This is a genomic window from Actinocrinis puniceicyclus (genome assembly GCF_018283645.1).
GTDB classification, from domain to species: Bacteria; Actinomycetota; Actinomycetes; order Streptomycetales; family Catenulisporaceae; genus Actinocrinis; species Actinocrinis puniceicyclus.
Map to the genome: position 1 here is coordinate 1 of NZ_JAGSXH010000052.1, position 40,462 is coordinate 40,462.

The following is a 40,462-nucleotide window of genomic DNA, read 5'->3' on the forward strand; positions in this document are numbered from 1 at the left end:
GTCCGGTCGTCATCATCTCCGGTTCGCCCGTCACGGGCAGCGGGACCGTCAAGAACCCGGGTGGTTCCGCAGGCGCAGGCTCGGGGTCCGGGGCGCCCGGAAACGCGGGGGGCGCCGGCTGGACCGTCCAGCTGGTGAACTGACATGGGGCGTTCATTCAGCGCTTTCACCACGGCCGGTTACACGCAGCCGGGTGCCGGGCCGACACAGTACGGCAACCTCAGCGTAGGCGTCTCGCTGGGAAGCGCGTACCAGTGGTACTTCTCGAGCCTCGGCGCGTCGCAGCAGAGCACAGAGATCGCCAGGATGCGGGCCGCGGGCATCACCTCGGTGCGCATGGACGTCTCGTGGGACGCGGTGGAACACACGCAGGGTTCATACAACTGGAGCTACCCGGCGCTGACCGCCGCGCCCATGCTGGACGCCGGCATGAACGTCCTGATGATCTTGTTGTGGTCGCCGTCGTGGGCGCTGGCCGTCGGTAACAACCCGGCGGTGTCCGGCGATCCGTTCCCGACGATCGCGCCGACCGATTTCGCGGCGTTCTGCGGGGCTGCGGCCGCGCACTTCGGGCCGCTGGGCGTGTCGGCGTTCGAGATCTGGAACGAGCCGAATCTGGACAAGGGAGTCTCCGGCCCGCTCGGCCTCGGGTACTGTTCCCCGATCGGCTACGCGGGCCTCGCTACTGCCGCTTACAGCGCGATACACGCCGACTACGTCGCCAAGCCCGGCGGCGCGCCCACCCCGACGGTGGTGGGCGGCGCGCTGGCCGGCTGGCCCCGGCTCGACTGGTCCACGTCGCCGCGAACCGCCTCCTGGTCCGCTGTCGCAGCCGGTGCCAAGAGTGCGACCGTCACCTGCTCCAGCCCGAGCTCCACGGACCGCTATAAGCTGGTGACCGGCACTTCGGTCTCCGTCTCGCCATCCGGCACGGCCGGGCAGTGGCCGGCCGGAACCTATGTCAGTGACGTCACGTCCAGCGGCTATGTCGTCAGCCCGCCGCCCTGGATGGCCGCGTTCCCCGCGGTCGACGACTCCGGCGCATTCTCCACCACCACGGAGAACGGCGTCTTCGGACTCGGATTCGGGTATCCGCCCGACGTCTTCCTCACCCAGGCTTACGCCGCCGCGGCGGGCCGGCCGATGTTCGACGCGCTCTCCATCCATCCTTACGCGTGGTCGCTGAACTCGTTCCGCAAGCTCGACGCGGGCGCCTGGGGCATGGTGCCCGAGTTGCGTCAGATCATGATCGCGCATGGCGACGGCGCAAAACCCGTCTGGTTCACGGAACTCGGGGCGCCGACCGGACAAACGGCCGCTTCCTGGTCGGCGGCCGCGGCGAGCGCGAACCACGTGGTGTTGTACGGCGGCGCCTCGGCCGAGGACGCCGGTTGCCTCGTGGGGAACCAGGCATTTCCGCTGCACAGCTACGTCGCCTCGGTCACACCCGGCGCATCGTGGACGGTGGTCCCGCCGACGGGCCTCGCGCTGGACTACGACGGGCTGACCCAGGAAACGACCCTGGTACCAGGCACGACGATCAGCGTGCTCAGGGTCAAAGCCGCATCGGCCAACGCGAGTTCGATCACCGTGCCGGGAAACACCGCCCTCAAGGTCTGGTTCGGTGACGGCAACGGCTACAGCGGCGGCGACGGCGACGGCGACAACGGTTACGCGCTGCCGTCCATCACGATGGTCACCACGACCGATTCGTCCTCCATCGCGCCGGGCGCCGGCGCGACGCTGAACATCGAGTCGGTGACTCTGCCCACCGTGCTCAACGGCGTCATCCTCAAGTTCCCTGACAGCGGGATCGTCCAGTGCGCGACCAACCCCGTCCAGACCTGGGGCACGGCGATCCCCGCCGCCGCCGACGCGCTGCTCAACATCCTGCCGCCGGGCGTGCTCGCGACCTGGCCGCGCGGCTCGGCGGCGCCGAATGCCACAGTGGTCTCGTCGGAGGAACAGCAGGCGCTGATCGTGCCCTATTCCTACGAGTTCGTGGTCTCGGAACCGTGGCCGTTCGTGGGGCCGATGTTCGTGTACTGCTGGAGCGATACCAGTCTCGGCGGCAGCGCCGGGCCGTTCGGGCTGACCAGAGTCGACGGCACCGCCAAGCCCGCGCTCGCGGCCCTGACCGCCATCGCGCAGACCGGAGGTGCCTCGCCGGGCCTCGGCCTGCCCGGGTACACGTAAGAGGGCTTATGTCCCGCGCCGTGAAGCGCACTGATTCGTCCGGTACGGCGGGCGGCGGCGTACGCTGCCGTCTGCCACCGGGCGCGAACGAAGTCGCGAGACCGCTTGCCTCAGTAACGAAACCGTCTCGGATTGTTGAAATCAACACCGGCCCGCAGGTAAGGGGTTCGGCCCGCGCCGCGGGTGTGCGACGATGAATGCCCGCCTCGGGGGTTTCGGGAGAGTGAGCCTCCCGACGTGATCCCCCGGCCCGGACAGCGGTCGACGCGGCCCGCATCCGTTCAGCACATGAAGGCGTGCCCTGATACTGGCGGACGGTCCTCGCCGGGCGGCGGCCCGGAAGGTGAAGCAGGGGGAGAAGCGCAGCGCATGCGAATACGCGAGAGCGTCGCGGTTGCGGACGACCGGGGGTTCGACCAGCCCATCGACCCGTGGTGGCCGGACCCGGAGACCGACGACGCCGACGAGATCGATGACGCGGAAGGCGGCGCCGAGGACGCCGATCCCCGTCCCCGGACCCGGCTCAGTGTCCGGATGGCCGCGCTGCTGCCGGTGCTCCCCGTGCTCGCCGCGCAGGCGTACCTCGCATGGAAGCTGCTGTGGATCGACAACGCGTTCCTCGACGAGGCGACCTACCTCTACGCCGGCCACCAGGAGGTCGGCCATCTCGCGCACGGCACGCCGATCGCGACGTACCAGACCTTCTTCTCCGGGGCGCCGGTGCTCTACCCGGTGCTCGCCGCGCTGGTCGACGCCACGGGCGGCCTGACCGGCGCTCGGGTGCTCAGCATGATCCTGATGCTGTTGGCGACGCTCGCCGTTTATCTCACCGGCCGGCGAATGTACGGCACGCTCGCCGGCTTCTTCGCCGCGGCGCTGTTCGCCGCGCTCGGCCCCACCCTGCACCTGAGCGCGTTCGCCACCTTCGACGCGCTCGCGCTGTGCCTGCTGGCCTGGTCGACCTACTGCGTCGTGCTGTTCGCGCACGGTGACCGCCGCGACGTGCTGGTCTACGGCGCGGCCCTGATGATCCTGGCCGACTGCGTCAAGTACGCCTCGCTGCTGTGGAATCCGTTCATCATTCTGCTCGGCGGCCTGTCCGGACCCGGCTTCGCGGCGTGGAAGTGCTCCAGGTCCTGGAACCTGCAGCGGCTGGGCATGGTCACCGGGACGCTGCTGCTGCTGGCGATCATCATCGGGCGCCAGCCGTACTTCGACGGCTTCCTGTCGACCACACTCACCCGCAGTCCGAGCACGACCCCGGCCGGCGCGATCGGGACCGGCGTCGCGCACTGGATCGGCGCGCTGCTCGCCCTGGCCACCCTGGGCCTGCTGCTGATCGGGTTCCAGGCCTACCGGCACAGACTCTCGTGGGCCGAGGCGGGCACCGCGGCGGTGCTCCTGGCGGCCGGAACGGCCGCGCCGCTGAACCAGCTGCGAATACACACGCTGACCTCGCTGAACAAGCACGTCGACTTCGGTGCGCTGTTCGCGGCGGTGCTCGCCGGGGCCTTCCTCGCCCGGGTGATCGGCGCCATGCGGCTGCCCCGAACCCTACGGGCTCTCGCCGCCGCCGCCGCGCTGGCCGCCACGGTCGGGCCGATCGGCTGGTTCGGCGTCGCGCAGGCGAAGACGATGCAGGACGAGTGGCCGAACTCGACCGCGATGATCGCGGCGCTCGAACCGCTGGTGCACAAGGGCCCGGACCGCTACCTGGTCGAGGATCCCTACGTCGCGGCCTACTACATCGGCAGCCGGGTGGGCTGGAGCCAGTGGGCCGACACGTGGTCGACCGCGTTCACCGACCAGGCCACGGGCCGGCGCCTGACCGGCGTGCCCGCGTTCGAGGCGGCCATCGAGGCGCATCACTACGCGGTCATCGTGCTCAGCTTCACCGACACCGCGACCACGGACGAACAACTCGCCCCGCTGATCGGCCGGTCCGGATACAAGCTCGTGGCCAAGATCCCGCACAAGGACGCGCTCGGCAGCGGCCACTACTTCATCTGGACGTACACGGCGACCCCGTGATCCCGCGGCCCACGGCAGCGCACCCGGGGCACACGCCAGGCGCCGCCAGGCAGCGCACGAGGCTATTGGCCGACGGCGACCAGGCTCAGCTTCTTGATCCCGTCGCGGAACGCCGTCTGCGTCGCCGGGTCCGCGTCGAAGCGCCAGTCGGCCGTCGAACCGCCGCGCCCGACCTGGTACTCCGACCAGACGAAGCCGATCACGTCGGTGCGCTGCTGGACCCAGTCGAGCAGGTCCGCCGTCCAGCCGGGCTTCTGCGCGCCGGACTGGGAGCCGGTCTCGGCCAGCAGCAGCGGCTTGTTCGTGAAGGCCCTGATCTTCGCCATGGTCGGCCCGAGCAGCTGCATCGCGGTGGTCTCGTGGTCGTCGTACGCGGAAAGGCCGATCCAGTCGACGTACGCGTCACCGGGATACAGCTCGTCGAGGCTGAGCCGCGACTGGGCCCCGCGCAGGATGTTCGGCGCCCAGATCCAGATGACGTTGTTCGCCCCCGCGCGGGTGAAGATGTCGTGCACGTGCTTCCACGCGGCCACGTACGATCCGGGGGCGTTTCCGTTGACCTTCTCGCACCACGGGTACCAGTCGCCGTTCATCTCGTGTGCGAACCGGATCGCCACCGGCCACTGCTGCGCCGCCGCGGCCTGCGCGAACCTCGTGATGTAGGCGTCGTACCTGCCGCCGGTGATCTGGCTGAGCGCGTACGCGGGCTGCTTCGCCTGCGCCTTCGTGGTGCCGCCCTGCGCCCACGGCTCCCAGGTGATGACCGGCAGTTCGTCGTGCGCGTAGGAATCGGCCACGGTGGCGGCCGGGAAGTCCTGTACCCAGGTGGTGAAGGTCTCCGACATGTTCGGCGCCACGCCTCCCGCGGCCTGGGCCAGTTTGCCCACCGCCGTGCCGTTCCACGGCACGTCCGCGGCCATCACCCCGAAGTAGTTGGCCGTCGCGGCGACGAACTGCTGTTTGGTCGGCACGGTCTTGGTGGCCAGCGCCCTGGCCACCTTCGGGTCGACCTTGGTCAGGCCGCCGGTCTGCGCGGACGCGGTCGACTGCGCCTGCTGGGCGATCGCCGCCTCGTGGTACACGCCGAAGACCACCGCGCTGAGCATCGCGGTGTTCACGACCATCCATATTCGCAGGCGTGGCTTCCGGTTGGCGCGCCCGGCCTGTGCCCCGGCCGCGCCCGCGTGCACTGCCTTACGCACTGATCAACACCGAAATCGTGAGCATGATCCCTCCGAGTAGATAGGGAACGACGGCCAGCGGGTTGAAGCCGCGTTCCCCGGAGAACCCCGCCGACCGGGTGCCCCAGCCGGCATTGTGCGCGCAGCGGAAGAAGCCGAGCAGCCGTACCGGCAGCAGGATCAGTGTATTGATCATCATGAACACCGGCAGGTAGAGCAGGTCGACCGGCCGGTAGGCGAAGTGCCGGCCGAAGCGCACGGTGATCGAGACCAGGGTCAGGAACCCGGCCAGCACCATCACCAGTGGGATCGAGCGGGCAGCGTCGTCCGGCAGCGGCAGCTGGCCGTAGATCGCCGGGCGGTCCCGGTGCAGCACGAACGCCGAGATCCACGAGGTGAAGGTGCCCAGCAGCACGAACGGCACCAGGATGTCCACCGCGTAGAACAGTGCCAGGAACCGGGCCTCGCGGATCATCCACGGCATCATCCGCAGGGTGTTGTACTGCGAGCCGCGAGCCCACCGGTACTGCTGCTTGACCAGCTTCCAGACCTTCGTCGGCGCGTCGGTGTACACCAGCGAGGTCGCCTGGTACACGGTCTGATACCCGGCCATCAGCGTGTAGTTCGTCAGCGTCCGGTCGTCGCTGACCTCGAGGAAGGTACCCAGGAACTTCTCGGTGAGGAACCGCTCCATGCAGTCCACCAGGATCTGCCTGCGGAAGGCAATGGTGCGCCCGGGCAGGCAGCCGACGGTGCCGACCACGCTCATCGCGGGCATCGAGTACTCGCAGCGCACGCTTTCCAGCCAGTCCGCCCAGCGGGTGAGCACCGAGCGGGCCGGATCGAGGATCCGCTGGCGGGTGGTCACGCCTCCGATCCGGGGGTTGCGGAAGGGCTTGACCAACTCGGCCAGCGTCCGCTCGGTCCACATCGTGTCCGAGTCGACCAGCACGGCGATCTCGCCGCGGGACCGTTCGATCGCGATCCGCAGGGCGTTGCGCTTGCCGGGGACGGCGGTCCACACCCAGGTGACCCCGGCCTTCTCGCAGATCTCCTCGAGCACCTCGTTGCGCGGGCCGTTGATGACCACGATCACCTCGGTCGGCTGCTGCTCGGTGATCCGGTCCAGCACCTCGCGGAACAGGTCCTCCGGCTCGTCGACCACCGGGATGATCACCGAGGTGGTGCCGGTCCAGGCGCGCCGCCAGGGACGATAGCGGCGCAGCAGGGCGACGCGCACGATCCACAGCAGCCACACCAGGAGCATGAAGGCGGCGAACGGATAGAAGGCTCCGTCGAACCAGTAGTTGCGCAACTCCAGGAGAAATGCGAGCACTGCGAGTCCGTCCGTGTGTCCCTGCCCCGCAAGCCGCCGTCGACCCCGGCGGCATGGACCGGGCTCCCCATCGCGGCTCGTCGGTGCGCCGCCGCGCAATAGCTAATGAGTGGATGCACCCGGCGTCATCGTCGGTGGCGCACCGCATACTACTCAATGGCGCATTGCATACTACTAATGCGCCTGCGCCCGCGTGAACCCCTGGATCATGTCAGTGGGCTTGTGATGGAATCGATACCTGCTGGGGGCTTGGCGCCGGCTCGCCTTGTGTGCTGCGGTGATTCGTGTCCTGCGTTGACGGGGTGGCGGTGGCGCCCGGCCCGGGTTCGGTACGCTCCAGCAGCGTCGGCGTATGCGCAGTGCCCACCGGGGCGAATGCTTGCGAGCACAGTGGAGGGGATCGGGATGGCGGCCTGGGCACGGGGGAGGCGGAATCGGGCTTGCGCGTTGACGGCCGCCGCGATCGCACTGGCGGCGGTGGCCATCGGCGGACAAGCCGCCGCCGCGACGAGGTCGAGCGGTCCGCCGTGGTACTTCAGCGCCTTCGACATGAACGACGTGTGGAAGATCACATCCGGCGGGCAGGTCGTGGTCGCGGTGGTGTCCGGCGGCGTCGGATCGCCGGCCGGGATGCTGCAGGACGCCCTGATACCCGGCAGTGACGTGTCCTCGGACGGCGGTGCAGGCGGAACCGCCGACGTGCTGTCGGCCTACGACGGGACGCAGGTCGCCGCGCTCATCGCGGCCAAGGCGGCCTCGCCGGTGCAGGGCATGGCGCCCGGCGCGTCGATCCTTCCGGTGCGGGACATCGCCAAGGGAGAACAGTCCTCTGATGCCGCGGAGACGTCGCGGGGCATCCGCTATGCCGCAGACCACGGCGCGGCCGTCATCGTCGTCGTCGACACGGCCCCGCGGATGGACGGGTCCGTGGCCGCGGCGGTGGCCCACGCGGAGAGCAAGAACGCGATCGTCATCGCCCCCTCCGGCAACACCGGGCAGTCCGGGAACGTCGTCAACGCCGTGTGCTCGTTCGACGGCGTGCTGTGCGTCGGCGCGACCTCGCCGGACGGCAAGCGCTGGCCGAACTCGGCGTCCGGGCCGAAGATCGACCTGGCCGCGCCCGGCGTGCAGGTGACCGTGCCCACCGCCTCGGGCGGGACCAGGCTCGGCTCGAGCACCCACTACAGCGCCGCGCTGGTCGCCGCGGAGGCCGCGCTGATCCGCTCCGCGCACCCGACCTGGAGCGCCGGGCAGGTCGTGCGCGTGATGCTGCAGAACACCGACGGCGGCAGGGCCGACCACACCCGCGCCGGCGACGCGATCGGCTACGGCATCATCAAACCGTTGGCGGCGGTCAAGGCCGCTCAGCCTTCGAATACGGCGAACCCGCTCTCCACGGCCAGCGCGCGTGCGTCGAGCCCGGCCCCCGCGCCGAGCCACGCCGGCCGCACCGCGGCCGCATCCGGCTCGTCGCGCGGCTCGGGCTCCGGGAACACCCTGCTGATCGTCGGCGCGGCCCTGGGCGGCCTCGTGGTCATCGGGCTCGTGGCGTGGATCCTGCTGCGCAGTCGCAGCCGCAGACGCAACTACCTGACCGATCCGGCCTACGGCGCGGGGTACTTCGGGCAGGACCCCGGTCCGACCTCCCAGATCGGGGGATACCAGGGCTGGAACTCGCCGCCGCAGGTGCCGCCGTACCCGCCGGCCCCGGCTGCGCCGCCGCCGTTCCAGCCCGGACAGGACCCGCAGTCGTACTGGGGGTCACAACAGGCGCAGCAGGGCCAGCCGCCCCAGCCGCCGCCGGAGATGTCAGAGGCCGAAATCGGCCGTGGCTACACCCAGCCGTTCGCCGGCGAGCCGCTCGCATCGCAGCCGTGGCCGCCGGCCGGCCCGTGGGACGCGCACGGCGAACCCGGTCAGGAGCAGTTCCCGGCCCAGGATCCCGCGTCCGGGCCGGCCGCTGCGCAAGGGCCGCAGCCGGAGCACACCGGATCCGCCGTACCCGGACAGCCATCGGATCCGCAGCAGCAGCAGCAGCAGTCGCAGCAGCAGTCGCAGCAGCAGCCGCGCCAGACCCCGGGCGACTCGTCGTGACCGAGTTCGCCGTGGCGGATGAGTCGCCCTCGGATCGGAGAGTTGCGCGGCGGTCCGCCGACGAGCGAGCGCAGCCGCTGACCGGTCGGCTCCGGCGGTTCTGGCGAGCGGCCTGGCCGTCACTGCTCTACCTGATCCCCGCGGTCGCGGTGATGAACCACCTGCTGTTCCATCCGCTCTCCCAGCACAGCAGCGTGGACGGCGCCGACGAGTACCTGTTCGAGTGGGTCTACACCAGCGTCGCGCAGAATCTGGCCCATCTGCACAGTCCGATGTTCGCCACCAGCATCGACGCCACCGCCGGCGTCAATCTGATGGCGAACACCGGCATGCTGCTCGTCGCGGCCCCCTTCACGCCGATCACCCTGCTGTGGGGCGCGCCGGTGTCGATCGCGCTCGTGCTGACCCTCAACCTCGCCGCGTCGGCGGCCGCATGGCGCTGGTTCTTCAACCGCCACCTGCTCGCCGCGCAGGGCGATGGCCGGGCGGCCTCGCCGCGCACGAGGGCCGCGCTGTGCTGGATCGGCGCACTGGTGTGCGGGTTCGGCCCCGGCATGATCGCGCATACCAACGGGCACCCGAACCTGACCGCCCTGTGGCTCGTCCCGCTGCTGATCGACCGCGCGCTGCGGCTGGCCAAGCCGGTCACGCCGGTGCGCGACGGCGTCCTGCTCGGAGTGCTGGCCGCCGGGCAGATCCTGCTGACCGAGGAGATCCTGTTCCTGCTCGGGCTTGGGCTGGCCGTCTTCGTGGTGCTCTACTGCGCGCAGCGGCCGCGCGTCTTCGCGCAGGTCTGGCGCGGCGCCGCCACCGGACTGGCCGCCGCCCTGTCGACGGCCGCGGTGCTGGCCGGCTATCCGCTGTGGTTTCAGTTCAACGGCCCGCAGTCGTACGGCGCGATTCCGGACTCTCCGACGCTCTACTCGGTCAACGCCAAGACCTACCTGCTCTTCCCGGCGCATTCGATCGCCGGCGACACCGCCGCGATCAAGGCCGTGCTCAAGAGCAACACCGAGCAGGCCGCGCTCATCGGCTGGCCGCTGCTGATCCTGGTGCTGGCGGCGGCCGTCCTGCTCGCCCGGGAACTGGTGGCCCGCACCGTCGCGGCCACGCTGCTGGTCCTCGCCGTGCTCTCCTGGGGGCCGAATCCCAGGTTCGGCAGCCTGGCGCTGCCGTTCCACGGGCCCTGGTACTGGGTGCAGTCGCTGCCGCTTTTCCAGGACGCGCTGCCGATCCGGCTCAGCCTGCTGATGTTTCCGGCCGCGGTGTTCCTGTTGGCGGCGGCCGCGCTGCGGATCGTCGCGAGCGGATCGGTGCTCGTGCGCGCGGGAGCCGGCGCCGTCGCCGCCGCGGCGCTCGTCCCGTTGGTCCCGCTGCCCTTCCCGGTCAGTCCGAGAGCGCCGCTGCCCGCCTTCATCACGGCCGGGGCGTGGAGTCAGTGCCTCGCGCCCGGGCAGACCCTGGCGACCGTGCCGTTCACGGACAAGGCGCGCTGGGAACCGGTGCGCTGGGTGACCGCCGCCAACGCGGGGTTCGCCATCCCGATGGGTTCGGTATGGGTACCGGGCAAGAACGGCGACGCGCAGATGGGCCCGCAGCAGCCGGCTACCGCCACCCTGCTCGACAAGGTCGACACGACCGGCCGGATCCCGAAGATCACGGCGAAGATGCGTGCCGCGGCCCGCGCCGACCTCGCCTCGTGGCGGACGCGCTGCCTCGCCGTGCTGCCCTCGGCCGCGCACGCGCAGGCGGATGCCCGAGCCGTCACCGCGCTGCTCGGCCCGGGTCGGCTGATCGGCGGCGCCTGGACCTGGAAGATCGAGCCCTGATCCCTAAGTCGCGAGCCCTGGGCCCTGGGCCGAGATCGACCTCCTGGCTCGGGACGCTAGCCGTTCGTCCCGCCTGCCGCACGCGCGGCGCCGACCGTGTAAAGCAGTCGGCCGCCGTGTTGCTTGACCAGGCTGCGCAGCGCGCTCGCCCCGACCGGGAAGTCGACCAGCAGATGGTCGCGGCCCTGCGTCGGGTAGTTGAAGTAGACCAGGGCTTTGACGGTGGCCGGGTGCTGGTCCGCCCAGGAGAACACGAGGTCGAACACGCCACGGCGGTCGGGCTGCGGCGCGGTCGGCGCCCATTCGGCGAGCATCACCGGCTTGTCGTGCTGCTGGCTGAACGCCGCGAGCACGTCGAGCCCGTCCGCCCCGGCCAGTACCGTCGCCTCGTTGTCGGCGCTCGGATAGGTGTCGATGCCGACCCAGTCCACGTACCGGTCGCCCGGGTACCAGGCGGAAGCGGCGAGTGAGCTGAACCTGCCGGTGTTCGGCGACCACACGAAGGCCGCGTTCCCGGCGCCGGCGTCCTGGAAGACCTCCCAGACGTGTTGCCACGCCGCGACGTAGTCCGCCGGCGAGACGTAGCCGTCGCCCCACAGCCCGTACCAGGTCGCGTTCATCTCCCAGTCCAGCCGGAGGAACACCGGCCTGCCGAACGCGGCGACGGCCCGCGCCTGCCGGTACAGGTACGAGTCCCAGGCGCCCGAGACGACCTTGCCGCCGGTGAAGTCCACGCCCCACGAGACCATCGGCGCCGTGGAGGGCAGGTCGTCCACGTCGTCGAGCACCGTACTCACATCGTCGGTGCCGCCGATGTATCCGCCGAGGATCGCGGGGCGCTCGATCCCGGCCGCGGACTCGAACGCCGGAAGCGTCGCAACGCTCGACGACACGCCGAAGTAGAGTCGCCCGTTCGCGGGGATCGCCGGCCGCCCCGAGGCGCCGCCCGGGCCCGTGGAGCCGGGCGCCGGGACGTGCCCGGCGGGGCTGCTCGTGGCGGTCCGGACGGCCGTTTGCGCGGCCGAGCTGCGGCTGCCTCCCGCGATCGCCACGCAGCCGAGGCTGATCGCGACGACCAGGAAGGCGCTGAGCAGGGCCGCGAGGCGGAACCGGCGTCTGATCATGGTGGCGGTCTCGTGGAACTCTCGTGACGTCTTGAGCGGCTTCGTCGGCAGGTTCTGTCAGGAAGTCGATGTCTTACTCAAAGCCAGCCTATCGTCGCAGTATGACGCAAGGCGTGCTGGTCGGCGGCTGCGCGGTCAGCTGAGCCGCCGGGCCAACGTCAGGGTCCGAATCCCCTTGCGGAACGCGGAGAGGGTGGCCGGATCGGCGTCGAAACCCCAGTCGGTGCCGGCTCCCTGCGTGTAGGTGTACTCGAACCATACGAAGCCGAGCACGTTCGGCTGCCTCGCCAGCCAGCCGAGGAAGTCGGCGGTCCAGGCCGCCTTGTTCGAACCCGGCTGACCGCCCAGCTCGGTGAGCAGCAGCGGCTTGGCGGTGAACGCGCGCAACTGCTTCAGCGTCGGGTCGAGCAGCTGAGCCGTCGTCCGCTCGGAGACCTCGTACGCGCTCAGGCCGATCCAGTCAACGTATCGGTCTCCCGGATAAAGCCGCTTCATCGGCGTGGTCGCGCTGCGTACGATGTTCGGCGACCAGACCCAGATCACGTTGAGCGCGCCCGCCTTCTGGAACAGGTCGTGGACGTGCCGCCACGCCTCGGCGTACTGCCCGGCCGTGTTGCCGTTGACCCCCTCGGACCACGGATACCAGTCGCCGTTCATCTCGTGCGCGAAGCGGATCGCCACCGGCCACTTGACGCCCTTGACCGAGGCGGCGAACCGGGTGATGTAGGCGTCGTGGGCGCCGTCGATGATGCTCTTGAGCGTGTAAGCGGGGGCGTGGGCCGAGGTGTGACGCGCAGTGCCGCCGGCGAACGGCTGCCAGCTGAGCACCGGCAGCATGCCCTGCGCATAGGCGTTCACGATCGGCTGCGGATCGAAGTCCTTGGTCCAGTTGACGAAGTACTCCGCCATGTTCGGGGAGACCCCCGCGCTCGTCGCGATCTTCGCGCGGGCCGCGGCTTGCCACGGCACGTTGGCCGCGGCGACGCCGAAGTACTTGCCCGAGCCCGCCATGATCTGTGCTTTCGTGGGGATCACGACGCTCGCGGCGGTGGCCTTCGGCGACGCGGAACCGTTCGCCGACGTGGCGGGACGCGCCGACGGGCGCGTCCCGAAGGCGCCGAGGCCGTAGGCGAGTGCGGAGCCGACGGCAAGGCACGCGGCGAGCAGAATCACGGCCAACCGCATCCGTATGTGGATGCCCGTGTGGATGCCCGGCGTCTTCCGTTCCCGCTGCGCCACTGCGGCCCCCCCTAGCCTCTGGACTTGAGCTTGGACAGTCCGTGCAGACTAGTCGAACTCGACTACGTGTTCGTACTACAGACGTCTTCTTGACGGACATGTTGTAAGTGCGGCGAGGGCCTCGGGGGCCGGTGTGCGGCGGGACCGCGAGCCCGTCACAGCGGCGCTGTATTCGAACATCGACCTCGATGCGCCGCCGATGCGCCCCCGTGGACGTGCACGTGTGACAGGAGCCGGCCGGGCGCTGGTCGTGCGGCGACCGGTCCCGGACCGGCCCGATTTGGCCCAGGGCGTGCGGCTCCGGCATACTGTTTCAGTTGCTCGGCGAGGGATGTTTCCTTCGTCGGGCGCCCGGAGTGAAGTACCAGCCACTCGCGAAGTCTCGCCAGAAGGCGTGCCAGCTGCGCGGTGGACCTCCAGGGCCCGCGCTCATCAGCAATGGTGGCCGGCAGGGTTGTGCCCTGCTGCCGCGCACTCGTGTGCGGCAGCAGCGCGACACGCCCGACCGCGTGGGTCGGAGAAAACCGGACAGACGGCTCCGAACAGAGGCAAACCCGCACCGCGGGGGCGCCGCAGCGGTTTTACGAGTAGAAGGAATTCGAGCAGCCATGGCGGGACAGAAGATCCGCATCAGGCTCAAGGCCTACGACCACGAGGTCATCGACTCCTCGGCGCGCAAGATCGTCGAGACGGTGAGCCGCACTGGTGCGCAGGTCGCGGGCCCGGTGCCGCTGCCGACCGAGAAGAACGTGTACTGCGTCATCCGGTCGCCGCACAAGTACAAGGACTCGCGCGAGCACTTCGAGATGCGCACCCACAAGCGGCTCATCGACATCCTCGACCCGACCCCGAAGACCGTCGACTCGCTGATGCGGCTCGACCTGCCGGCCGGCGTCGACATCGAGATCAAGCTCTAAGGAACCTGCCGATCATGAGTAAGCAGATCAAGGGCCTCCTGGGCGAGAAGCTCGGCATGACGCAGGTCTGGGACGCGGACAACCGGGTCGTCCCGGTGACCGTCGTCAAGGCCGGTCCGTGCGTCGTGACCCAGGTGCGCAACACCGAGAACGACGGATACAGCGCGGTGCAGATCGCCTTCGGCGAGATCGACCCGCGCAAGGTCAACAAGCCGCGCAAGGGCCACTTCGACAAGGCCGGCGTGACCCCGCGCCGCCACCTGGTCGAGATGCGCACCGACGACGCCGCCGAGTACTCCCTCGGGCAGGAGCTCACCACCGAGGTTTTCACGGTCGGTCAGCGCATCGACGTCGTGGGCACCTCCAAGGGCAAGGGCACCGCCGGTGTCATGAAGCGGCACAACTTCCGCGGTCTGGGCGCCGCCCACGGCACCCAGCGCAAGCACCGCTCGCCGGGTTCGATCGGCGCCTGTGCCACCCCGGGACGCGTGTTCAAGGGCGTGCGCATGGCCGGCCGCATGGGCAACGCGCGGGTGACCGTGCAGAACCTGACCGTGCACGCCATCGACGCCGAGAAGGGCCTGCTGCTGATCAAGGGCGCCATTCCGGGCCCCACCGGCGGCGTCGTGCTCGTGAAGACGGCTGCTAAGGGCTGATGAGAGATGACCACTACTCTGACTGTCGATCTCCCGGCGGAGATCTTCGACGTACCGGCGAACGTGCCGCTGATCCACCAGGTCGTGGTGGCGCAGCTGGCCGCCGCGCGCCAGGGCACGCACAAGGTCAAGAACCGCGGCGAGGTCTCCGGCGGCGGTAGGAAGCCGTACCGGCAGAAGGGCACCGGCCGGGCCCGCCAGGGCTCCACCCGCGCACCGCAGTTCACCGGCGGTGGCGTGGTGCACGGCCCGGTGCCGCGCGACTACTCGCAGCGCACCCCGAAGAAGATGAAGGCGGCCGCGCTGCGCGGGGCCCTTTCCGACCGGGCGCGCCACGGCCGCGTACACGTCATCGACGCCTTCGACGTGGCCGAGAAGCCGCACACCAAGACCGCGCTGGCCGCCATCAAGGAACTGACCGACCGTAGGCACGTGCTGGTGGTGCTCGGCCGCGAGGAGAAGAACGCCTGGCTGTCCCTGCGCAACCTGCCCGAAGTGCACCTGCTGCGCGCCGACCAGCTCAACACGTACGACGTGATGGTCAGTGACGACGTGGTGTTCACCAAGGCCGGCTACGACGCGTTCGTGAACGGCCCGAAGAAGGCCGACACCGCGGCCGTCGACACCGACACGGCCGACGCCGCGGAAGGAGACGAGGCCTGATGCCCGAGTTCGACCGCTACAACGCCGCACGTGACCTGCTGGTCCGGCCGGTGGTCTCGGAGAAGAGCTACGCGCTGCTCGACGAGAACAAGTACACGTTCATCGTGCACAAGGACGCCAACAAGACGCAGATCCGCCAAGCGGTCGAGCTGCTCTTCGACGTCGAGGTCACGGGCGTGAACACGATCAACCGCAAGGGCAAGCGCAAGCGCACCCGCGCCGGCTTCGGCAAGCGCCCCGACACCCGTCGCGCCATCGTCTCGGTCGATCCGAATCCGAGGGACGCGAGCAAGAAGAGCCGGATCGACATCTTCGGGGGCCCGGTCTCCTAAGGGGATCGGACACCGAGGACACGCAGAGGAATCTGAGAAGCCATGGGCATCCGCAAGTACAAGCCGACGACCCCGGGTCGCCGCGGCGCCAGCGTTGCCGACTTCGCCGAGATCACCCGGGACTTCCCCGAGAAGTCCCTGGTGCGCCCGCTGCACTCGAAGGGCGGACGTAACGCGCAGGGTCGCGTCACGGTCCGTCACCAGGGTGGCGGCCACAAGCGCGCTTACCGTGTCATCGACTTCCGTCGGGACGACAAGGACGGCGTGCCGGCGAAGGTCGCGCACATCGAGTACGACCCCAACCGCACCGCGCGTATCGCGCTGCTGCACTACGCCGACGGCACCAAGCGCTACATCATCGCCCCGGCGCGGCTCAAGCAGGGCGACCGGGTAGAGGCCGGCCCCGACGCCGACATCAAGCCGGGCAACAACCTGCCGCTGCGCAACATCCCGACCGGTACGGTCATCCACGCCATCGAGCTGCGGCCCGGCGGCGGCGCGAAGATCGCCCGCTCGGCCGGAGCCAGCGTGCAGCTGGTCGCCAAGGACGGTCCCTACGCGCAGCTGCGCATGCCGTCCGGCGAGATCCGCAACGTCGACGCGCGCTGCCGCGCCACCGTCGGCGAGGTCGGCAACGCCGAACAGAGCAACATCAACTGGGGCAAGGCCGGCCGCATGCGGTGGAAGGGCAAGCGCCCGACCGTCCGCGGTGTCGCGATGAACCCGATCGACCACCCGCACGGCGGTGGCGAGGGCAAGACCTCCGGTGGTCGCCACCCGGTCTCGCCCTGGGGCAAGCAGGAGGGCCGCACCCGCATTCCGGGCAAGGCCAGTGACAAACTCATCGTCCGTCGTCGCAAGACGAACAAGAAGCGCTAGGAGGAGGTCGAGATGCCGCGCAGTCTGAAGAAGGGCCCCTTCGTGGACGACCATCTGCAGAAGAAGGTGGACGCCCAGAACGAGAAGGGCTCGAAGAACGTCATCAAGACGTGGTCCCGGCGCTCCATGATCGTCCCGGACATGCTGGGCCACACGATCGCGGTGCACGACGGCCGCAAGCACGTCCCGGTGTTCGTCACCGAGTCGATGGTCGGTCACAAGCTGGGCGAGTTCGCCCCGACCCGCACGTTCAAGGGTCATGTGAAGGAAGACCGGAGGTCCCGCCGTGGCTGAGAACAAGGCCAAGGACCTGCCCGAGAACCAGGCACTGGCCCAGGCCCGGCACGTGCCGATGACCCCGATGAAGGTGCGCCGGGTCGTCAACGAGGTGCGCGGGCTGCCGGTGGACCGGGCGCTGGACTACCTGAAGTTCGCGCCGTGGGCCGCCGCCGAGCCGGTGTACAAGTGCGTCGCGTCGGCCGCTGCCAACGCGCGTCACAACAAGAGCCTGTTCGGCGACCTGTACATCGCCGCGGCTTACGTGGACGAGGGCCCGACGCTCAAGCGCTTCCAGCCGCGCGCCCAGGGCCGGGCCTTCCGCATCCGCAAGCGCAGCAGCCACATCACTGTCGTGGTCGAGGAGTTCGTCCCGGCGAACGTCGGCGGCAAGAAGGGCAGGACCCGGTAATGGGCCAGAAAGTCAACCCGCACGGGTTCCGCCTCGGAATCACCACGGACTTCAAGTCGCGGTGGTACGCCGACAAGCTGTACAAGGCGTACGTCAAGGAAGACGTCGCGATCCGCAAGCTGATGACCACCGGCATGGAGCGCGCCGGGATCTCGAAGGTGGAGATCGAGCGCACCCGTGACCGCGTGCGCGTCGACATCCACACCGCCCGGCCGGGCATCGTCATCGGCCGCCGCGGCGCGGAGGCCGAGCGGATCCGCGGCGAGCTGGAGAAGCTGACCGGCAAGCAGGTGCAGCTGAACATCCTTGAGGTCAAGAACCCCGAGGTCGACGCGCAACTGGTCGCCCAGGGCGTCGCCGAGCAGCTCTCCAGCCGGGTGGCGTTCCGCCGCGCGATGCGCAAGGCGATCCAGTCGACCATGAAGGCCGGCGCCAAGGGCATCAAGGTGCAGGTCTCCGGCCGTCTCGGCGGCGCCGAGATGAGCCGGTCCGAGCAGTACCGCGAGGGCCGGGTCCCGCTGCACACACTGCGCGCGAACATCGACTACGGCTTCTACGAGGCCCGCACCACCTTCGGCCGCATCGGTGTGAAGGTGTGGATCTACAAGGGCGATGTCGCCAACCTGCGCGCGGCGCGCGAGGCCGAGGCCGCGGCGCAGCGCCAGGGCCGTCCGGCCGGCGGCCGCGACGAGCGGCGCGGCGGGGACCGTCCGCGCGGCGGGCGTCCCGGCGGCCGCGGCGAGCGTCCGGCCCGCGGCGGCGAGCGCCGTCCCGCCGAGGCCCCTGTCACCGCGGCGAGCGAGGCTCCGGCCGAGGCGCCCGCGGCAACCCACGCGGCTGAGCCGCAGGGTGTGGCACAGTCACCGAAGGAGGGCTGACCCATGCTGATCCCGCGCAGGGTCAAGCACCGCAAGCAGCACCACCCGTCCCGCTCGGGCGCGTCCAAGGGCGGCAACGAGCTGGCGTTCGGCGAGTACGGCATCCAGGCTCTGACGCCGGCGTACGTGACGAACCGCCAGATCGAGTCCGCGCGTATCGCGATCAACCGGCACATCCGCCGCGGTGGCAAGGTCTGGATCAACATCTACCCGGACCGTCCGCTGACCAAGAAGCCCGCCGAGACCCGGATGGGTTCGGGCAAGGGTTCCCCCGAATGGTGGGTGGCCAACGTGAAGCCGGGCCGCGTGCTGTTCGAGCTGTCCTTCCCGAACGAGAAGGTCGCTCGTGAGGCGCTGCTTCGCGCAACGCACAAGCTGCCGCTCAAGTGCCGCATCATCAAGCGCGAGGCAGGCGAGGTCTGATGGCGATCGGGACGAAGACGCACGAGCTGCGTGAGCTGACCGACGAGGCGCTCGCCGGCAAGCTGCGTGAGGCCAAGGAGGAGCTGTTCAACCTCCGCTTCCAGCAGGCCACCGGCCAGCTGGAGAACCACGGTCGGATGAAGGCCGTCAAGTCCGACATCGCGCGGATCTACACGATCCAGCGCGAGCGGGAGCTCGGTATCACGGACGGTGCCGAATGAGCGATGAGGTAACCAACGTGGAGAGCGCCGACGAGCGCAACCGCCGCAAGGTCCGCGAGGGCCTGGTGGTGAGCGACAAGATGGACAAGACCGTCGTCGTGGCGGTCGAGGACCGCGTCAAGCACGCGCTGTACGGCAAGGTCATGCGCCGTACCAGCAAGCTGAAGGCGCACGACGAGCAGAACGCCTGCGGTATCGGCGACCGGGTCCTGCTGATGGAGACCCGGCCGATGTCCGCGACCAAGCGCTGGCGCGTGGTCGAGATCCTCGAGAAGGCGAAGTAGTACAACCCGCACGCTCTTAACCGAGCACAGCCTCTGCGAAGAGGATGGACCGCCACCCCGCGCCGGGCGACCGGCCGGGGAGGCAGATCTCATTCAGGAGTAGAACGTGATTCAGCAGGAATCGCGGCTGCGGGTCGCCGACAACACCGGTGCTAAGGAAATCCTCTGCATTCGGGTTCTCGGTGGATCCAGCCGCCGCTATGCCGGGATCGGCGACGTCATCGTCGCCACGGTCAAGGACGCGCTGCCCGGCGCCGGCGTGAAGAAGGGCGACGTCGTCAAGGCGGTCGTCGTGCGCACCGTCAAGGAGCGCCGCCGGCCGGACGGCTCGTACATCCGTTTCGACGAGAACGCGGCCGTCCTGATCAAGGACGGCGGCGACCCGCGCGGCACCCGCATCTTCGGCCCGGTGGGCCGCGAGCTGCGTGACAAGCGGTACATGCGCATCATCTCGTTGGCCCCGGAGGTGCTGTAGCCATGGCGCACAAGATGAACATCCACAAGGGCGACCTGGTCCAGGTCATCACCGGCAAGGACAAGGGTCTTCAGGGCAAGGTCGTGCAGGCCTTCCCGGAGACCCAGAAGGTCATCGTCGAGGGTGTCAACCGGGTCAAGAAGCACGAGAAGGTCGGCCAGACCGCCCGCGGCGCCAAGACCGGCGGCATCGTGACCGTCGAGGCGCCGATCCACGTCAGCAACGTGATGCTGGTCGTGGAGCACGAGGGCAAGAAGGTCGTCACCCGGGTCGGCTACCGGCGCACGCAGCAGGAGCGCCGCCTGCCCGACGGCACCACGAAGACGGTCACGCGGTCCGTTCGGTACTCGAAGAAGACCGGTGAGGACATCTGATGACCGCTGTCGACGAGACGTCTGCCAAGGTCGCGCCCCGGCTCAAGGAGCGCTACCGCGCCGAGATCATCGGCGAGCTGCGCAAGCAGTTCGGCTACGCGAACATCATGCAGGTGCCCGGCGTCACCAAGGTGGTCGTGAACATGGGCGTCGGCGACGCCGCCCGCGACTCCAAGCTGATCGAGGGCGCGGTGCGCGACCTGACCGCGATCACCGGTCAGAAGCCGGCGATCACCAAGGCCCGCAAGTCCATCGCGCAGTTCAAGCTGCGCGAGGGCCAGCCGATCGGCACGCACGTGACCCTGCGCGGCGACCGGATGTGGGAGTTCCTGGACCGGCTGGTGTCCATCGCGCTGCCCCGTATCCGCGACTTCCGCGGCCTGTCGCCGAAGCAGTTCGACGGGAACGGGAACTACACGTTCGGCCTGAACGAGCAGTCGATGTTCCACGAGATCGACCAGGACCGCATCGACCGGGTCCGCGGCATGGACATCACCGTGGTCACCACAGCCAAGACCGACGACGAGGGCCGCGCGCTGCTCAAGCTGCTCGGCTTCCCCTTCAAGGAGGCGTGATCATGGCGAAGACCGCTCTGATCAACAAGGCCAACCGCAAGCCGAAGTTCAAGGTGCGCGGCTACACCCGGTGCCAGAAGTGCGGCCGCCCGCACTCGGTCTACCGCAAGTTCGGGCTCTGCCGCATCTGCCTGCGGACCATGGCGCACGCCGGCGAACTGCCCGGCGTGACCAAGTCCAGCTGGTAGAGCGGCGAGTCAACCCGCGAAGACGAGCCTGGTGACTGGTCGGGACCATCCGTCCCGACCGGTTACCATGGAACGAAAGACGTGGGCGCGGCGCCGGCCGTAAGTGTGTCAGTCACACCGGTCGGCGCCTCGCCACGATGGGCGCTCTAGCGAAAGCGAGTCCGTCGGTACTCCCCCCGCCCTGACCGGCGCCGGGGAAAGGCCGACTGCTGGTTACCCCAACCAGGCGCCTTGCACTGTCACTACGACGCCGTAGGTCCCCTCGGCGAATCCAAGGCACCTGGTCGCTGTGTTTTCAGCGCCGCGTGCCCGGCGACGCGCCTGAGGCGGAAACCGCGGTGGGAAGGCCGAAGGCCCACCTATGACCATGACCGACCCGATCGCAGACATGCTCACCCGTCTGCGCAACGGCAACGCGGCGTACCACGACACGGTCTCCATGCCGTACTCCAAGCTCAAGGCCCGGATCGCCGAGATCCTCCAGCAGGAGGGCTACATCGCCTCCTACAAGGCCGAGGAGCTGCAGGTCGGCAAGAACCTGATCATCACGCTGAAGTACGGCCCGAACCGCGAGCGGTCGATCGCCGGCATCAAGCGCATTTCCAAGCCTGGTCTGCGTGTCTACGCGAAGTCCACCGGCCTGCCGAGGGTGCTCGGCGGCCTGGGTATCGCCATCATCTCCTCGTCCTCCGGTCTGCTCACGGACCGTCAGGCCGCCAAGAAGGGCGTGGGCGGGGAAGTCCTCGCCTACGTCTGGTAATCCGGAAGGGAGGCAACAGCCATGTCACGTATCGGACGGCTGCCCATCCCGGTTCCGGCCGGCGTTGAGGTCAGCATCAGCGGGCGCGAGATCACGGTGAAGGGCCCCAAGGGCACCCTGAGCCACACCATCGTCGCCCCGATCGAGGTCGAGAAGGCACAGGACGGCACCCTGCAGGTGACCCGTCCCAACGACGAGCGCGCAGCCAAGGAGCGGCACGGCCTGACCCGTACGCTCGTCAACAACATGATCGTCGGAGTGACCGCGGGATACTCCAAGACCCTGGAGATCTCCGGAGTCGGCTACCGCGTGCAGGCCAAGGGCTCGGACCTGGAGTTCGCGCTCGGCTACTCGCACCCGATCACGATCACCGCCCCGGAGGGCATCAGCTTCCGGGTGGAGGCCCCGACCCGCTTCGTGGTCTCGGGCATCGACAAGCAGAAGGTCGGCGAAGTCGCGGCGAACATTCGCAAGCTGCGCAAGCCGGATCCGTACAAGGCCAAGGGCGTGCGGTACCAGGGCGAGGTCATCCGCCGCAAGGTCGGAAAGGCCGGTAAGTAGCCATGCCGTACAGCGTGAAGATCGCCAAGGGCGACGCGAAGAAGGCCGTGGCGCGCAAGCGCCGCCACCTGCGCGTGCGCAAGCGGGTCAACGGCACCGCGGAGCGTCCGCGTCTGGTCGTGACCCGGTCCAACCGGCACATCGTGGCGCAGGTCGTCAACGACAAGCTCGGCCACACGCTCGCGTCCGCCTCCACCCTGGAGAGCTCGCTGCGCACCGCCGACGGCACCAAGTCGGACCTGTCCCGTGAGGTCGGCAAGCTGGTGGGGGAGCGGGCCAAGGCGGCCGGCGTCTCCACGGTCGTCTTCGACCGGGCCGGCTACAAGTACCACGGGCGGATCGCCGCGGTCGCCGACGGCGCCCGCGAGGCGGGGCTGGAGTTCTGATGTACCACACCCAGAGCAGTGAATCGACACAGTGCAGTGAAATGAGGGATTCCTGATGCCTCCCCAGCAGCGTCGCGGAGGCGGCGCCGGTGGCGGCCGCGGTGGCGAGGGTGGCGAGCGTCGGGAACGCCGCGACCGTCGCAACCAGGATGCCGCGCCCGCAGCCGAGAAGACCGCGTACGTCGAGCGGGTCGTGACCATCAACCGGGTCGCCAAGGTCGTCAAGGGCGGCCGGCGGTTCAGCTTCACCGCCCTGGTCGTCGTCGGAGACGGCGACGGCACGGTCGGTGTGGGCTACGGCAAGGCCAAGGAGGTGCCCGCGGCGATCGCCAAGGGCGTCGAGGAGGCCAAGAAGCACTTCTTCAAGGTGCCGCGGATCCAGGGCACCGTTCCGCACCCGATCATCGGCGAGGACGCGGCCGGCGTGGTGCTGCTCAAGCCCGCATCGGCCGGTACCGGCGTCATCGCCGGCGGCCCGGTTCGCGCGGTGCTCGAATGCGCCGGCGTGCACGACGTGCTGTCCAAGTCGCTCGGCTCGGACAACCCGATCAACATCGTGCACGCCACGGTGGCCGCGCTCAAGGGCCTGGTGCGGCCCGAGGAGATCGCCGCCCGCCGGGGCCTGCCGCTGGAGGACGTGGCTCCGGCCGCGCTGCTGCGCGCCCGCGCGGGAGTGGGGTCGTGACATGGCGAAGCTGAAGGTCACGCAGGTCCGCTCGAAGATCGGCACGAAGCAGAACCACCGCGAGACGCTGCGGTCGCTCGGCCTCAAGCGGATCAACCACTCGGTGATCAAGGAGGACCGCCCGGAGATCCGCGGCATGGTCCACACCGTCCGCCACCTCGTCGTGGTTGAGGAGGTCGAGGACTGATGTCCGAAGAGAAGCAGTCCACGGGCGCGCGCCCGTCGAAGCACGTGCTCAAGGTCCACCACCTGCGGCCCGCCCCGGGCGCCAAGACCGCCAAGACCCGGGTCGGCCGCGGTGAGGGCTCGAAGGGTAAGACCGCGGGCCGCGGTACCAAGGGCACCAAGGCGCGTTACCAGGTTCCCGACCGCTTCGAGGGCGGCCAGATGCCGCTGCACATGCGGCTGCCGAAGCTCAAGGGCTTCAAGAACCGGTTCCGCGTCGAGTACCAGGTGGTCAACCTGGCCAAGCTCGCCGAGCTGTACCCGCAGGGCGGGGAGGTCACCAAGGACGACCTGGTCGCCAAGGGCGCGGTGCGCAAGAACGAACTGGTCAAGGTGCTCGGCACCGGGGATATCTCGGTGGCGCTGAACGTCAAGGTGGACGCCTACTCGGCCTCCGCCAAGGAGAAGATCACCGCCGCCGGAGGCTCCGTCGAGGAGCTGTAGCAGCGTTCGAAGGCCCGTCTCCGTATGCCGGAGGCGGGCCTTCGAGCCTCCCGAGTATCGCTTTGCCGCGCCCTCTTTGCGTAAGATGGCGCGAGCCGAGCGTTGCCCGGCTGTTCAGTCTTGTCTCTGAACAGACCCAACCGTCACACGAACCGTCGGGCGCCGCACGGCCCGGCGGGGTAGCGCAGGAGGAACTGTGCTCACTGCCTTTGCCCGGGCCTTCCGCACGCCGGACCTGCGCAACAAGCTGCTCTTCACGCTCGGAGTCATGTTCCTGTTCCGAATGGGGTCGCACATCCCCGTTCCGGGCGTGGACAGCGCCACGATCCGTTCCTGTGTCTCCGGCGCCGGGTCGAGCAGCGGCCTGGGCCTGATCAACCTGTTCTCCGGTGGCGCGCTGCTGCAACTTTCAGTGTTCGCGCTCGGCATCATGCCGTACATCACCGCGTCGATCATCCTGCAGCTGCTGACCGTGGTGATCCCGCGGCTGGACACCCTCAAGAAGGAGGGGCAGGCCGGCCAGGCGAAGATCACCCAGTACACGCGGTACCTGACCATCGGCCTGGCGATCCTCCAGTCGACCGGTCTGATCGCGACCGCGAAGTACGGCCCGCAGAACCTGATCAACGGCTGCACGCAGCAGATCATCTACCCGAACGTGGACACCAAGGCCATGGTGATCATGGTCGCCGTGATGGTGTCCGGCACCTCGATCATCATGTGGCTCGGCGAGCTGATCACTGACCGCGGCGTCGGCAACGGCATGTCCCTGCTGATCTTCACCTCGATCGCCTCGGGCTTCCCGGGCTCGCTGTGGGGCATCAAGGAGACTTCCAAGCTCGGCGGCGGCTGGGTGGTCTTCCTCGGCATCATCGCGATGGGCATGGTGCTGGTCGGCTTCGTGGTGTTCATCGAGCAGGGCCAGCGGCGCATCCCGGTGCAGTACGCCAAGAAGCAGGTCGGCCGGCGCATGTACGGCGGCTCCTCGACCTACATCCCGATCAAGGTGAACCAGGCCGGCGTCATCCCGGTCATCTTCGCCTCGTCGCTGCTGCAACTGCCGGTGCTGGTCGCGCAGTTCGCCGACCCCAACGGCAAGCACCACTGGTCGGTGTGGCTGCGCAACGAGCTGGGAATGACGAACAACGGCTACTCGCTGTACTACTCGGTGGCCTACTTCCTGCTGATCCTGTTCTTCGCCTTCTTCTACGTCGCGATCACGTTTAACCCGGACGAGGTTGCGGACAATATGAAGAAGTACGGCGGCTTCATCCCGGGCATCCGCGCGGGCAAGCCGACCGCCGAATACCTGAACTACATCCTGAGCCGGATCACCTGGCCCGGTGCCCTCTACCTGGCGCTGATCTCGATCATCCCGATGATCGCACTGGCCGAGTTCCACACAGGCGGCAAGTTCCCCTTCGGCGGTACCTCGATTCTGATCATCGTGGGCGTCGGCCTGGAGACGGTCAAGCAGATCGAGAGCCAGTTGCAGCAGCACAACTACGAAGGGTTCCTGCGCTAGATGCGTATCGTGCTGGTCGGTCCCCCAGGTGCGGGAAAGGGGACCCAGGCCAAGATCATCGCCGGGCGGCTGGCCATCCCGGCGATCTCGACCGGGGACATCTTCCGCGCCAACGTCGGGGCAGGCACGCCGCTGGGCCTGGAGGCCAAGGGCTACATGGACCGCGGTGCGCTGGTCCCGGACTCCATCACGATCAGCATGGTGCGCAACCGCCTGGCCGAGCCGGACGTCACCGGCGGCTTCCTGCTCGACGGCTTCCCGCGCAACGTGGCGCAGGCCGAGGAGCTTGAGGCGATCCTGATCGCGCTGGGCGCGAAGCTGGACGTGGTGCTGGAACTCGTCGTGGACAACGACGAGGTGGTCAAGCGGATCGCCGGGCGCCGGCTGTGCCGCAACGACTCGACGCACATCTTCCACACGGACTTCAACCCGCCGAGCGTGCCGGGCGTGTGTGACGTGTGCGGCGGCGAGTTGTACCAGCGCGACGACGACAAAGAGGAGACGGTCCGCGAGCGGCTGGACGTGTACGTCCGGGAGACGGCGCCGATCGTCGGCTTCTACGCGGAGCGTGGCCTGCTCGCCAGCATCGACGCCATGGGCGCCCTGGACCAGATCACCGAGCGGGCGCTGGCCGTCCTCAGTGACCGTTGAGCCGCGTACCGAAAATCGCACCCATGGTTGAGCTGAAGACCGAAGAACAGTTCGCGCTGATGCGTGAGGCCGGGCTGGTGGTCGCCCGCACGCTGGAACTGCTGCGCGGCGAGGTCAAGGACGGGGTCACGACGGCGCGGCTGGACGCGCTGGCCGAGGACTCGATCCGCTCGCAGGGCGCCGTACCCTCGTTCAAGGGCTACGGTGGCGGGCACGGCGCGCCGGCGTTCCCCGGGGTGATCTGCGCCTCGATCAATCACGAGATCGTGCACGGCATCCCCGGCGACCAGGTGGTGCGTGACGGCGACATCGTCTCGATCGACTGCGGCGCGATCTACCAGGGCTGGCACGGTGACGCGGCGATCACGGTGGCCTGCGGCGGGATCGACCCGGCGCTGGCCGAGTTGATGCGCGTCACCGAGGAGTCGATGTGGCAGGGCATCGCCGCGATCAAGGACGGCGACCGGCTCAACAACATCGGCCGTGCGATCCAGTCCTACGTGCGCAAGCAGGGCTTGTACGGCATCGTCGAGGGCTACGGCGGGCATGGCATCGGCTCGCAGATGCACATGGACCCGCTGGTCTTCAACCACCGCACCATGGATCGCGGTCCGCGGATGCAGGTCGGCATGGCGTTGGCGATCGAGCCGATGCTGACGCTCGGCCACAAGCAGACCGTGGAACTCGACGACGGCTGGACCGTGGTGACCAGGGACGGATCGAGCGCCGCGCATTTCGAGCACACGGTCGCGCTCACCGCGCAGGGCCTGTGGGTGACCACGGCCTTCGACGGGGGCAAGGAACGGCTGGCCGCGCTCGGCGTGCCCGCGCATCCCTGATCACCGGGCCGGCGCCCGGTCGCCGATCCCTGATCGCCGGGCGGCTCGCGTTCGGCCCGTCGGCGCGGGTCGCCTCCCGCTCGACGGCGCGCTACACTCGCGATATGTCGCAAGGTGGGGTGCCGGATCCTAACCTCCGGGCGTCAGACGCCGACCGCGAACGGATCGTGGAGCAGCTCAGGAAGCACACGGCCGACGGTCGGCTCACCATGGACGAATTCGAGCAGCGGATGACCGCGGCCTACGCGGCCAAGACCTACGGTGAGTTGGCCCAGCTGACCCGGGACCTGCCGGTGGACCTGGGCGCGCGCTCGGCCGGGCTCCCCGGGAACGAGCGCAGGCCGCCGTTCGCGCCGCCCGTCGCGAGTGCGCCCGGAGCACCCAACGACATCGTCAACGCGCTCGTCGGCGCGGCGGTGGACTGGAAGGTGCAGCGGGAACGGATGCGCGCGCAGCGCCACCAGGCGCGGCTGGTGCGCCGGGCCAACGTGCCGATCGTGGCGGGCTTCGCCGGCTGGGCGTTCCTGTCCGTACTGCTCGTCGGCATCTGGTTCATGACCGGGATCACCGGCGGCGGTTTCAGCGACTTCTGGCCGATCTGGCCGATCGGGATCATCGGCGTCCTCACCGCAGCGCGGGCGGTCAAGACACTCGTGCTGCGCCGCGACCTGACCCGTCGCTGAGTGCCTCGACCATCTCGGCACTCGGGCTCGGGGCAGTCATCCGCCGATTGGTGTTTTGAACTGCGCGCGGCGTAAACTGGCTCGTCGGTCCTGCGACCGCCGTACTAAGTCGTCTACTGAAGAAGCGAGGACATGCCCAAGAAAGAAGGGGCCATCGAGATCGAGGGCACCGTCGTCGAGTCTCTGCCCAACGCCATGTTCCGGGTTGAGCTGCAGAACGGGCACAAGGTTCTCGCGCACATCAGCGGGAAGATGCGGATGCACTACATCCGGATCCTCCCGGACGACCGGGTCGTCGTCGAGCTCAGCCCGTACGACCTGACCCGCGGCCGGATCGTGTACCGCTACAAGTAACCCATATCATCCGCGATCTCGATCGCTCGAAGGGACCTGACATGAAGGTCAAGCCGAGCGTCAAGCCGATCTGCGACAAGTGCAAGGTGATCCGCCGTCACGGGCGGGTCATGGTGATCTGCGAGAACCTGCGGCACAAGCAGCGCCAGGGCTGAATCAGCCCCGGTGCGTGTGTGCATCTGGCAGGACCCTGGCCGAATCTCCACGCGCTTGCTCGTCGTCTGCGATTGACGTCCAGCACCCGTAAGAGCGCGGCATCCCGACCCCGGCGACCGGAAACGTACCCACGCGTGCGGAACCGGAAACCGGACGCCACCCCCGGCACGGAGGCCGGGGACCTTGGGGCCTTCCCAGGACCGGTGCCGCGCCAGACCTCCGCTACTGAAACTGTAAGGAGCCTGCCGAGATGGCACGCCTCGTCGGAGTCGATCTCCCCCGCGAGAAGCGGTTGGAGATCGCCCTGACTTACATCTACGGCATCGGCCGTACCCGCGCGCAGGCGACCTGCGTCGGGGCCGGTGTCTCCCCGGACGTCCGGGTGAAGGACCTGACCGAAGACGACCTGGTCAAGCTGCGCGACTGGATCGACGGCAACTACAAGACCGAGGGCGACCTTCGCCGCGAGGTCGCCGCCGACATCCGCCGCAAGATGGAGATCGGCTGCTACCAGGGGCTGCGCCACCGCCGCGGCCTGCCGGTGCGCGGCCAGCGTACGCACACCAACGCGCGCACCCGCAAGGGCCCGCGCCGCGCGATCGCCGGCAAGAAGAAGCCGGGCAAGAAGTAGTCCGCCGCGGTCCCGCCGACTGTGTTGGATCACGACACGGTGGACCGATCACCTCACTTGGAGTACTGCTAGATGCCTCCCAAGAGCCGTCAGGCCGCGGGCGCCGCCAAATCCAAGGTGCGCCGCAAGGAGAAGAAGAACGTCGCCCACGGGCACGCGCACATCAAGAGCACGTTCAACAACACGATCGTCTCGATCACGGACCCGCAGGGCAACGTGATCTCCTGGGCCAGTTCGGGCCAGGTCGGCTTCAAGGGCTCGCGCAAGTCGACGCCCTTCGCCGCGCAGATGACCGCCGAGGCCGCCGCCCGCCGCGCCATGGAGCACGGCATGCGCAAGGTCGACGTGTTCGTCAAGGGTCCGGGCTCCGGCCGCGAGACCGCGATCCGCTCGCTGCAGCAGACCGGCCTGGAGGTCGGGTCCATCAACGATGTGACCCCGTCCCCGCACAACGGCTGCCGTCCGCCGAAGCGCCGCCGCGTCTGAGACCCAGGAGATAGAAGGAAATGGCCCGTTACATCGGACCCGACTGCAAGCGGTGCCGCCGCGAGAAGACCAAGCTCTTCCTCAAGGGCGCCAAGTGCGAGTCGGCCAAGTGCCCCATCGAGATCCGTCCCTACCCGCCGGGTGAGCACGGCCGCGGCCGGACGAAGGACAGCGAATACCTGCTGCAGATGCGCGAGAAGCAGAAGTGCGCTCGCATCTACGGCGTCCTGGAGAAGCAGTTCCGCGGCTACTACGAGGAGGCGAACCGCAAGCAGGGCAAGACCGGCGAGAACCTGCTGCGCATCCTCGAGTCCCGGCTGGACAACGTGGTCTACCGGGCCGGCTTCGCCAAGTCCCGCGACCACGCCCGCCAGCTGGTGCGGCACGGCCACATCCTGCTCAACGGCCACAAGGCGGACATCCCGTCGATGCGGGTCAAGGAGAGCGACATCGTCGAGGTCCGCAAGGACTCGCTCGAGCTGACCCCGTTCGTGGTGGCGCGCGCCGAGGCCGGCGATCGCACCGTCCCGGCCTGGCTCGAGGTCGTCCCGTCCCGCATGCGCATCCTGGTCCACTCGCTGCCGGTGCGTCAGGTGATCGACACGCAGGTCCAGGAGCAGCTGATCGTCGAGCTCTACTCCAAGTAACCGCGCGCGGTTACGGCAGAGCCGAGCCGATACGGGGTGCCGATCCCGGGTTATCCTGGGACGGCACCCCACGGCACGTCCGTAGGGGCGTGCATGGAGGGCGTCAAATAGTGGGCGCCCACTATCACGGAGGTTCCCTTGCTCATCGCTCAGCGTCCCACGCTGACCGAGGAAGTCGTCGACGAGTTCCGCTCCCGGTTCACCATCGAACCGCTGGAGCCGGGCTTCGGTTACACCCTCGGCAACTCCCTGCGCCGCACCCTGCTCTCCTCGATTCCGGGCGCGGCCGTCACCAGCATCCGCATCGACGGGGTGCTGCACGAGTTCCAGACCATCCCGGGCGTCAAGGAGGACGTCACCGACCTGATCCTGAACATCAAGGGCCTGGTCGTCTCCTCCGAGCACGACGAACCGGTCGTCATGTACCTGCGCAAGCAGGGCCCCGGCATCGTGACCGCCGCGGACATCGCCCCGCCGGCCGGTGTCGAGGTGCACAATCCCGAGCTGGTCCTGGCCACCCTCAACGGCAAGGGCAAGCTGGAGATGGAGCTGACGGTCGAGCGCGGCCGCGGCTACGTCTCCGCGGTGCAGAACAAGCAGGCCGGCCAGGAGATCGGCCGCATCCCGGTCGACTCGATCTACTCCCCGGTGCTGATCGTCAAGTACGAGGTGCAGGCCACCCGAGTCGAGCAGCGCACCGACTTCGACAAGCTGGTCGTCGACGTCGAGACCAAGCCGTGCCTGCGCCCGCGCGACGCGGTGGCCTCGGCCGGCAAGACCCTGGTCGAGCTGTTCGGCCTGGCCCGTGAGCTCAACGTCGAGGCCGAGGGCATCGACATGGGCCCGTCCCCGACGGACGCCGCGCTGGCCGCCGACCTGGCGCTGCCGATCGAGGAGCTGGAGCTGACCGTCCGCTCCTACAACTGCCTCAAGCGCGAGGGCATCCACACCGTGGGCGAACTGGTCGCGCGCTCCGAGGCGGACCTGCTGGACATCCGCAACTTCGGCGCCAAGTCCATCGACGAGGTCAAGGCCAAGCTGCACACCATGGGCCTGGCCCTGAAGGACTCCCCGCCCGGATTCGACCCCTCGCTGGCCCTGGCCGAGGCCTACGGCGGCGAGGAAGACGACCTGGGCTACGCCGAGACCGAGCAGTACTGAGCTGTCCCGGTCCTAGGACCACACGCGTCCGGGGCCCGATCAGACGGGCCCCGGGACTGCGTCGGTACCACGGTCCCACGCCGCCCGGAAGGCGCGGCGCGGCGGACGCAGTCGGCCGGCGCAGGAACAACAAGGAGAACGAGGAAGTATGCCCACTCCGAAGAAGGGGCCGCGTCTCGGCGGTTCCGGAGCGCACCAGAAGCACATGCTGGCGAACCTGGCCAAGTCGCTGATCGAGCACGGCGGGATCACCACCACGCAGGCGAAGGCGCGTGAGCTGCGCCCGTTCGTGGAGCCCCTGATCACCAAGGCCCGCAAGGGCGGCCTGCACAACCGGCGCCAGGTCATGGCCACGCTGGAGATCCGCAACTCGGCGTTCTACGACGGCGGCGGCGTGATCGCCAAGCTGTTCGAGGAGATCGGCCCGGCGTATGCGGAGCGTCCCGGCGGGTACACCCGGATCATCAAGCTCGGCCCGCGCCGCGGCGACAACGCGCCGATGGCCCGGATCGAGCTGGTCGAGGCCCGCACGATCGCGCAGCAGGCGACGGACGAGGCGAGCGCGGCGACGCGGCGCGCGGTGAAGGAGTCGCAGGCCAGGCAGAGCGTCGTGCCGGCTGCCGAGCCGGCCGAGGCCGAGGACGCCGCGACCACGGACACCGAGGCCGAGGCTTCCGCGCAGGAGGCCGAGCAGACCGACGCGGAGACGTCCGAGACCGAGTAGTCCGGACAAGTGACACGGTGTCAGACGAGCGGGCGGGAGAACTCCACTCTCGCCCGCTCGGCGTTTCCCGGCCTGGAGGTGCGATGACGGGCCTGACGCGGGTGCGTCTCGACCTGTCCTACGACGGCACCGAGTTCGCCGGCTGGGCGAGGCAGCGTTCCGGCGTGCGCACGGTCCAGGGCGTGCTTGAGGAGGCCCTTACCGCTGTCCTGCGCCTGCCCGAACCCGCGCAGCTGACCGTCGCGGGCCGCACTGACGCGGGTGTGCACGCCTCAGGCCAGGTCGCGCATGTCGATCTGCCCACCGGGACGTGGAAGGTGCACTCGGACAAGCTGCTGTACCGCCTCGCGGGCAAGCTGCCGATGGATGTGCGGGTATGGAACGCGGCTGAGGCTCCCGCAGACTTCGATGCGCGCTTCGCCGCACTGTCACGCCGTTACGTGTACCGCGTCGGGGACTCGCGGTACGGCGTCGAGCCGGTGCGTCGTCGATTCGTGCTCTGGCATGCGCATGAACTGGATGTGGAGGCGATGAACGCCGCCGCCGCGCTGATGCTCGGCGAGCACGATTTCGCGGCGTACTGCAAGAAGCGCGAGGGCGCGACGACCATCAGACGTCTGTTGCGGCTGCGCTGGGAGCGCATGCGGCCGGACGAGGTCGAGGCCACGGTGGAGGCGGACGCCTTCTGCCACTCGATGGTGCGCGCCCTGGTGGCGGCCTTGCTCATGGTGGGCGACGGGCGGCGCCCGGCCGAGTTCCCGGCCGAGGTGCTCGGCAGCCTCTGCCGCCATCCGGGAGTCAATGTCGTGCCCCCGAACGGCTTGTCGCTCGAAGAGGTGCGGTATCCCGCGGACTCGCAACTGGCGGCCCGCGCGCTCGAGGCCCGCCGCATGCGCACGCTGTGCTGATCGTTTTGACCGGCGCGTATGGCGTCAAGTAGCCTACTTGCGTTTGTGTTCCGCGTTTCGCCGCTTTCTCGCGGCGCGCGCCCGGACTTCGGCGGTCGTTTTCGACGGCGTCAGGCGAAGAAACCGGGAGGGCACGGTGCCTGATGCCGTAGGCGTCCCGGTGCGTGCCTACGGATCCCAAGACCAGGCATTCCATCATCGAGTGAAGGCGATCCCGTGTCCACGTACACCCCCAAGCCCGGCGAGGTCGAGCAGAAGTGGTACGTCATCGACGCCGCTGACGTCGTCCTCGGTCGGCTCGCCAGCCAGACGGCCATCCTCCTGCGGGGCAAGCACAAGCCGCAGTTCGCGCCGCACGTGGACACCGGTGACTTCGTCATCATCGTCAACGCCGACAAGGTCTACCTGTCCGGCAACAAGCGCGAGGACAAGTTGGCCTACCGGCACTCCGGTTACCCGGGCGGTCTGCGCTCCGTCAAGTACGGCGACCTGATCGACAAGGACTCCCGCAAGGCCGTCGAGAAGGCCGTGCGCGGCATGTTGCCGAAGAACACCCTGGGCCGCCAGATGCTCAAGAAGCTGAAGGTCTACGGCGGTCCCACGCATCCGCACGCCGCGCAGAGGCCCGAGCCGTTCGAGCTGTCCCAGGTCGCGCAGTAAACACTGCCGCTAACAATCTTTCCCGATCTACAAAGGAGTTCGCGGCTGTGTCTGAACTGACCGCCGACATCGAGGCCGAAGCCTTCGACGAGGACGACGCCCCCGAGAGCTACACCACCGAGAGCGCGCCGGCCGCCGCGCCGACCCGTCAGCTGCCCGCCGCCGTGGCCGCCTCCGGCACCGGCCGGCGCAAGGAGGCGGTGGCCCGGGTGCGCATCGTGCCCGGCACCGGGCAGTGGAAGATCAACGGTCGTTCCCTCGACTCGTACTTCCCGAACAAGGTGCACCAGCAGGAGGTCAACGAGCCCTTCCACGTGCTGGAGCTCGACGGCCGCTACGACGTGATCGCCCGCATCGACGGCGGCGGCATCTCCGGCCAGGCCGGGGCGCTGCGCCTGGGCATCGCCCGCGCGCTGAACGAGGCCGATCTGGAGACGAACCGGCCGACCCTGAAGAAGGCCGGCTTCCTGACCCGCGACGCCCGGGTCAAGGAGCGCAAGAAGGCCGGTCTCAAGAAGGCCCGCAAGGCTCCGCAGTACAGCAAGCGCTAAGCGCCGATCCGGCGCGGGGCCCGCCACGACCCCGCCGTGCGCTCCTCGCGTACGGTGGGGTTGTTCGTTTCCGCGCCCGGCAACGGAAATGACCCACACGTCCATCTCTTGGGGGTACGGACCATGGCCCGACTCTTCGGCACCGACGGCGTGCGCGGACTCGCCAATCGCGAGCTGACCGCGCAGTTGGCGCTCGACCTGTCGGTCGCCGCCGCGCATGTCCTTGCCGAACGGGGCACCTTCGCCGGGCATCGGCCGCGGGCCGTGGTCGGCCGTGATCCGCGCGCCTCGGGGGAGTTCCTTGAGGCGGCGGTGTCCGCGGGTCTGGCGTCCGCGGGCGTGGACGTGCTGCGGGTCGGCGTGCTGCCGACTCCGGCGGTCGCCCACCTGACCGAGGTGCTCGGCGTGGACCTGGGCGTGATGCTGTCCGCGAGTCACAATCCCGCTCCCGACAACGGGATCAAGTTCTTCTCCCGCGGCGGCCTGAAGCTGGCCGACGAGGTCGAGGAGGCGATCGAGGCCAGGCTCGGCGAGCCGTGGGAGCGTCCCGTCGGCGCCGCGATCGGCCGGATCACGGACCTGCCGGACGGCGCGGAGCGATACATCGACTACCTGGTCGGCACGGTGCCCAATCGCCTGGACGGCCTGAAGGTGGTCGTGGACGAGGCGAACGGCGCGGCGTTCCGCGTCTCGCCCGAGGCGCTGCGCAGGCTCGGCGCCGAGGTGGTGGAGATCGGCGTGCGGCCGGACGGCCTGAACATCAACGAGGGCTGCGGCAGCACGTACCTGGACCTGCTGCGTTCCGCAGTGCTCGAACACGGCGCGGACGCTGGCATCGCACACGACGGCGACGCGGACCGGTGCCTGGCCGTGGACGCCGACGGCGAGGTCGTCGACGGTGATCAGATCATCGCGATCCTCGCGCTGACCCTGCGCGAGCACGGCAGGCTGGCGAAGGACACCGTCGCGGCGACCGTGATGGCGAACCTCGGTTTCAAGATAGCGATGGAGCGCGAGGGCGTGCACGTGGTCGAGACGGCGGTCGGCGACCGTTACGTGCTTGAGGCGATGCGCGCCGACGGCCTGTCGATCGGCGGCGAGCAGTCGGGGCACGTGATCCTGCTCGAGCACGCGAACACCGGTGACGGCGTGCTGACCGGGCTGCACCTGCTGGCCCGGGTCGCGGAGAGCGGCAAGCCGCTCGGCGAGCTGGCCGCGGTGATGCGCCGGCTGCCGCAGGTGCTGGTGAACGTCAAGGGCGTGGACAAGTCCCGGGTGCACTCCGCGCCGCTGATCAGCGAGGCGGTGCGTGCGGCGGAGACGGAGCTCGGCGCCGCCGGGCGCGTGCTGCTGCGGCCCTCGGGCACCGAGTCGCTGGTGCGGGTCATGGTCGAGGCGCAGTCGCACGATCTGGCCGAGGCGATCGCGCACCGGCTCGCGGGCGTGGTGCGCGACGAGTTGTCCTCGGCCTGAGTTCTCGGCTCACACCCGGCGCAGCCACAACGCGCCGGGTTCCTGACCGCGCAACAGTTGCGGCACCGCTTCAGAGTGCCGGTGCCACAGCCAGGAGCTGAACAGCTCGATCCGCCATGCCTGGTTGTGGCACAGGAAGGCGTGCACGAGGTAGTCCTCGTTCCAGCTGCGGCCCTCCCGCAGCCACTGCGCCGGATACTCGAACGGCCAGAAGATGTCGTGTACGTGTACGACGACACCCGGCGCGAGCCGCGGCAGCACGTGCAGGAAGAGCCAGAGGACGTCGGAGCCCGCCTTGGCGACGTGCGTGGAGTCGATGAACAGCACGTCGCCCGGCTCCAGTTGCGTGAAGACCTCGACCGGCACGTCCTGCACCGGGGCGGCGATGAGCTTCACCTTGTCCTCGGCGAGCAGCAGCGAGTTGAGCCGGTCCGGGTACGGCTCTATGCACGTCACTTCGAGTGCGGGCAGGTACTGGTCGGCGGTGTCCAGCAGCATCGCGGTGGAGAACCCGGCGCCCACCTCGATCACGCGGCGCGGCTTGAGGTGGCGGACGAACGCACGGTAGACCAGTGCGTCGGCGGCTTCGTACATGCTGTTCCCAGAGCCCGCGCCGGCGCGGTACCGCCGGTAGGGCGCCTCTTCGAACAGCGGCAGCAGCGTGCCGAACAGCTCAAGCTGCGCGGGCTCACGCAGATCGACGCCTGGCAGTTCGGTGATCGTCGAGAGCCCTCGTGCCACGTCGGCCGGCCCGTTGACCGGCGAGTAGAAGTGGCCGTTCGGCACGAACGGCGGCTGCGACACCGCGCCGCCGGCGGCGCGCAGTGTCCGGACGGTGCGCCGCAGCACGCTCACGCCGGTTCCTCGTTCACGGTGGTTTCTCCCCCTTCGGCCTGATCCCCTCGCGGGCGCCCGGCGGCCTGGCGTGCGCTGCTAAGAACTGTGCCATAACCGCTGCGCGCCGGGGCCCCTTTGGCCGAGTTGGCCGAGTTGGCCGCGTTGGCGGGGCGGGCGCGCGGCGCGTACGGCGCGCGGGCTCCCGGCCGCGATCGGTTCGTTTTCGAGAAGCCGCCTCGAGCGGTGGTCTCTAGCATGAGGACATCAACCTGGAGGTTCGCAGAGAGGAAACCCGCGATGAGCGCCACCAAGAAGTCCGCGGACGCGGCCGGGCAGACGTTCGAGGGCTTCTCGGACGAGGAACGGGCCGCGATGAAGGAGCACGCCCGGGAGCTGAAGTCCGCGGCGCGCCGCGGTCCTCGCGCCACCAAGGCCGACGGGGAGAGCGACGTACTCGCGAAGATCGCCGAGATGGTGGAACCGGACCGCTCGATGGCCGATCGGATTCACGCCCTCGTCAAGGTCCACGCGCCACAGCTGACGCCGAGGCTCTGGTACGGGATGCCCGCTTACGCGAAAGACGGCAAGATCGTCTGTTTCTTCCAGACCTCACAGAAGTTCAAGACCAGGTACTCGACGCTCGGCTTCAACGACGCGGCGAGGCTCGACGAGGGCACCATGTGGCCGACCGCCTTCGCCCTGACGGAGCTGACCGCGGCCGACGAGGCCCGGATCGGCGCGCTGCTGACGCGGGCGGTGAGCTGATCCGGACGCCCTGAGCGGACTCACCGGTGATCACGCGTCGCCGGTGAGGGTGAAGGAACGCAGCCGGTTGCCCGCGGCGGCGAGGGTCGCGACGGTCGCGATCGCGGCCAGGACCAGCGCCGTGCCGACGGTCAGGTGCGCGTCGAGCGCGTCGTCCTTCGCCACCGAATTCGCCAGAGCCAGCGAGTACTGCTCCGCGGACAGGTACTTGGCGCCGGACACCAGGTTCGTGACCACGCCCTCCCAGACCGCCACGTACGCCAGCGCGAACGCGACCGGGTGCCGCGTCACCGTCGAGATCAGCACGAAGACCGCGGTGTACACGATCGAGCCGAGGACCGCGCCCAGTCCCAGGCCGAACGCGAAGGCCCCGGCCCGCCCGCTGGCGATGAGCGCGGCGACGAACTCCGGGACCGCCGCGAAAAGCATCGTCACGCCGGCCGCGACGACCGCCTTCGTCAGCACGATCGACTCGCGGCGCACGGGCGTCGCCAGCAGGTGCAGGATCGAGCTGTCGTCGATCTCCGCGCCGAGCACGGACGTGCCGATGATCAGGGCGGTGAGCGGGAGCAGGGCACTGAAACCGACGCGGCCGAGCACCTCGGCGGGCCAGCTGGTCGACGCGGCGTGGTCCGCCTTGAGCGCCAGGGTGATGATGAGCAGCACCGCGGCGGGCAGCGCGAGCAGGAAGACCCGCTTGCGGCCGAGCAGCGCGCGCAGCGTGATTCCGGCGATGGTGGGATTGAACATCGTTACGCTCCCACAAGGTATGCGAAGACTGATTCAAGGGATTCGTCCGCGGGGATGACCTCCCGCAGGCCCACCCCCGCGTCGCGGCTCACCGCGGCCAGTTGCCGGGTGAAGGAACCATGGTCGCTCGCGTGCACTTCCACGCCGCCCGGCGTCAGGCTGACGCCCTGGACCGCCTGGGTGCCGATAAGTGCACGAGCGAGCGCCCGGTCGTCGGTCGTGCGTACCAGGAACACGTGCGGCCGGTTGGTCATCAGCCGCCTGATGCTGCGGTAGTCGCCCGACGCAGCCAAGCGTCCGGCGACGACGACCTGAACGGTGTCGGCCAGCCTCTCGACCTCTTCGAGGATGTGCGAGGAGAACAGGATGACGCGGCCGGCCTGTCCCAGACCGCTCAGCAGGTCCATCATGTGCAGCCGCTGGCGCGGGTCCATCCCGTTGAACGGCTCGTCGAGCAGGAGCACTCGCGGGTCGTGCACGAGCGCCGCCGCGACCTTCGCGCGTTGGCGCATGCCCTTGGAGTAGGTCTCGATCGGGCGGTCGGCCGCCTCGGCGAGTTCGACCATGTCCAGGGCTCGTTCGGCCGCGGCCCGCGGATTCGGCAGCTTGTGCAGCTTCGCGGAGGCGGTGACGAACTCCCGCGCGGTGAGGAACGCGTACACCGAGTCGCGTTCCGGCACCAGGCCCACGGTGCGGAAGACCTCGACATTGCGCCACGGTGCGGCGCCGCCGATCGTGACTGTGCCGCGGGACGGTTCGAGGAACCCGGACATCATGTGCAGCAGCGTCGACTTCCCGGCGCCGTTGGGCCCGAGCAGACCGGTCACGCCGGGACCGAGGGTCATGCTGATGTCGTTGACCGCGACCACGTTGCCGTACCAGCGGGTGGCGTTGCGCAGTTCGATCAGGGACGCGGCGGCCGCGGCCGCGGTGGTCGTCGCCGAGGTGGATGTGGTTGTCATGCGACGCCGACCTTCCGGTAGCGCAGGAACAGGCCGCCCGTGGTCAGGCCGGTCAGGACGATGAGTTCGAAGGCGTACAGCGCTCCGGCGTTCCCCGGGTCGGGCATCTGGCCGTCGGTCGCGTTGAGCGCCCAGACCCGGGTGCCCTCGACCAGGCGCAGCGGGTCGGCGAGGCCACCGTAGCGGGCGACCGAGTCGTAGGTCCTGGTGAGGCGGAACGGCGGCGGCTCGTCCGGATTTCCCGGCTGCGACCCGATCGTGATTCCCGGCTGCGACCCGTCCGCAATTCCGCGCGGCGGTACCGGTTGTGCCTGTTCGATGCCGGCGGCCGGGGTGAGATGGGTGCCCGCCGACTCGAGCACGTGCGAGACCGCGCTCGTGGCGAGGAACAGGATCGCGATGGCCCCGGTCACGATCGCGCGGCGCCCCGTCATCGAGCCGATCAGCAGGGCCAGCGGCGCGAAGGCGAGCCCGTAGGCCAGCGCGACCAGCAGACCCGGCACCAGCGCCCTGGTCTGATTCCAGACCCCTGATCCGCTGGTGCTCGACGCGATGATGCCCAGGTACATCACCAGCAGCGGCAGCGCCTCGAACAGCAGGATCGCGCAGGCCAGGGCGAGCAGTTTCGCCAGCGGGTAGTCGCCGCGGCGCAGCGGCCGGGAGAAGTACAGCGGGAGTGTGTGGTGCCGCAGGTCGCGGGAGACCAGTTCCGGCGCGGCCACGGCCACGAAGACGATCAGGAACAGCGACATGCTGTCGGCGTAGTGCGCGTAGGTCAGCACCGGATCGCCGCCGACCGACGCCACCTTGTAGATCGAGATCGCGGCCGGCAGCAGCATCGCGGTGAAACAGGCCAGCGGGATGATCCGGGCCCGGGCGCCGCGGCCGAAACCGAACGCCGAACGCAGGCTGAACCAGAAGAGCGAGCGCAGGATGTGGGCGCGGCCCAGCCGCGGGCCGGTGTACGGCTTGTAGCCGATGTCGTGGATGACACTGTCGGTGGTGGTCACGGCTGCGGCTCCGCTACGTGGGCGAGATCGGTCGGCTGGCGGGCGGAGAAGAGTTCCTCGACGTGGTGGCGGCGTTGTTCCATCCGGTTGAGCGGCAGGCCCAGGTCGGCGACCGCGTCCCGGACCAGGTCGAACACGCCGTCGTCGGCGACCGGGATGAGCAGCGCCCGGTTCTCCGGGTGGACGGTCAGGCCGTGCGCGCCCAGGTGCGCGGCCAGGCGGTCGGCGCCCTCCTCCACCTCGACGGCCAGCCAGGGCACGTTCTGCGTCATGGAGGAGAGCGTCGCGGCGCGCAGCAGCCGGCCGCCCTCGATCGCGATCAACTGGTCGCAGATCCGCTCGATCTCGCTGAGCAGGTGCGAGGCCACCACGACCGCGATGCCGAACTCGGTGCCGATCCGGTGGATCAGCGCCAGCATCGCGTCCCGCCCGGCCGGGTCCAGGCCGTTGGTGGGTTCGTCGAGCAGCAGCAGGCCCGGGTCGCCGACCAGGGCCTGCGCCAGCTTGACGCGCTGCTTCATGCCGGTGGAGAAGGTGCCGATCTGCCGGTAGCGCTCCTCGTGCAGCCCGACGTGCCGCAGCGCCTCGGCGGCCTGTTCCTTCGCGGCGGTGGCGGGCAGCCCGGTCATCCGGCCCAGGTGGGTGACGAACTCGGTGGCGCTCACGTCCGGGGGCAGGCAGTCGTGTTCGGGCATGTAGCCGACCCGGGCCCGGATCAGCTCACCGTCGGTGCGGGTGTCGTGACCCAGCACGCGCGCGGTGCCGTCGCTCGGCGGCAGCAGGCCGAGCAGGATCTTGATCAAGGTGGACTTGCCGGCGCCGTTCGCGCCCACCAGGCCGGTGATCCCGGGTTCGACGGACACGGTGAGCCCGGCGAGCGCGGTCACCCCGCCCGGGTAGCGTTTGCCGAGGTCTTGCGTCTCGATGACTGACACGCGGACACCGTAGTGCGCCGGGGCGCCGTGCGGCGTCAATTCCCGGGCTGGTTCTTCGTGTCCGTCTCAGGGATGACGGCCCCTGAGTCGGGCTAAGGGTGGGCTTGGGG

At 69.2% G+C, this 40,462-nt stretch carries 50 protein-coding genes; 41 read left to right on the forward strand and 9 right to left on the reverse strand.

The genetic code is table 11. The features are described from left to right. The first annotated feature begins 144 nt into the window (after positions 1–144). Together KGA66_RS15600 and KGA66_RS15605 are read left to right on the forward strand one after the other, a co-directional pair. The gene (locus tag KGA66_RS15600) at positions 145–2,196 is read left to right on the forward strand and encodes a hypothetical protein (RefSeq protein WP_211468847.1); all 2,052 of its coding nucleotides are present in this window, start codon (positions 145–147) and stop codon (positions 2,194–2,196) included. A gap of 369 nt (positions 2,197–2,565) precedes the next feature. Next, positions 2,566–4,227, forward strand: a complete 1,662-nt coding sequence (locus KGA66_RS15605) for a glycosyltransferase family 39 protein (protein WP_211468848.1) — start codon at positions 2,566–2,568, stop codon at positions 4,225–4,227. Between the two features lie 62 nt (positions 4,228–4,289). Here the strand turns inward: KGA66_RS15605 and KGA66_RS15610 are convergent, their stop codons facing one another. Continuing rightward, positions 4,290–5,345 carry a glycoside hydrolase family 26 protein gene (locus KGA66_RS15610; protein ID WP_211468849.1) on the reverse strand — a complete coding sequence of 352 codons (1,056 nt, stop codon included), beginning with the start codon at positions 5,343–5,345 and terminating at the stop codon, positions 4,290–4,292. A gap of 76 nt (positions 5,346–5,421) precedes the next feature. Then, the gene (locus KGA66_RS15615; protein ID WP_211468850.1) at positions 5,422–6,744 is read right to left on the reverse strand and encodes a glycosyltransferase family 2 protein; all 1,323 of its coding nucleotides are present in this window, start codon (positions 6,742–6,744) and stop codon (positions 5,422–5,424) included. Between the two features lie 447 nt (positions 6,745–7,191). Between KGA66_RS15615 and KGA66_RS15620 the strand changes: the two genes are divergently transcribed. After that, positions 7,192–8,838: a S8 family peptidase gene (locus tag KGA66_RS15620; RefSeq protein ID WP_211468851.1), complete on the forward strand. Its 1,647-nt coding sequence runs from the start codon at positions 7,192–7,194 to the stop codon at positions 8,836–8,838. Further along, complete coding sequence (locus KGA66_RS15625; protein WP_211468852.1) at positions 8,835–10,667, forward strand: hypothetical protein; 1,833 nt, start codon at positions 8,835–8,837, stop codon at positions 10,665–10,667. Before KGA66_RS15620 ends, KGA66_RS15625 begins: the two co-directional genes overlap by 4 nt. A gap of 56 nt (positions 10,668–10,723) precedes the next feature. Here the strand turns inward: KGA66_RS15625 and KGA66_RS15630 are convergent, their stop codons facing one another. Together KGA66_RS15630 and KGA66_RS31635 are read right to left on the reverse strand one after the other, a co-directional pair. Continuing rightward, positions 10,724–11,791: a glycoside hydrolase family 26 protein gene (locus KGA66_RS15630; RefSeq protein WP_211468853.1), complete on the reverse strand. Its 1,068-nt coding sequence runs from the start codon at positions 11,789–11,791 to the stop codon at positions 10,724–10,726. A 135-nt stretch (positions 11,792–11,926) separates the two neighbouring features. Then, positions 11,927–13,030, reverse strand: a complete 1,104-nt coding sequence (locus KGA66_RS31635; protein WP_211468854.1) for a glycoside hydrolase family 26 protein — start codon at positions 13,028–13,030, stop codon at positions 11,927–11,929. Between the two features lie 608 nt (positions 13,031–13,638). Between KGA66_RS31635 and rpsJ the strand changes: the two genes are divergently transcribed. From rpsJ to glmM, 36 genes are all read left to right on the forward strand, one after another. Continuing rightward, on the forward strand, positions 13,639–13,947 hold the full coding sequence (rpsJ, locus tag KGA66_RS15640; RefSeq protein WP_034266131.1) for a 30S ribosomal protein S10: 309 nt from the start codon (positions 13,639–13,641) through the stop codon (positions 13,945–13,947). 14 nt (positions 13,948–13,961) lie between these two features. Then, positions 13,962–14,603, forward strand: coding sequence for a 50S ribosomal protein L3 (gene rplC / locus KGA66_RS15645; RefSeq protein ID WP_211468855.1), 642 nt, complete (start codon positions 13,962–13,964; stop codon positions 14,601–14,603). 6 nt (positions 14,604–14,609) lie between these two features. Beyond that, entirely contained in the window at positions 14,610–15,266 is a 657-nt protein-coding gene (gene rplD, locus KGA66_RS15650; RefSeq protein WP_211468856.1) for a 50S ribosomal protein L4, read from the forward strand. Next, positions 15,266–15,598 (forward strand): 50S ribosomal protein L23, encoded by a 333-nt coding sequence (gene rplW / locus KGA66_RS15655; RefSeq protein WP_211468857.1) that lies wholly within the window; start codon positions 15,266–15,268, stop codon positions 15,596–15,598. The genes rplD and rplW overlap by 1 nt, the downstream gene beginning before the upstream one ends. A gap of 42 nt (positions 15,599–15,640) precedes the next feature. Then, on the forward strand, positions 15,641–16,477 hold the full coding sequence (gene rplB, locus KGA66_RS15660; protein ID WP_211468858.1) for a 50S ribosomal protein L2: 837 nt from the start codon (positions 15,641–15,643) through the stop codon (positions 16,475–16,477). Between the two features lie 12 nt (positions 16,478–16,489). Next, positions 16,490–16,771, forward strand: coding sequence for a 30S ribosomal protein S19 (gene rpsS, locus KGA66_RS15665; RefSeq protein WP_211468859.1), 282 nt, complete (start codon positions 16,490–16,492; stop codon positions 16,769–16,771). Beyond that, positions 16,764–17,165, forward strand: coding sequence for a 50S ribosomal protein L22 (gene rplV / locus KGA66_RS15670; RefSeq protein ID WP_211468860.1), 402 nt, complete (start codon positions 16,764–16,766; stop codon positions 17,163–17,165). Before rpsS ends, rplV begins: the two co-directional genes overlap by 8 nt. Then, positions 17,165–18,043, forward strand: a complete 879-nt coding sequence (rpsC, locus tag KGA66_RS15675; RefSeq protein ID WP_211468861.1) for a 30S ribosomal protein S3 — start codon at positions 17,165–17,167, stop codon at positions 18,041–18,043. The genes rplV and rpsC overlap by 1 nt, the downstream gene beginning before the upstream one ends. Before the next feature lie 3 nt (positions 18,044–18,046). Next, on the forward strand, positions 18,047–18,466 hold the full coding sequence (gene rplP / locus KGA66_RS15680) for a 50S ribosomal protein L16 (protein WP_211468862.1): 420 nt from the start codon (positions 18,047–18,049) through the stop codon (positions 18,464–18,466). After that, positions 18,466–18,687, forward strand: a complete 222-nt coding sequence (gene rpmC, locus KGA66_RS15685; protein WP_211468863.1) for a 50S ribosomal protein L29 — start codon at positions 18,466–18,468, stop codon at positions 18,685–18,687. Before rplP ends, rpmC begins: the two co-directional genes overlap by 1 nt. Then, a complete protein-coding gene (rpsQ, locus tag KGA66_RS15690; RefSeq protein ID WP_211468864.1) occupies positions 18,684–18,971 on the forward strand; it encodes a 30S ribosomal protein S17 in 288 nt (95 codons plus the stop codon). The genes rpmC and rpsQ overlap by 4 nt, the downstream gene beginning before the upstream one ends. Positions 18,972–19,077: 106 nt before the next feature. Beyond that, positions 19,078–19,446: a 50S ribosomal protein L14 gene (gene rplN, locus KGA66_RS15695; RefSeq protein ID WP_034266103.1), complete on the forward strand. Its 369-nt coding sequence runs from the start codon at positions 19,078–19,080 to the stop codon at positions 19,444–19,446. A gap of 14 nt (positions 19,447–19,460) precedes the next feature. Next, positions 19,461–19,820 carry a 50S ribosomal protein L24 gene (gene rplX / locus KGA66_RS15700; RefSeq protein ID WP_211468892.1) on the forward strand — a complete coding sequence of 120 codons (360 nt, stop codon included), beginning with the start codon at positions 19,461–19,463 and terminating at the stop codon, positions 19,818–19,820. Beyond that, positions 19,820–20,395 (forward strand): 50S ribosomal protein L5, encoded by a 576-nt coding sequence (rplE, locus tag KGA66_RS15705; protein WP_211468865.1) that lies wholly within the window; start codon positions 19,820–19,822, stop codon positions 20,393–20,395. The genes rplX and rplE overlap by 1 nt, the downstream gene beginning before the upstream one ends. A gap of 2 nt (positions 20,396–20,397) precedes the next feature. After that, on the forward strand, positions 20,398–20,583 hold the full coding sequence (locus tag KGA66_RS15710; protein ID WP_211468866.1) for a type Z 30S ribosomal protein S14: 186 nt from the start codon (positions 20,398–20,400) through the stop codon (positions 20,581–20,583). Positions 20,584–20,944: 361 nt separating this feature from the next. Then, positions 20,945–21,343 (forward strand): 30S ribosomal protein S8, encoded by a 399-nt coding sequence (gene rpsH, locus KGA66_RS15715; protein WP_211468867.1) that lies wholly within the window; start codon positions 20,945–20,947, stop codon positions 21,341–21,343. Positions 21,344–21,364: 21 nt separating this feature from the next. Then, complete coding sequence (gene rplF / locus KGA66_RS15720) at positions 21,365–21,904, forward strand: 50S ribosomal protein L6 (RefSeq protein WP_211468868.1); 540 nt, start codon at positions 21,365–21,367, stop codon at positions 21,902–21,904. A gap of 2 nt (positions 21,905–21,906) precedes the next feature. Next, positions 21,907–22,290 carry a 50S ribosomal protein L18 gene (rplR, locus tag KGA66_RS15725; protein ID WP_211468869.1) on the forward strand — a complete coding sequence of 128 codons (384 nt, stop codon included), beginning with the start codon at positions 21,907–21,909 and terminating at the stop codon, positions 22,288–22,290. 55 nt (positions 22,291–22,345) lie between these two features. Further along, positions 22,346–22,975, forward strand: a complete 630-nt coding sequence (gene rpsE, locus KGA66_RS15730; RefSeq protein ID WP_211468870.1) for a 30S ribosomal protein S5 — start codon at positions 22,346–22,348, stop codon at positions 22,973–22,975. A gap of 1 nt (position 22,976) precedes the next feature. Further along, the gene (rpmD, locus tag KGA66_RS15735; RefSeq protein ID WP_211468871.1) at positions 22,977–23,162 is read left to right on the forward strand and encodes a 50S ribosomal protein L30; all 186 of its coding nucleotides are present in this window, start codon (positions 22,977–22,979) and stop codon (positions 23,160–23,162) included. Further along, a complete protein-coding gene (rplO, locus tag KGA66_RS15740) occupies positions 23,162–23,644 on the forward strand; it encodes a 50S ribosomal protein L15 (RefSeq protein ID WP_211468872.1) in 483 nt (160 codons plus the stop codon). Before rpmD ends, rplO begins: the two co-directional genes overlap by 1 nt. Before the next feature lie 196 nt (positions 23,645–23,840). After that, positions 23,841–25,169 (forward strand): preprotein translocase subunit SecY, encoded by a 1,329-nt coding sequence (gene secY, locus KGA66_RS15745; protein ID WP_211468873.1) that lies wholly within the window; start codon positions 23,841–23,843, stop codon positions 25,167–25,169. After that, complete coding sequence (locus tag KGA66_RS15750; RefSeq protein ID WP_211468874.1) at positions 25,170–25,820, forward strand: adenylate kinase; 651 nt, start codon at positions 25,170–25,172, stop codon at positions 25,818–25,820. It begins immediately after the preceding gene. Between the two features lie 23 nt (positions 25,821–25,843). Beyond that, entirely contained in the window at positions 25,844–26,659 is an 816-nt protein-coding gene (map, locus tag KGA66_RS15755; protein ID WP_211468875.1) for a type I methionyl aminopeptidase, read from the forward strand. 104 nt (positions 26,660–26,763) lie between these two features. Then, positions 26,764–27,342, forward strand: a complete 579-nt coding sequence (locus KGA66_RS15760) for a DUF1707 SHOCT-like domain-containing protein (protein ID WP_211468876.1) — start codon at positions 26,764–26,766, stop codon at positions 27,340–27,342. Between the two features lie 132 nt (positions 27,343–27,474). Further along, positions 27,475–27,696 (forward strand): translation initiation factor IF-1, encoded by a 222-nt coding sequence (gene infA / locus KGA66_RS15765; RefSeq protein WP_211468877.1) that lies wholly within the window; start codon positions 27,475–27,477, stop codon positions 27,694–27,696. A 41-nt stretch (positions 27,697–27,737) separates the two neighbouring features. Then, entirely contained in the window at positions 27,738–27,851 is a 114-nt protein-coding gene (gene rpmJ, locus KGA66_RS15770; protein ID WP_015883600.1) for a 50S ribosomal protein L36, read from the forward strand. A gap of 251 nt (positions 27,852–28,102) precedes the next feature. Then, a complete protein-coding gene (rpsM, locus tag KGA66_RS15775) occupies positions 28,103–28,483 on the forward strand; it encodes a 30S ribosomal protein S13 (protein WP_211468878.1) in 381 nt (126 codons plus the stop codon). Between the two features lie 72 nt (positions 28,484–28,555). Beyond that, positions 28,556–28,969 (forward strand): 30S ribosomal protein S11, encoded by a 414-nt coding sequence (rpsK, locus tag KGA66_RS15780; RefSeq protein ID WP_211468879.1) that lies wholly within the window; start codon positions 28,556–28,558, stop codon positions 28,967–28,969. Positions 28,970–28,989: 20 nt separating this feature from the next. After that, entirely contained in the window at positions 28,990–29,616 is a 627-nt protein-coding gene (rpsD, locus tag KGA66_RS15785; protein WP_211468880.1) for a 30S ribosomal protein S4, read from the forward strand. A 138-nt stretch (positions 29,617–29,754) separates the two neighbouring features. Next, positions 29,755–30,777 carry a DNA-directed RNA polymerase subunit alpha gene (locus tag KGA66_RS15790; protein ID WP_211468881.1) on the forward strand — a complete coding sequence of 341 codons (1,023 nt, stop codon included), beginning with the start codon at positions 29,755–29,757 and terminating at the stop codon, positions 30,775–30,777. 148 nt (positions 30,778–30,925) lie between these two features. Then, a complete protein-coding gene (gene rplQ / locus KGA66_RS15795; protein WP_211468882.1) occupies positions 30,926–31,501 on the forward strand; it encodes a 50S ribosomal protein L17 in 576 nt (191 codons plus the stop codon). An 83-nt stretch (positions 31,502–31,584) separates the two neighbouring features. After that, a complete protein-coding gene (gene truA / locus KGA66_RS15800; RefSeq protein ID WP_211468883.1) occupies positions 31,585–32,409 on the forward strand; it encodes a tRNA pseudouridine(38-40) synthase TruA in 825 nt (274 codons plus the stop codon). Between the two features lie 216 nt (positions 32,410–32,625). Further along, positions 32,626–33,069 (forward strand): 50S ribosomal protein L13, encoded by a 444-nt coding sequence (rplM, locus tag KGA66_RS15805; RefSeq protein WP_211468884.1) that lies wholly within the window; start codon positions 32,626–32,628, stop codon positions 33,067–33,069. Between the two features lie 56 nt (positions 33,070–33,125). Continuing rightward, a complete protein-coding gene (rpsI, locus tag KGA66_RS15810; RefSeq protein WP_438822047.1) occupies positions 33,126–33,620 on the forward strand; it encodes a 30S ribosomal protein S9 in 495 nt (164 codons plus the stop codon). 123 nt (positions 33,621–33,743) lie between these two features. Further along, positions 33,744–35,093 (forward strand): phosphoglucosamine mutase, encoded by a 1,350-nt coding sequence (gene glmM / locus KGA66_RS15815; protein ID WP_211468885.1) that lies wholly within the window; start codon positions 33,744–33,746, stop codon positions 35,091–35,093. Positions 35,094–35,102: 9 nt separating this feature from the next. Here glmM and KGA66_RS15820 read toward each other — a convergent pair whose 3' ends face one another. Then, positions 35,103–35,948 (reverse strand): class I SAM-dependent methyltransferase, encoded by an 846-nt coding sequence (locus KGA66_RS15820; RefSeq protein WP_211468886.1) that lies wholly within the window; start codon positions 35,946–35,948, stop codon positions 35,103–35,105. 279 nt (positions 35,949–36,227) lie between these two features. On the opposite strand from KGA66_RS15820, the gene KGA66_RS15825 reads away from it, so the two are divergent. Then, a complete protein-coding gene (locus tag KGA66_RS15825; RefSeq protein ID WP_211468887.1) occupies positions 36,228–36,695 on the forward strand; it encodes an iron chaperone in 468 nt (155 codons plus the stop codon). A gap of 30 nt (positions 36,696–36,725) precedes the next feature. On the opposite strand, the gene KGA66_RS15830 is transcribed toward KGA66_RS15825, so the two are convergent. Genes KGA66_RS15830 through KGA66_RS15845 form a run of 4 tightly spaced genes read right to left on the reverse strand, consistent with a single transcriptional unit; the run spans position 36,726 to position 40,352 of the window. Then, complete coding sequence (locus tag KGA66_RS15830) at positions 36,726–37,445, reverse strand: ABC transporter permease (RefSeq protein WP_211468888.1); 720 nt, start codon at positions 37,443–37,445, stop codon at positions 36,726–36,728. A 2-nt stretch (positions 37,446–37,447) separates the two neighbouring features. After that, the gene (locus tag KGA66_RS15835; protein ID WP_211468889.1) at positions 37,448–38,407 is read right to left on the reverse strand and encodes an ABC transporter ATP-binding protein; all 960 of its coding nucleotides are present in this window, start codon (positions 38,405–38,407) and stop codon (positions 37,448–37,450) included. Further along, the gene (locus KGA66_RS15840) at positions 38,404–39,417 is read right to left on the reverse strand and encodes an ABC transporter permease (RefSeq protein WP_211468890.1); all 1,014 of its coding nucleotides are present in this window, start codon (positions 39,415–39,417) and stop codon (positions 38,404–38,406) included. The genes KGA66_RS15835 and KGA66_RS15840 overlap by 4 nt, the downstream gene beginning before the upstream one ends. Beyond that, positions 39,414–40,352: an ABC transporter ATP-binding protein gene (locus KGA66_RS15845; RefSeq protein WP_312886933.1), complete on the reverse strand. Its 939-nt coding sequence runs from the start codon at positions 40,350–40,352 to the stop codon at positions 39,414–39,416. The genes KGA66_RS15840 and KGA66_RS15845 overlap by 4 nt, the downstream gene beginning before the upstream one ends. Between the last annotated feature and the right edge of the window lie 110 nt (positions 40,353–40,462).

What these genes read in the sequence shown, in the direction of transcription:
- KGA66_RS15600 (WP_211468847.1), top strand. Translation starts at nt 145, where the DNA reads ATGGGGCGTTCATTCAGCGCTTTCACCACGGCCGGTTACACGCAGCCG.
- KGA66_RS15605 (WP_211468848.1), top strand. Translation starts at nt 2,566, where the DNA reads ATGCGAATACGCGAGAGCGTCGCGGTTGCGGACGACCGGGGGTTCGAC.
- KGA66_RS15630 (WP_211468853.1), bottom strand. Translation starts at nt 11,791, where the DNA reads ATGATCAGACGCCGGTTCCGCCTCGCGGCCCTGCTCAGCGCCTTCCTG.
- rpsJ (WP_034266131.1), top strand. Translation starts at nt 13,639, where the DNA reads ATGGCGGGACAGAAGATCCGCATCAGGCTCAAGGCCTACGACCACGAG.
- rplC (WP_211468855.1), top strand. Translation starts at nt 13,962, where the DNA reads ATGAGTAAGCAGATCAAGGGCCTCCTGGGCGAGAAGCTCGGCATGACG.
- rplD (WP_211468856.1), top strand. Translation starts at nt 14,610, where the DNA reads ATGACCACTACTCTGACTGTCGATCTCCCGGCGGAGATCTTCGACGTA.
- rplW (WP_211468857.1), top strand. Translation starts at nt 15,266, where the DNA reads ATGCCCGAGTTCGACCGCTACAACGCCGCACGTGACCTGCTGGTCCGG.
- rplB (WP_211468858.1), top strand. Translation starts at nt 15,641, where the DNA reads ATGGGCATCCGCAAGTACAAGCCGACGACCCCGGGTCGCCGCGGCGCC.
- rpsS (WP_211468859.1), top strand. Translation starts at nt 16,490, where the DNA reads ATGCCGCGCAGTCTGAAGAAGGGCCCCTTCGTGGACGACCATCTGCAG.
- rpsC (WP_211468861.1), top strand. Translation starts at nt 17,165, where the DNA reads ATGGGCCAGAAAGTCAACCCGCACGGGTTCCGCCTCGGAATCACCACG.
- rplP (WP_211468862.1), top strand. Translation starts at nt 18,047, where the DNA reads ATGCTGATCCCGCGCAGGGTCAAGCACCGCAAGCAGCACCACCCGTCC.
- rpmC (WP_211468863.1), top strand. Translation starts at nt 18,466, where the DNA reads ATGGCGATCGGGACGAAGACGCACGAGCTGCGTGAGCTGACCGACGAG.
- rpsQ (WP_211468864.1), top strand. Translation starts at nt 18,684, where the DNA reads ATGAGCGATGAGGTAACCAACGTGGAGAGCGCCGACGAGCGCAACCGC.
- rplX (WP_211468892.1), top strand. Translation starts at nt 19,461, where the DNA reads ATGAACATCCACAAGGGCGACCTGGTCCAGGTCATCACCGGCAAGGAC.
- rplE (WP_211468865.1), top strand. Translation starts at nt 19,820, where the DNA reads ATGACCGCTGTCGACGAGACGTCTGCCAAGGTCGCGCCCCGGCTCAAG.
- KGA66_RS15710 (WP_211468866.1), top strand. Translation starts at nt 20,398, where the DNA reads ATGGCGAAGACCGCTCTGATCAACAAGGCCAACCGCAAGCCGAAGTTC.
- rpsH (WP_211468867.1), top strand. Translation starts at nt 20,945, where the DNA reads ATGACCATGACCGACCCGATCGCAGACATGCTCACCCGTCTGCGCAAC.
- rplF (WP_211468868.1), top strand. Translation starts at nt 21,365, where the DNA reads ATGTCACGTATCGGACGGCTGCCCATCCCGGTTCCGGCCGGCGTTGAG.
- rplR (WP_211468869.1), top strand. Translation starts at nt 21,907, where the DNA reads ATGCCGTACAGCGTGAAGATCGCCAAGGGCGACGCGAAGAAGGCCGTG.
- rpsE (WP_211468870.1), top strand. Translation starts at nt 22,346, where the DNA reads ATGCCTCCCCAGCAGCGTCGCGGAGGCGGCGCCGGTGGCGGCCGCGGT.
- rpmD (WP_211468871.1), top strand. Translation starts at nt 22,977, where the DNA reads ATGGCGAAGCTGAAGGTCACGCAGGTCCGCTCGAAGATCGGCACGAAG.
- rplO (WP_211468872.1), top strand. Translation starts at nt 23,162, where the DNA reads ATGTCCGAAGAGAAGCAGTCCACGGGCGCGCGCCCGTCGAAGCACGTG.
- KGA66_RS15750 (WP_211468874.1), top strand. Translation starts at nt 25,170, where the DNA reads ATGCGTATCGTGCTGGTCGGTCCCCCAGGTGCGGGAAAGGGGACCCAG.
- map (WP_211468875.1), top strand. Translation starts at nt 25,844, where the DNA reads ATGGTTGAGCTGAAGACCGAAGAACAGTTCGCGCTGATGCGTGAGGCC.
- KGA66_RS15760 (WP_211468876.1), top strand. Translation starts at nt 26,764, where the DNA reads ATGTCGCAAGGTGGGGTGCCGGATCCTAACCTCCGGGCGTCAGACGCC.
- infA (WP_211468877.1), top strand. Translation starts at nt 27,475, where the DNA reads ATGCCCAAGAAAGAAGGGGCCATCGAGATCGAGGGCACCGTCGTCGAG.
- rpmJ (WP_015883600.1), top strand. Translation starts at nt 27,738, where the DNA reads ATGAAGGTCAAGCCGAGCGTCAAGCCGATCTGCGACAAGTGCAAGGTG.
- rpsM (WP_211468878.1), top strand. Translation starts at nt 28,103, where the DNA reads ATGGCACGCCTCGTCGGAGTCGATCTCCCCCGCGAGAAGCGGTTGGAG.
- rpsK (WP_211468879.1), top strand. Translation starts at nt 28,556, where the DNA reads ATGCCTCCCAAGAGCCGTCAGGCCGCGGGCGCCGCCAAATCCAAGGTG.
- rpsD (WP_211468880.1), top strand. Translation starts at nt 28,990, where the DNA reads ATGGCCCGTTACATCGGACCCGACTGCAAGCGGTGCCGCCGCGAGAAG.
- rplQ (WP_211468882.1), top strand. Translation starts at nt 30,926, where the DNA reads ATGCCCACTCCGAAGAAGGGGCCGCGTCTCGGCGGTTCCGGAGCGCAC.
- truA (WP_211468883.1), top strand. Translation starts at nt 31,585, where the DNA reads ATGACGGGCCTGACGCGGGTGCGTCTCGACCTGTCCTACGACGGCACC.
- glmM (WP_211468885.1), top strand. Translation starts at nt 33,744, where the DNA reads ATGGCCCGACTCTTCGGCACCGACGGCGTGCGCGGACTCGCCAATCGC.
- KGA66_RS15825 (WP_211468887.1), top strand. Translation starts at nt 36,228, where the DNA reads ATGAGCGCCACCAAGAAGTCCGCGGACGCGGCCGGGCAGACGTTCGAG.
- KGA66_RS15830 (WP_211468888.1), bottom strand. Translation starts at nt 37,445, where the DNA reads ATGTTCAATCCCACCATCGCCGGAATCACGCTGCGCGCGCTGCTCGGC.
- KGA66_RS15835 (WP_211468889.1), bottom strand. Translation starts at nt 38,407, where the DNA reads ATGACAACCACATCCACCTCGGCGACGACCACCGCGGCCGCGGCCGCC.